The organism is Pseudomonas parakoreensis, from assembly GCF_021602155.1.
Classification (GTDB): domain Bacteria; phylum Pseudomonadota; class Gammaproteobacteria; order Pseudomonadales; family Pseudomonadaceae; genus Aquipseudomonas; species Aquipseudomonas parakoreensis.
In genome coordinates, this window is record NZ_BQHY01000005.1 from 288,358 (window position 1) to 343,330 (window position 54,973).

Genomic DNA, 54,973 nt, shown 5'->3' on the forward strand with positions numbered 1-54,973 from the left:
GCTGACCTGCCGCGCTACAAGGACGTGTTCCGCGACCCGGAAGACCCGCGCCGTGGACGCTTTCTCAACAGCCCGACCGGCTGGACCTCGGAGATCGTCAACAGCCAGAAGCTCAAGGCCTATGCGCTGACCGACAGCTACGTCAACTTCCGCACCGGCTCCGGCGCGGCGCTGGATGCCGAGGTGGCGTCATCGATCAAACGCGGCAAACCGGTGCTGTTCTACTACTGGTCGCCGACGCCGCTGCTCGGTCGCTTCAAACTGGTAAAACTCGAAGAACCGCCGTTCGATGCCGAGGCCTGGAAAACCCTGGCCGATGCCAACAACCCGAATCCCAAGGGCACCCGCTCGATGCCGGCCAGCCTGGCGATTGGCGTGTCGGCGCCGTTCAAGGCGCAATACCCGGAACTGGTGGCGTTCTTCGAGAAAGTCGATTTGCCAATTGATCTGCTGAACCAGACGCTGGCCGGAATGAGCGAAAAGCGCCAGCCACCGCGGCAGGTCGCCGAAGCGTTTCTGCGTGATCAGCCGCAGGTGTGGCAGGCGTGGGTGCCGGGGGAGGTGGCGAGCAAGGTGACGGCGGGACTTTGAGTTTCAACTGTTTGATCGGTGGCGTTTGAGCTACCGCCTTCGCGAGCAAGCTCGCTCCCACACTGGGTCCATGGCTTGTCCGAATCCAGTGTGGGAGCGAGCTTGCTCGCGAATGATCTGCAGACTTACACCGCTTCCGCCGCCAACGCCGCCATCACGGTCGGCCGCTGTTCAATCCGCGCCTGAAACCGCGCCAGCGCCGGCCACTGCGCCAGGTCAATGTCAAACAACCCGGCCCAACGCAGCACCACAAACAACAATGCATCCGCCACGCTGAAGCCGCTCGGCAGCAGATACTCCTGCTGCTCCAGCACCGTGACCAACACGGCAAAACGCTTGAACAACTTCTCCTTGATCACCTCGGCCGGCAGCCGCCCATCAAACAGCGCGCCGAGGCCGCCGTGGATCTCGCTCGAAACGAAATTCAGCCACTCTTGCAAACGCAGCCGTTCGAAACTGCCGGGCGCCGGCGACAGCCCTGACTGGGGTTGCAGATCCGCCAGATATTGCAGGATCACCGGGCCTTCGGTCAGCACCGCGCCGTTGTCCAGTTGCAGGGCGGCGACATAGCCTTTGGGATTGATCGCCATGAAGTCTTCGCCGCTGGCGGTGCGCTTGCTGCGGTTGTCGACGCGGATCAGTACGAAGGGCAGCTTCAGTTCGCGCAACACAATGTGCGGCGCCAGCGAACAGGCTTGCGGGGCGTAATACAGCTTCATCGGCAGCTCTCTGGTGAGGATTTGGCGCCAGTGTCATAGTGCGCCGCACCCTCGGTAAAATTAATCTTTCAGAAAGCAGCCATAAGGACAGCTACTGCCATGATGAACCTGATGCATTGGCGGCTGGTGGTCGCTGTGGCCGATCACGGCAACATCACCCGCGCGGCCGAACGGGTCGGCATGACGCAGTCTGGCGCGAGCCAGGCCCTGGCGCTGATGGAACAAACCCTCGGTGTGCAACTGTTCAGTCGCGAAAGCCGGCAAACCTTGCCCACCGCCATTGGGCTGCCGGTGATTGAGCAGGCGCGCGTAATGCTCGGCGCGTTGCAAACCATTCGCCAGACCGTCGACAGCGTGCGCCCGATGCTGCGCGGGACGATTCGCCTGGCAAGTTTTCCCATGGTCCTGGCGAGTTTTCTGCCGCCGCTGCTGCGCCAGTTCAATCGCCTGTACCCCGGGATCGAAGTGGTGGCGCTGGAGGTCAGCGATGACGAAGTGGAAACCTTGCTTGCGGCCGGTCTGGTGGATGTCGGTGTGGTGCTCAACCCGGCCCCCGAGCGCAATGCCGGGCCATTGGGCCGTGATGAATGGGTGGCGGTCGTGCCGACGGGCCATCCGCTGGCGCTGCGAGGAACCGAGCAAGGCGTCACCCTGCAAGAACTGACCGCGCTGCCCTTTGTGCTGGCCACCGGCGGTTGCTCGACCAACGCCCGCAGCCTTGCCGCCGAAGCCTGTTTGCAGTTGCAGGATGTGCGGGTCGAGGTACGCGAGTGGAGCAGCGCCTTTACGCTGGTGCGGGAAAACCTCGGCGTGACGCTGGTGCCGGAAATGACCTTGCCGGTCGACCGTCAGGGTTTGCGCGTGATTGCTCTGCAACCACCTGTCGAGCGGGTGTTTTCGCTGGTGTTGCCTGCGGGGCAGACGGCGTCGGCAGCGGTGCAGGCGCTGCTGGATTTGCTGGCGGAGACTTCGCTTGCCTCCGTTCGCTGAACCGTTTCTTGTGCAAAAAGTGCCAGATACTGGCCGACTAGTGGCCTTGCGCGTGGCAGGGCGCTGGCTATGCTAGCTGTAACTAACTATGTCGACCGTCATCGGTTAGCCGTGATTTCAACGCTGCCAGAGTGCGCAATCAAAGGCACCGGACACTGAACCAACAAGGAGCCAGTTGTACATGGAAGTTCTTCTGCACGTTAGGGCTGGCCCGCTCGCGGGCTATCAAGAGAAGGATGTCTTGATGAGAGCGTCGCGGCATGCACGCTCGGATTAAACATCATTTATCACCTGACAACTTCCTCCTGTGGAGGAATGCGTGTGCCTGTTCTGTGGAACGTAGTGGTGGATTCTGAAAGACCTGAACTTTCATCAAATCAAAAGACCGCGCGGAAGGTGATACAACCATGTTCAACCTACATCACAAGGCTGACCTGCAGGAAATCGAGCGTTTCAGCTGCGCCTTGACCGAAGCCAATGCCAAGCTCGAAGCGATCAGCCGCTCGATGGCGATGATCGAATTTACCCCCGAAGGCATTGTTCTGGATGCCAACGAAAACTTCTGCAAGACCATGGGTTACAGCGCCGAGGAAGTGCGTGGCAAACATCACCGGGTGTTTTGCGAAGAAGCGTTTTACCGCAGCGAGGAATACGCCAGATTGTGGCGCGACCTGGCCCGGGGCGAGCCGATCAGCGGCACGTTTCTGCGCTTGAACAAGTCCGGCAGGGAGATCTGGCTTGAAGCCAGTTACATGCCGGTGTATGGCCCGGACAAACAGGTCAAAAGCGTCATAAAAGTTGCCGCCGACATCACCGCCCGGGTCAACAAAGAGCACGAAGAAGAAAGCATGCTGGCGGCAATCAGCCGTTCGATGGCAGTGATCGAGTTCACCCCGGAAGGCAATGTGATTACCGCCAACGACAACTTTCTGCGCACCATGCAATACACGCTGCCGGAAATCGTCGGCCATCACCACAGCCTGTTCTGTCACCGTTCCGAATCCGAATCGGCGCAGTACAAAGCGTTCTGGGCGTCGCTCAATCGCGGCGAATATCACTCGCACCGTTTCGAGCGCAAGAACAAGTCCGGACAGATGGTTTATCTCGAAGCCTCGTACAACCCATTGTTCGACACCAAGGGCCGCTTGTACAAGGTGGTGAAGTTTGCCAGTGACATCACCCAGCAGATGACCACGCTGCAAAACGCCGCAGAATCGGCCCACAGCACTTCGGTACAGAACGATGCCTGCGCACAAAAAGGCTCACAGGTCGTGCAGCAGACGGTGCAGATCATCCAGGACATTTCCCGCGACCTCAACGAAGCGGCGCGGAGCATCGATGCGGTGAACAAGCAGTCGGACATCATCGGCACCATCGTCCAGACCATTCGCGGGATCGCCGACCAGACCAACCTGCTGGCGCTCAACGCCGCCATCGAAGCGGCCCGGGCCGGTGAGCACGGGCGCGGGTTTGCCGTGGTCGCGGATGAGGTGCGCAGTCTCGCGGCGCGCACCAGTCAGGCGACGCTGGAGATTGTCGAAGTGGTGCGCAAAAACCATGACCTGTCGCTGAGCGCGGTGTCGAGCATGCAGTCGAGCCTGAGTCGCACCGGGCTGGGTGTGGAACTGGCGAACGAGGCGGGGGAGGTGATCCTGGAGATTCAGCAGGGGTCACGGCATGTAGTGGATGCGATCGGGCAGTTCAATGCGACGTTGCAGTTGAACTGATGCTCTGAAATAGCGATGGACATTGTCCTGGCATCCAAGGGCAGTAGCGACTGCCCTTGTTTTATTATTGGCTCCTGTTATTTCAATTCGTACTTGGCAGTGAATTCGCCCTTGAACGCGATCAACCGCCCTATATCATCAAAGTAATTAGCGTCAATCGTTCCGACTTGGGTATCCAGATTCGGCCCGATGGTGACTTTCCCGGTTCCAGTGAGTGTGAGCAGTTTTTTTCCATTGTGATATTGCAGCTGAGGAACTCCCTCTGAGACGAAAACCAGATCGTGGGTACCGGGATCAAGCTCTGCGGGGTAGATGATCTGAACAAATTGAGCGCCCATGTCCGCTTTGAAAAGTCTGCGATCAAAAACAACCTTCTCTGTACTAAAGTTCTCTCCAACCGGATTTCCGTTATAGGTGGAATTGCACTCGCAAGTGCCGGTGAATGCGTTGGCTTCCATGATGATCTCCTGATCCAGGTACGTGAGCACGAATGTGATCACCGTTCCATTTAACAAGCGCGGGTCGAAAGAGCACCACTGTCAGTTCTTACAGGTCTCAGGCTTTTCTGATGAGTGGTAGCAATAAGGGGGGAGCGTACGAGAGAACAGGGTCGCAATGGACCCCGTTCCGTTTTGCATGAAACTAAAGCGCTGCGAGAAACTTGTCCGCCAGTTTGTCGCTGTCCTTGACGTCATTGGCGTTGTCTTTTTCCGCTTGTGCCAGCTTCATCTTGTCCTGCAGACGCTCGGCGATCTCTTTGCCGATGGCCAGTTGTTTCTCCGGCGGCATGGCTTTGATGTCGTCTTCGGTGATGCCCATGCTCTGAAGGATACTGTCGCGCAGACGCTGTTGCGGCGACTTGCTCATGTAGTCCTTGAACGCGTCGGTGGCCGAGGTGCCGGTGGTGCTGCCGGCAGTCGTGGCGTCGGTGGTTTGCAGGCCGACACGGGTCTTGGCGAAGGCTTCGTCGACGTTATCGCTGATGCGCGTGGCGGCAGCCACTTGCTGGGTGGCGATCTGCGTGGCCGAATCCTGGACCCTGGAGGTCGCATCGGTGGCTTGCGACTGAGTCTGGTTCTGCAGCGATTGCAACATGGCGCCGTGCAGGCCGCTTTGCAGACCGGCAGCGGCGGTCGTGGTCGCGTCATCCGCCAACCGCTTGGGCAGGTGGATGAGCTGCTGCTGTTTGGCACTGACCAACATCATGATGGAGACCTTTGGATAATTGCTGACGGGCATAGCCGAGCAATTAGCGTGCCTTTGCAGAACATCCTGCTATTTCAAGACTTTACTGTTGGTGCGTGCGCAACCAGGCGGTCATCCCTTGCCGCCGGGCGGCAGAGGATGACCGTGTGGCCGTCAGCGATGGGCAATGTTTTCCAGTGCCAGATTGCGCGTGCGCGGGCCGAACCTGCCGATGGTCAGCATCACGATCAGCATGCTGCTGACGATGAACGCCAGTACGCCGGGCGTGCCGAAGTGGTCGAGGAATAACCCGATCAACAGGCTGCTGAACACTGTCGACAAGCGACTGAACGAATAACAGAAACCCACCGCCCGGGCGCGGATGTTGGTGGGGAACAGTTCGCTCTGGTACGAGTGATAACTGAAACTCAGCCAGGCGTTGCAGAAGGTGATCATCACCCCGCAGAAGATCAGGCCGAAGGCGCTGGTCTGTAACGCGAACAGGGTGCCGAAGGTCATGGCGCCGAGGGCTGAGCCGACGATCTGCCATTTGTTCTCGAAACGGTTGGCGAACTTCACGAACAGCAATGGCCCGAGCGGGTAGGCCAGGGTGATGATGAAGGCGTACATCAGGCTGTGGGTGACGCTGACGCCCTGGCCGGACAGCAGCGCCGGCAGCCAGTTACCAAAACCGAAGAAACCGATCGCCTGGAACACGTGAAACACGATCAACATCAGCGCCCGACGCCGATACGGTGGTTGCCAGATATCGGCGAAACGGCCCTTGCCCTCGACATCCACCGGAACGGCTTCAGGCGCATCCAGCGGTTGGCGATGATCCTTCTCGCAGCGGGCTTCGATGGCGTCGAGAATCCGATTGGCTTCATCGAATCGTCCATGCTGCGCCAGCCACCGCGGCGACTCCGGCAGACGCTTGCGCAGCCACCAGATGAACAGCGCAAACACCGCGCTCGCCAGCACCACCCAACGCCAGCCCGACACACCGAACGGCGCCTGCGGCACCAGCCACCACGACATCAACGCCACCGCCGGCACCGAGAGAAACTGCACGAAAAAGGCGAAGGCAAACGCCGAACTGCGCATGCGCTTGGGCACCAGTTCCGAGAGGTAGGCGTCGATGGTCACCAGCTCGATACCGAGGCCAATCCCCACCAGAAAACGCATGCAGATGATGCCCAGCGCCGAGCTTTGAATGCCCATCAGCACCGTGGCCACGGTGTACCAGACCAGCGCAAAGGTGAAGATCGCGCGGCGGCCGAAACGATCGGCCAACGGACTGAGCAGGCTGGCGCCGAGAAACAGACCCAGGAAGGTTGCCGACGCGAACGCCGCCTGATCGGAGAAACCGAAAACGCCCTGATTGCCGGTAGCGAAGATCCCGTCACGGATCAGCCCGGGGCTGATGTAGGCCGTCTGGAACAAATCGTAGAGTTCGAAGAAACCGCCAATCGACAACAGCGCCACCAGCCGCCAGATGGTGGCGACGGCGGGCAGGCGGTCGATGCGGGCAGAAATCTCGGCGGCGCGTATCGGGTCGATGCCGTCGCTTTGCGCGGCGGCGGGGGCGTGAGCAGTCATCGGCGGATCCATTTTTTATTGATGGAAAAGCTTAGCCTGCTATCGGAGTTCACGGATTGTGAATTTCACCGGTCAGCCCCGGAGAACCGCCGATTTCTTGCAATAACTGCTTACCAATTAACGATTTATGCCGCAGCAGTCGAATCGGGCAGCGCCGAGGCCGGCAAGCCGAAGACGCGATCGAACAGCCAGTTGAAGGCAAACGTGTAGCACGGGATGAAGATGATCAGCGCCAGATCCAGCAGGAACGCCTGCACCAGACTGATGTTCATCCACCAGGCGATCAGCGGAATAAGGAACACGATCAGCGTCAGTTGAAAACCCACTGCATGAGCGATGCGCCGTTTGACCGTGCGGGTGCGTGACTGCTGGCGGCTTTCCCAGTGCTCGAACAGCGAGGTGTAGATGAAATTCCAGGTCACGGCGATGGTGGTGATGATCACCGCCAGCGGGCCGGTGCTGCCCGGCGAGGTGCCGGACAACAGCGCCAGGCCGAGGGCGGAGAAGGTCATGCCGATCACTTCGTAGAGCGACACGTAAACCAGTTTGCGTTTGACGCCTTGCATGGGGATTTGCCTCTTTCTTGCAACATGTGGCCAGCGGGACTGGCGAAGGCGGCGAAAGATAGCTTCAATAGGCGTGACAGAAAAAGTCAGTAGCTTTCAGTTTTGGTGATAGGTAGATGAAGTGAATTTCAACAGCGACAGCATCGAACTGTTCCTCGCAGTGATCGAGCGTGGCTCGTTTTCCGCTGCTGCCCGCGCTTTGGGGCGGGTGCCGTCGGCGGTGAGCATGGCTATCGGCAATCTGGAGGCGGAGCTTGGCTACGCCTTGTTCGACCGCAGCCATCGCGAGCCGCAGCCGACAGCGATGGCACTGTCACTGGTGCCCCACGCGCGGCTGATTGCCGAGCAGCTCAAGCAACTGCAAGTGCATGCGGTGGAGTTGTCGCTGGGGTTGGAGAGCAAGCTGTCGATTGGCGTGGTCGCGGACATTGACCGGCGCCGCTTGCTCGCTGCGATCAAGGTGATTGCCGAGCGTCATCCGCTGCTCGATATCGAAGTGTTGACCGCGCCGCAGGACGATGTGCTGGCGATGCTGCACAGTGGCCGTGTCAGCGTGTGTCTGGCGTTTGCCGGGTTGAGCATGAACGTGCATGAGCGCTTTCAGTTCGTCGGCAGCGAACGGATGATCGCCACGCTCGCGGCGGACAGTCCGTTGTTGCAGGGGCAGGATCTGTTTCTCGAAGACCTCGTACATGTGCGGCAGATCGTCGTCGCCAGTCGCGACTTGCCGATCAGCGAAACCCGGCCGCTGGTGGCCGAATCGCATTGGCGCACCGACACCCTGGAGACTGCGCTGGAGATGGTCGAGGCGGGGCTGGGCTGGGGCAATTTCCCGTTGTCGGTGGTGCAGCCGTGGCTGGACAGCGGGCGCTTGAAGCGACTGAATTTTCGCAACATCGAAAACGGCCTGGTACTGCCGGTCCACGCGGTGTGGCTCAAGAGCCAGCCGCTGCAAAAGGGCGCATCGGCCCTCGTCGAACTGCTCAGCCACTGATACATGCGCAGGGTGGGTGTACCCAAAAACTGTGGGAGCTGGCTTGCCAGCGATTGCGGTGTATCAGTCAACACTGTATCGACTGGCCTGACGCCATCGCTGGCAAGCCAGCTCCCACAGGGATTGCTTCCGACAGGATTTCAGAGGTCAGGTACTCTCGCGAATCTTCAATTCAAAACCCATATCCTCAACGGGCCGCGCCACACTATTCCCCGCCATCAACGTCAACATCTGCTCCGCCGCGCGCCGGCCGATCGCTTCGCGTGGGGTGTTGATGCTGCTCAGGCGCGGCACCATGTGCTCGGACATCGGCAAGTCGTTGAAGCCGAGGATCGCCACTTGCTCGGGGATCTTGATCCCGTTGCGCAGCGCTTCGAGCAGGGCGCCCTGCGCCAGGTCGTCGTTACCAAAGAAGATCGCATCGACGTCCGGATGCGCCGCCAGCAGTTGCAGGAACAGCTCACCGCCTAATCCCACCGACGAGGAACGCGGGGTCAGCACTTCCAGGTCCGGGTCATAGCGCCCGGCCTTCTGCAGGGCTTTGCGAAAACCCTCGCCGCGCAACAAGGTGCGTTGATCGAGCTGTGCGCCGATATAGGCCAGACGCTTGCGACCGCGCGAGAGCAAATGCTCGGCCGCGGTTTCGCCGGCGCTGAGCTGCGAGAAACCCACGCAATTTACGCCGGCCGCGCTGTCCAGTTCCATCATGTACACGCAGGGAATGTTGCTGGCTTCGATCATCCGCCGCGAACTTTCTGTGCGATCAAATCCGGTCAACAGCAAACCACGCGGCTGATAAGCCATGTAGTTGCGCAGCAGGTTTTCTTCTTCATCGCGCGAATAGTGGAAGTTGCCGATCAGCACTTCGAAGCCCTTGGGCGTCAACACCCGATGAATGGCTTCCAGCGTGTCGATGAACAGCAGGTTGGACAGCGACGGCACCAGCACCACCACCGAATGGCTCTGCGCCGAGGCCAGGGCGCGGGCGGCAGGGTTGACCACGTAGTTGAGTTCGAGCGCGGCTTTCTGCACTTTTTCCACCAGTTCGGTGGCCACGGTGCTGACCCCGCGCAAGGCGCGGGACGCGGTAATCGGGCTCACGCCGGCAAGGCGGGCAACTTCATTAAGGGTGGGACGGCCGGTGGTGCGAGTGTTTTTATCGTTTTTAGGGGTGGTCATCGGGCGGCTTGCCAAACAAAAATCAAGGCACTAAGGTAGCGCTGTCCTGATGCAGCTGCAAATGCGTAAGCGAGGTCCTGCCTGATCCTCGCTTTTTGGCGTCGGGCGACAACCTGCTGCAACCCAAAAAAACGACAAGAAGGCGTCGGCAACTTCTGCCTGTGCACTAGAGTCATAGCTAGCAAAGGTAGCGCTGTCTGCGCGCTGAGGTGTTATATGAGTCATCCCATCACCGCCCTGGTCATCATGGGCGTTGCCGGTTGCGGCAAGACGTGCGTCAGCCAGGCCCTGTGCCAATTGAGCGGCGCCACTGCCATTGAAGGCGATACTTTTCATCCGGCCGCCAACATCGAAAAGATGAGCGCGGGGATCCCCTTGAACGACGACGACCGTGCCGGCTGGCTCGACAGCCTGTGCGCTGAGTTGCGTCGTGTCGATGCACTCGGCGAGCGTCCGGTGCTGACCTGCTCGGCGCTTAAACACAGTTATCGCGAAGTGCTGCGCAGTGCCTTGCCGGGCCTGGGCTTCGTGTTCCTTGAGCTGACCCCAGAAGTGGCTGCCGACCGCGTGTCCCATCGCCCGGGCCATTTCATGCCGGCAACGTTGATCGAAAGCCAGTTTGCCACCCTCGAATCGCCGGTCGGCGAGCCGTTGACCCTGGCGCTGAATGCTTCGATCCACAGCGTTGAAGAGCTGGCGGCCCAGGCGCACGTCTGGTGGCAGGCTCATGGTCTGAAACAGGCGGTATGAGTGTGTTGAAAGAGTTAGCGCTGTCCTCACGAATTCTGTTTAACCCGCTTTAATAACAACAACAAGCCAGGAGACACCCCCAATGTTTGGCATGTCCCACGACGCCTACCTGCTGCTCGATGCAGTGGTCACGGTAATCGGTCTGATTATCCTGATCACCAAATTCAAGATTCACCCCTTCATCGCCCTGACCATCGCGGCCGCGTTCCTCGGCCTGACGTCCGGCATGCCGATCGGCACCATCATCAAGGCGTTCCAGGACGGCTTCGGTGGCGTACTCGGTTTCGTCGGCATCATCCTTGCGCTGGGCACCATGCTCGGCAAAATGATGGCCGAATCCGGTGGCGCCGATCAGATCGCGCAGACCCTGATCCGCGCGTTCGGCAAGGCCAAAGTGCAGTGGGCAATGATGTTCGCCGCGTTCCTGGTCGGTATTCCGCTGTTCTTCGAAATCGGCTTCGTGCTGCTGATTCCGCTGGTGTTCATCGTTGCCCGGCGTACCGGTGTGTCGATCATCAAGATCGGTATCCCGCTGCTCGCCGGTCTGTCTGCGGTACACGGTCTGGTGCCGCCGCACCCGGGCCCGCTGCTGGCAATCGGCGTGTTTGGTGCCGACATCGGCAAGACCATTCTTTACGGACTGATCGTGGCGCTGCCGACCGCCATCATCGCCGGCCCGATCTTCGGTACGTTCATCGCCAAGCACATTCCCGGCACGCCGAATCAGGAACTGGTCGATCAACTGGCCCGCGAAACCGATTCGCAGAACCTGCCGAGCTTCAGCATCACCCTGGTGACTGTGCTGCTGCCGGTGTTCCTGATGCTGCTGAAAACCTTCGCTGACGTCGCGCTGCCGGACGGTCATTTCTTCCGCACCTGGATGGACATGATCGGCCACCCGATCTCGGCACTGTTGCTGGCCTTGCTGCTGTCGCTGTATACCTTCGGTCACAAGCAGGGCATCGGTTCGCAGCAGATGCTCAAGTGGCTGGACGCAAGCCTAGCGCCGACCGCCGCGATCATTCTGATCATCGGTGCCGGTGGTGGCTTCAAGCAGATGCTGGTGACCAGCGGCGTGGGCGACGTGATCGGCCACATGGCGGTCAGCGCGCAGATCTCGCCGATCCTGCTGGCATGGCTGGTAGCGGCGGTGATTCGTATCGCCACCGGTTCGGCCACCGTGGCGACCATCACGGGCGCGGGCATCGTGGTGCCGGTGGTGGGGATGATTCCGGGCGTCAACCGTGAACTGCTGGTGCTGGCCACCGGTGCCGGTTCGTTGATCCTGTCCCATGTGAACGACGCCGGTTTCTGGCTGGTGAAGCAGTACTTCAACATGACCGTGGCCGAGACGTTCAAGACCTGGACAGCGATGGAAACCATCCTGTCGGTGGTGGGCCTGGGCTTCATTCTGTTGCTGTCGCTGTTCGTTTAACCTCGAACGCAAGACACAAAAAAACCGCAGCGATGCGGTTTTTTTGTGGGCGACGGTATCAGGCTCAATACATTACCTCTGTGGGAGCGGGCTTGCCCGCGAAGGCGTCGTGTCAGTCGACATCAATGTTGTCTGAACCGCCGCATTCGCGGGCAAGCCCGCTCCCACAGTGTGACGTGTCGTCAGACGGCTTTCGGTGCTAACCCATCCGCCCGGAACATCCCGCGAATCCCGCGCACGGCCTGCCGAATCCGGTCCTGGTTTTCGATCAGCGCGAAGCGCACATGATCATCGCCATACTCACCAAAACCCACCCCCGGCGAGACACAGACCTTGGCCTCGGCCAGCAGCTTCTTGGCAAACTCCAGCGAGCCCAGATGCGCATAAGCCTCGGGAATCTTCGCCCAGACATACATCGATGCCTTCGGATTCTCGACCATCCAGCCCAGCTCGTGCAGGCCTTTGACCAGTACGTTACGGCGCTGGCGATACTGTTCGGCGATGTCACGCACACATTGCTGATCGCCTTCCAGCGCAGCAATCGCCGCCACTTGCAGCGGAGTGAAAGTGCCGTAGTCGTGGTAGCTCTTGATCCGCGCCAGGGCGTTGACCAGTTCCGGGTTGCCGACCATGAAACCGATACGCCAGCCGGCCATGTTGTAGCTTTTGGACAGGGTGAAAAACTCCACCGCGATGTCCTTGGCGCCGGGCACCTGCATGATCGACGGGGCTTTCCAGCCGTCATAGACGATGTCGGCGTAGGCCAGGTCGTGCACCACCAGTACGTCGTATTGTTTGGCGAGGGCGATTACCCGTTCGAAGAAATCCAGTTCCACGCACTGCGCGGTGGGGTTGGACGGGAAGCCGAGGATCATCATCTTCGGCTTCGGGATCGAACCGCGAATGGCCCGTTCCAGCTCGGCGAAGAAGTCCACGCCGGGCACCAGCGGCACCGAACGCACCTGAGCGCCGGCAATCACCGCGCCGTAGATGTGAATCGGGTAGCTCGGGTTCGGCACCAGTACCGTGTCGCCCTGATCCAGGGTCGCCAGCATCAAATGCGCCAGGCCTTCCTTGGAACCGATGGTGACGATGGCTTCGCTTTCCGGGTCGATATCGACCGCGTAGCGTTCCTTGTACCAGTTGGAGATCGCCCGGCGCAGACGTGGAATGCCCTTGGACGTGGAGTAACCGTGGGTGTCTTCACGTTGGGCAACCTGCACCAGTTTTTCGACGATGTGCGGCGGCGTGGCGCCGTCGGGGTTGCCCATGCTCAAGTCGATGATGTCTTCACCACGGCGCCGCGCGGCCATCTTCAGCTCGGCGGTGATGTTGAAAACGTAAGGGGGGAGTCGATCTATGCGCGCAAAGCGGCGCGGCGAACCTTGTTCAGCCATTGTTGCCTCGGATAACGTAAGCGCCCGGAACCGTCCGAGCGACGCTGGTCACTGCGGTGACCTGTGGCGGAAGATAAGGGCTGTGATGGCAGACTGTCCAGCCTGCATGTAAACAAATTTTTCCCAAGGAAATCGGTAGATGGAATTCACCAGCGGCTTCTTGCTGAGCCTTTCGCTGTGCCTGGACATCGGCGTAGCCAACATCGCAATGATCACCCTGGCGATGCAGCGCGGTTACTTTCAGGGCTTCGCGCTGGGCCTCGGCACCTGCGTCGGCGACCTGATCTACGCGGTGCTGGCGCTGGCCGGGATGACCGTGTTGCTGCAGTACGAAAGCGTGCGATGGGTGTTGTGGATCGGCGGGTCGGCGCTGCTGGTCTACTTTGCGGCGAAGATGATCTATTCGGCGATTCATCACGAAGCGCAGCTAGCGGCGACGGCGGAGGTGGGGCAGAACTCGCATCGCAAGGAGTTCTTTCGCGGGATTTTCCTCGCCATGTCTTCACCGAGCGCGATTCTCTGGTTCGCCGCGGTGGGCGGCACCCTGATCGCCCGTTCCGGTGGCGGTGGCCCTGTAAGTTCGGTGCTGTTCCTCGGCGGCTTCCTGTGCGCCGGGCTGCTGTGGTCGGCCGGGCTGTGCTTCGCCGCGAGCCACGGCGGCAAGTTGCTCGGCGACAAGCTGTTGCGCTACTCCTACATGGCATCGGCAGCGATCTTCTGCTATTTCGCGGTGTACGTGATCGTATCCGGTTATAACGAGTTCGTTGGCTCAGGGGCTGCCGACCAGTTGCACGCCTTGTGACATTGCGAATCGGGTTTGGCTTCTATACTCAGCAGCCGAACCCCTCTTTTGTTCCAGGAGTCGAGTCATGGATGAGCAAAAACGCGTCGAAGTGGCTGAACCTCGCTTCGAACATGGACACTTCCTGCTGATCGCAGGATTTCGTGGGCGATTTACCCAAGACACCGCCAAGCACATCCCCACGCTGTGGGAAAAGTTCTTGCCGCACCTGGGAAAGATACAGGGACAAAAAAACGAAGTGACCTACGGCGTCTGCAGCAATTTCGACGACCAGGGTGGCTTCGATTACATCGCCGGGGTGGAAATCAGCAAGCTCGACGACCTCGACCAGAAGGTCTATCAGTGGGTCGAAGTGCTGCCTCGTCAGTACGCCGTGTTCGAGCACAAGGGACCGCTCGATGAGTTACCGCAAACCCTGCAATACATCTACAAGACCTGGCTGCCGACCTCCCACTATGTGGAGCTCAACGCCCCGGAGCTGGAACGCTACAGCGCCGATTTCAATCCACGGCTGCACACCGGCAAACTGGAAATCTGCGTGCCGGTCGACACCAAAGCCTGAACCATGACGATGAGGCGGATCACTGATCCGCCTCATGTTGTTCAACCGCGCTTGCCCTTGCCCAGCCGTCGCGCCCGCAACAGGTCGATGCCCAAGGTGATAAAGCCGAACGTACTGATGCCCAACACCATCAACAGGCCGATTTCAACGCTGCTCATAAGCGGTTACCCCCAAGGATGATCAGAGACACTGCGCAGGAATAGCCTGTCACCGGCGCGAAGAAAAGCGCTTATACGCAGGCTTTACGCCCCCCGCGCGGATCGATATGCACACCTTATTCCTTTATGCTTTGCGCACTTTTCTCCGCTGATTTTCGAGCTGCCATGAACACCGTCATCCGCAACGTCACCGCCGCCGACCTGGACCGCTGCTACGCCATCGAAACCGTTGCCTACGAAGGCGATGAAGCCGCCACGCGCGAAAAGATCGCCACGCGCATCGCCACCTGGCCGGAGGGTTTTATCGTCGCCGAAGTGGAGGGCGTGGTCGCCGGGTTTATCAACTCGGGCGCGGCGTTTGACGTGCAGATGTCCGACGAGGCGTTCAAGGAACTGATCGGCCATGACCCGAAAGGGCCGAACGTGGTGATCATGTCGGTGGTGGTACACCCGGACTATCAAGGGCAGGGCCTGGCCAAGCGATTGATGGCCGAATTCATCGAGCGCATGCGCGGGATGGACAAGGCGACGATTCATCTGATGTGCAAGGAGAAGCATATTGCGCTGTACGCCGGGTTCGGCTTTGCCTACATCAAACCGTCGGAGTCAGACCATGGCGGGATGGCGTGGCACGAGATGATCCTCACTTTGTAAGGCATCGCACATAACCTGTGGGAGCTGGCTTGCCAGCGAAAGCGGTGGGTCAGTCGACATCAATGTTTGATGCGCCGACGCCATCGCTGGCAAGCCAGCTCCCACAGGTTCTAGCGGTGTTTGCAATTCCCCGTTTAGTAAAGGGTGTCGATTACCCGCTTCGGTGCTTCGCGATCGTAGGTCTCGGCATCGAATTGCCCGTCGTTCAGACGCTTGTGAAACGCGCCGGCAGAGGGCAGGGCCGAGCGCGGCAGGTGGGTTTCCGGGTTCCAGGCGTCAGAGCGCACAAAGGCTTTCGAACAGTGGAAAAACGCCGCCTCTACCGTCACCAGCAACACCGTTTTCGCCGGTTTGCCGTTCACCGCAAAGCTTTCCAGCAGCTCAGGATCGGCGCTGATGGTTGCGGTGCCGTTGACCCGCAAGGTCTCGCCGATCCCCGGAATGATGAACAGCAGCGACACCCGTGGATCCTGCAGCACATTGCGCAAGGTATCGATGCGGTTGTTGCCCGGGCGATCCGGCAGCGCCAGGGTGTTCTGGTCGATGATCCGGACAAATCCCGGCGCATCGCCGCGTGGCGAATTGTCCAGGCCGTCGGCGCCCACCGAGCTGACGATCACCAGCGGCGAGACCCGCACCATCGCCTGATAATCCTCGTTGAGAAAACCGATCTGCTTGCGCACCGCGCGCTCGTGGGGCAGGCCGTAAATAGCTTCCAGTGCTTCGATTGAATCGATCATCGTGCATCCCTCGATGATTCAGAAAAACAGCCCCATGCGCCGCTCGTAACCGATCCGGCCCTTGTACGCTTCGCCGCTGTCGACGAAACCGTGTTTGGCGTACAGCGCGATCGCCGCGTCGTTATCGGCATCCACCGACAGTTCCAGCCCTTTGATCTCCGGCCATGCTTCACGTGCGACGTCGGGCAACGCTTGCAGGCAGGCCTTGCCATACCCCTTGCCTTGCGCGCGGTGATCGACCTGCAAGGCGTGCAGGGTGGCGCTGTGTTCATCGGCCCAGGCCGGCAACACCGGCGGGCGCTTGAGCAGCAGGAACGCCACCGGCACCTGATCGGCCAGCAGGGCAAAGCCTTTCACGCCGGGACCAGGTTTGGACAGCAGCGTGTGCAACGCACCGTGAATGTCGCCGGAAAACTTGATCTGTTCGGGATGGATTTCAATCGCCTCGACCTGCTGACGCTGCAAGGCGTTCAGGCTGTCGTACGGCACGAGTTGGGCTGGCACGGGAATTTCCTTTTTCCTACAAAGGTGAGCCTTGGATTCTAGCGATTTTGTCTTCGGCGGAATTTTTTTGTTTCGTCTGTCGATCTGCCCGATGGCCGAACGACTAAGGGTGTCTTCACTACAAAAACCACGGAGAACACCATGAGCGCACACACTGAAATCCAGGCCCTGATCAACACTTATCGCGAAGCGGTGATGACCAAGAACGTCGACAAAGTCATTGCGTTGTACGCTGACGACATCGTCTCGTTCGATGCGATCAAGGCCCTGCAATTCAAGGGCAAGGCGGCTTATCGCGCGCACTGGGAAGCCTGCATGGAAATGTGCCCCGGCCCGCACGTTTTCGAGTTCCACGAGATCGCCATCGAGGCCGCCGACAACCTCGCTTTCGCCCATTGGGTCACGCATTGCGGGGGGACCAACGACAAGGGCGAAACCCAGAGCTGCTGGATGCGCGCTACCGCGTGTTATCGACCAGTGAACGGGACGTGGAAGATTGTCCACGAGCACTGGTCGGCGCCGTTCGATCCGATGAGCGGCAGCACGCTGTTCGATGTGCAACCCTGATCTTCAGCCATAGTTGATCCGTTCGATTCAGGAGAACGCCATGAAGTATCTATGCCTGGTCTACAGCGATGAGCGCCTGCTGCACACCTCGCCCGACAGCCCGGAAGACGCCGAGTGCTGGGCCTATGCCGAGTCGATTCAGGGCAGCGGGCGGATGGTTGCCGCCGAAGCGCTGGAGTCGGTGCAGACTGCGACCACGGTGCGCATGCGCAACGGCAAGCTGTCGATTACCGATGGCCCGTTCGCTGAAACCAAGGAGCAACTGGCTGGGTTTTATCTGATCGATGCCAAGGATCTGAACGAAGCGATTCAGGTCGCCGGCCACATTCCGGCGGCCCGGGTCGGCAGCGTCGAAGTGCGTCCGGTGCGGCAGTTGAATGTCTGAAGTCCGGGCGCGGGTCGAGCAGGTCTATCGCGAAGACTCGCGGCGGATTCTGGCAACCCTGATTCGCCTGCTCGGCGATTTCGATCTCGCCGAAGAAGCCTTGCACGAGGCGTTCTTCGTCGCGGTCGAGCGCTGGCAGCGCGACGGTGTGCCCGACAATCCGCGCACCTGGCTGGTGTCCACCGGGCGTTTCAAGGCCATCGATGTGTTGCGCCGCCGCGCCCGCTTCAAGGCCTCGCAGCCGCTGTTGCTCGCGCAGCTCGAAGCACTGGAACAGGCCGACTGGAGTGGCGAAGACGTGGAAGACGACCGCTTGCGGCTGATCTTCACCTGCTGTCACCCGGCACTGGCGGCGGATGCGCAGGTGCCGCTGACCCTGCGTGAAGTCTGCGACCTGACCACCGAGGAAATCGCCCGCGCGTTTCTTTCGGCTCCGGCGGCGATTGCTCAGCGCATCGTGCGCGCGAAGGCGAAGATTCGCGACGCCAGAATCCCTTATCAAGTGCCGAGCCTGAGCGAGTTGCCCGAGCGCCTCGACAGTGTGTTGCGGGTGATTTATCTGGTGTTCAACGAAGGCTATTCGGCGTCGATGGGCGCTGAATTGACCCGCGAGGATCTGACCCGCGAGGCGATCCGGCTCGGGCGGTTGCTGATGGAATTGCTGCCGGAGCCGGAGGTCATGGGGTTGTTGGCATTGATGCTGCTGCACGAGTCGCGACGCTCGGCGCGGACTTCCGTGGAGGGGGAGTTGATTCTGCTGGACGACCAGGACCGCTCGCGCTGGGATGCCGGGCTGATTGCCGAAGGTTGCAGGCTGATCGAACGCGCGCTGAGTACGCGACGATTCGGTCCGTATTGCCTGCAAGCGGCGATTGCTGCGGTGCATGCCGAAGCGCCGTCAGCGGCGCAAACGGATTGGCAGCAGATCGTTGGCCTCTACGACGTGCTGTTGCGCGCAATGCCGTCGCCGGTGATCGAATTGAACCGCGCCGTGGCGGTGGCCAAGCGTGATGGGGCGGTGGCCGGGCTGACGCTGATCGAAGGGATTCTGGATCGCGGCGAATTGCAGGATTACCACCTCGCGCATTCGGCGCGGGCGGAATTTTGTCGGCAGTTGGGTCGGGTAGAGCAGGCGCGGGCGGCGTACCGGCGAGCACTGGAACTGACCCGGCAGGAGCCGGAGCGGCGGTTTATCGAGGGGCGGCTGAGCGAACTGGATTGATCCGGGGAATTCATTGGCAGTGCCGGCCTCATCGCTGGCAAGCCAGCTCCCACAGTGTCTGCGCCGTACACAAAGTTAATGAACACCTCGGTACTTGTGGGAGCTGGCTTGCCAGCGATTGGCGGCGCCGCTATTCCAGCATCTTGCTCAGCAACCAGCTCCCCGCCGGCCCCGGCGGATAGACCCGCGACCACAACGCATCGACATACACCGGCCGTGGCCAGCCACGCACCGTCAGCTCCACCAGCGAGCCATTGCCGAAACGCGCCACCAGCCAGCGTGGCAACGCCGCCCAGCCGAAGCCCATTTCCGCCATCTCCATCAGCATCAGGTAACTCGGCGCCGACCACACCCGGCCTTTGGCGCGGCTGTCGTAGGGATTGACGATGGTTGCCAGACGCAACTCGCGATGCTGCTCCAGCACCTGCTGATCGACACCTTGGATGCCGGTCAGCACATGATCACGTTTGACGAACAGCGCGATGTCGGTGTGCTCGGCCACGGTCGAGGTCACCAGGTCCGGCGGGTAGCTGTCGCGCATTTCGGCAAATGCCAGGTGCGCGCGGCCACGCTGGACCAGTTCGATCAGGTCGTCGCACTCGGCGATCAGGCATTCCAGTTCCAGGTCCGGATAACGCTGCTCGAAGTCGACCAGCGCCGCTTCGAAGCGCGCCGATTGATAGGTGTCGGAAATCGCCACGGTCAGCTTCGGCTCGACACCTTGGGCCAGTTGCCGGGCGCTCATTGCCATACGATGGTTGGCCGCCAGAATCGCCTCGGCCCGTTGCAGCATCACATGGCCGGCCGGGGTCAGGGTCGGTTTGCGGCTGCTGCGGTCGAACAGCATCAGATCCAGATCGATTTCCAGGCTGGCCACAGCGGTGCTTATGGTCGACTGACTGCGCCCCAGTTTGCGCGCCGCCGCCGAGAACGAACCCTGAGTGGCCGCTTGCACAAACGCCAATAGCACTTCCTGCGAAGCCATGAACTATCGCCTTGGTCGATGGTTATTGGTTATGAAGTATCGGTATGAGGGCGGATCATGGCAACCCTCTTCACTCAAGGAGTCAGGCCATGACTGCCAACAAATCCATCACTGAACGTATCTTCCAGGCCATCGGTTTCGAGTGTCTGGCGATCCTGATCTGCACACCGTTGCTGGCGTGGATCATGCAAAAACCGTTGCTCGACATGGGCGCGGTGACCGTGCTGATCGCCGTGCTGGCGCTGGCGTGGAACGTGCTGTTCAACGGACTCTTCGACCGGGCGCTCAAGCGCCTGAACCTGGGGCACAACGCCTGGACGCGGGTGATCCATGCGCTGCTGTTTGAGGGCGGGTTGATCGTGATGGGCGTGCCGCTGATTGCCTGGTGGCTGTCGGTCAGCCTGTGGCAGGCGTTCTTGCTGGACATCGGCGTGCTGCTGTTTTTCCTTCCGTACACCTATATGTATCACTGGGGGTATGACGTGGTGCGCGAGCGGTTTGTGCAGCGCAGCGTCTGTCAGAGCTAATCCGAACCCTGTAGGAGCTGCCGCAGGCTGCGATCTTTTGACTTTGATTTTTTAAAAACAAGATCAAAAGATCGCAGCCTGCGGCAGCTCCTACAGGGGCGTGTCGGGTTTAGAGAAACATCCCGCCCGACGCCTCAACCCGCTGCCCGTTGATCCACTGCGCACCCGGCGCCAGCAGCATCGACAGCGCGCCACCGATGTCATCCGGTTGCCCGGCGCGTCCCAGTGCGGTGTTGCTCGCAACCATCGCGTTCAACGCGGCGTTGTCGCGCACCGCGCCGCCGCCAAAGTCCGTCTCGATGGCGCCCGGCGCCAGAATGTTCACGCCGATCTGCCGCGCCCCCAGCTCCTTGGCCTGATAGCGGGTCAACACTTCCATCGCACCTTTCATCGCTGCGTAGGCGGCGTAGCCCGGCAGGCTGAAGCGGGTCAGGCCGCTGGAGATGTTGATAATGCGTCCACCGTCATTGATCAGCGGCAGCAGCTGCTGAGTCAGGAAGAACGGCCCTTTGAGCTGGATGTTCATCAGCAGGTCGAACTGTTCAGGGGTGGTCTCGGCGAACAGTGCGTGCACGCCAATCCCGGCGTTGTTGATCAGGAAGTCGAAGCGCGGACGATCAAAGTGCTGCAACGCCTGCTCAACCCGCGAAGCGAAATCGGTAAAGCTGTCGCTGCGGCCCACATCCAGTTGCAGCATCACGGCTTTGGCGCCGCGTTGTTCCAGTTCAGCCACCAGCGCCTCGGCTTCATCGGCGCGGCTGTTGTAGGTGCCGATGATGTCCACGCCTTCGGCAGCGAGGTGCAGGGCGGCGTTCTTGCCCAGGCCACGGCTGGCGCCGGTGATCAATGCGATTTTGCGGCTCATGTGAAATCCTCGATTGCGGTGAGTGGTGATGAGCAAAGTTTATTTATCCGCCGTGGGGTGATAAACAGACTGAAACCGGAATCACTGATCGGATCAGCCGAACAATCAACGGGTGTCCTCATGAACAAACTGGAACTGCTGCGCACCTTCGTCCGGGTCAGCGAACTGTCGAGTTTCACCCTGGCCGGCGAGAGTCTCGGGCTGCCGCGCTCGACGGTGTCCGAGCATGTGCAGGCTCTGGAAAGCCTGCTTGGCACGCGCCTGTTGCAACGCACCACGCGCAAGGTGCAGGCGACGCAGGACGGTCTGGTGCTGTATGAACGCAGCAAGGATCTGCTGTCGCACATGGACGAGATCGAGGGTCTGTTTCGCCAGGATCCAGCGTCGCTGAGCGGGCGGATTCGTGTCGACATGCCGAACATCCTCGCGCGACGCCTGATCATGCCGCTGCTGCCGGAGTTCACGGCGCGCCATCCGAATCTGGAGCTGGAGATCAGCAGCACCGACCGCCGCGTCGATCTGCTCAGCGAGGGTTTCGATTGCGTGGTGCGCATCGGCGCGCAGCCGGATCAGTCGGTGGTGGCGCGGCACTTGGGCGACTTCCCGATGATCAACTGCGCCAGCCCTGCGTACCTTGAACGCTACGGCGTGCCGCAGACGCTGGAGGATCTGGCGCAGCATCGACTGGTGCATTACGTCGGCGTGCTCGGTTCGCGCTCGGAAGGGTTTGTGTATGAACAGGACGGTCAGGTGCGGCGCCTGCCGATGGCTGGCAGTGTCACGGTCAACAGCACTGATGCCTATGAGTCGGCGTGCCTGGGCGGCTTTGGTCTGATCCAGGTGCCGCGCACCGGCATGCAGCCGCACCTCGAAACTGGCGAACTGGTGACTGTGCTGCCGCAGTTCACCGCACCGGCGATGGGCATTTCAATCCTGTATGCGCGGCAACGGCACTTGCCGCTGCGGGTGCGAGTGTTCATGGAGTGGTTGGGGGAGGTGATTCGTTCGACGCTCTGACCGACTTCACCTGTAGGCGCTGCGGCACGCTGCGATCTTTTGATTTTGCTTGTAAAAAACAAGATCAAAAGATCGCAGCGTGCCGCAGCTCCTACAGAGGATTTGTGGTGATCAGAAGATTTGGGTGAACAGCCAGTACAGGCTGCCCGACAGCAGAATCGCCGCCGGCAAGGTCAGCACCCACGCCATCAGCAGATTGCGGATGGTCTTCATCTGCAAGCCACCGCCATTGGCGACCATGGTCCCGGCCACGCCCGATGACAGCACATGGGTGGTCGAGACCGGCAAACCGAACATGTCCGCCGCGCCAATGGTCAGCATCGCCACGGTTTCCGCCGAGGCGCCCTGGGCGTAGGTCAGGTGGGTCTTGCCGATTTTTTCGCCGACCGTCACCACAATCCGTTTCCAGCCGACCATGGTTCCCAGCCCCAAGGCGATGGCCACGGCGATCTTCACCCACAGCGGAATGAAGCGTGTGGCGTTGTCGATCTGCTGCTTGAACAGTTGCAGTTTGTCCGTGGTGTCGGCGTCGAAGTTGCCGACCTTGTTCTTCTCCATCAGGCGAATGCTTTCGCTGGCCAGGTACATGTCGTTACGTACGTTGCCCATGGCTTCGGCCGGGACTTTCGACAGCGAACCATAGCCTTTGACCTCTTCGCCAATGTGCCCGGTCAGGGCGGCGAGGGCGGGGATCAGTTGCGGCGTGGCTTGCTTGCTGCGCACGTAATCCGACAGCACCGGACGCGGATCGACCGGCGCTGGCAACGGGGTGTTTTTCACCAGCGCTTGCTGAGTGACTTCGGCGACGGCAGCAAACTGCAGCGCCTGATCGGCGGGCATGGTGCGGTTCAAGGCGTAAGCCATGGGCAGGGTGCCGACCAGAATCAACATGATCAGGCCCATGCCTTTTTGCCCGTCGTTGGAGCCGTGGGCGAAAGACACACCGGTGCAGGTGGCGATCAACAAACCGCGAATCCACCACGGTGGCGGGTTGTTGCCTTGCGGCGCCTTGTACAGCGCGCGATTCTTGATGAAGGCGCGCATGGCCAGCAGCAACAGCGCCGCGCAGCCGAAGCCCACCAGTGGCGACAGCAACAGCGCGTAACCGATCTTGGTGGCCTGCGCCCAGTCCACGCCACTGGTGCCGTCGCGCCCGTGCATCAGGGCATTGGCCACGCCGACGCCGATGATCGAGCCGATCAGCGTGTGGGAAGAGGAGGCCGGCAGGCCCAGCCACCAGGTGCCGAGGTTCCACAGAATTGCCGCGATCAGCAGGGCAAAGATCATCGCGAAACCAGCGGACGAACCGACCTGCAGAATCAGCTCCACCGGCAGCAGGGCGATGATGCCGAACGCCACCGCGCCGCTGGACAGCAGCACCCCGAGGAAATTGAAGAAGCCCGACCAGACCACCGCCACGTTCGGCGGCAGCGAGTGGGTGTAGATCACCGTCGCGACCGCGTTGGCGGTGTCGTGGAAGCCGTTGACGAACTCGAAGCCCAGCGCAATCAGCAACGCCACGCCGAGCAACAGGAACGGGGTCCAGGTGGTGACGGTGGTGCCCAGTTCATGCATGTCGTGCATCAGGCTGTAAGCGGTGAACAACATGCCCATGGCCAGAACCGCGAAGAACACCACGTAAGTGAACGGACCGGGTTTCTTATCAAGTGCCGGCCGGCCGCCGTGGGCGGACGTGGGGCGGGCGGCGGTCAGGGAGGGAGTAGCCATGAGCGGACAATCCTGAGCGAGGGAAGGTTTGTTCGTCATGATCGTTGCTAAATATTACAGAGAGACTGCGATAGATCAGTGTTTGGGTTTTTAGCTCCACCACTGATCTGAAGGCTGAAGCAGATCCCTGTGGGAGCGAGCTTGCTCGCGAAAGCGGTGTGTCATTCAACAATGATGGTGCCTGATATTCCGTCTTCGCGAGCAAGCTCGCTCCCACAGGGGAACTGTGCTGGACATCAGGTTCGGTGGTCAGTAATCCCCGCGCTTGCGAAACGCCCAGCGCCCGGCAATCACGGTAAACGTCGCCACCAGCGCCACCAGAATCCAGAACCCTTCCGGATCTGTCGCCAGCGGCACGCCGCCGACGTTCATGCCGAAGAAGCCGGCGATGATGTTGATCGGCAGCGCCAGCACCGTGACCACGGTCAGGGTGAACAGCGTGCGGTTGCTCTGTTCGTTGAGGTTGGCAGCGATTTCTTCCTGCAGCAGTTTGATCCGCTCGCCGAGGGCGGTGAGGTCGTTGATGATCAGCGCGAATTCCTCGGTGGACTTGCGCAGCTCCTTGACGTCCTCTTTCTGCAGCCAGGCCGGTGGACGATTGAGCAGGCGCAGCAAGGAGCCCGGCTCCAGCGCCAACAGGCGTTGCAGGCGCACCAGCACCCGACGGTTGGCACCGAGTTCGGCGCGGTTGGTCGACAGGCGCGAGGAGAGTAATTCGTCTTCGACCTGATCGACGCTCATGCTGGTTTTGCGCACGATCTGCGTCAGCACTTCGCCCTGATCGCGCAGCAGGTGCACCAGCAGTTCCGACGGTGAGCGAAAGCATTCGCCGGCCTTCACCGACGAACGCAATTTGTCCACCGAGTGCAGCGGTTGCAGGCGTGCGCTGACGATCAGCTTGCTGCGCACACAGACCCACAGCGTCGACACGTCCGAGGACACCATGCTGCTGAGGTTGAACACCACGTCGTTGACCACTGCCAGCAACGCCGAGTCCACGTGTTCGATGCGCGTCGAGCGCGAACCTTCGTGCAGCGCCTCGAAAAACTCTTCGGGCAATTGCAGATGGCTTTTCATCCAGCGCTCACACGCGGCGTGCGCCAGGTTCAGGTGCAGCCAGAGGAATTCATCACGGTCGCTGTCGTCTTGCAGACAACGCAGGGCGGTCGCCGAATCGACTTCGCGGCCACGCTCACCAGGACGAAAACGGAAGCCGTAAAGCAGACCGAACAAATCAGGATCGCGATGACTGAGGTCGAGGCTGTGGTTCATGGAGGCTCGCTGCGAGGAGGGCGTCTGGCGTGGAGTTTTCAGATTCACCTGAGCCGCATCATCGCAACCGGATATGACACTTGTGTGACGATAAAGTGACGCCAGATCAATGCCTTACCGGCGGTCGGATTTCCTTCAAGAAGCGCTCTGGTGCGCCGATCACGCTTGGGTTACGTTGCGCGCGCTTGGCCATGAGCCAAGGCTCGCCGACACGGATGTCCGGCAAAATTCCACGCCTTATCGGGCGTGCCTCATCCCTGTCCTGAGTATCTCGCGATGCTGCAAAAATCCCTGAGAGCACAAATTCTCGCCCTGCTGAGCGGCAGCCTGCTGGCGATGCTGTTGATCGCACTGGCCTGCTTTCATTTCCTGTCCAATGGCGTGCAGAACTACAGCCAGTTGATCGCCGGCCCCTTGCACACCTCACAATTGATCGACGAGGCCAACCTGCAATTCAAGGTGCAGGTGCAGGAGTGGAAAAACGTCTTGCTGCGCGGCAAGCAACCGGCGGACCTGGCCAAATACTGGAGCCAGTTCGAAGATCGTCAGCGCGATGTGCAGAGCATTCTCGGTGAACTGGCCGGCCAGAAAGGCCTGGAGCCGGCGCTGAAGTCCCGCATCGAACGCCTGCGTGAAGAGCACCGCCAACTCGGCAGCGCCTACCAGAAGGGTCGCGATGCCTACGTCGCGGCCGGTGCCGATCCAGCGGCTGGCGACAGTGCGGTCAAAGGCGTGGACCGCGCCACCAGCGATCAGATGAGCGAACTGGTCGCCGAGCTGCGCAAGCAGGGCACCGAACAGTCGGCGCAGATCAGTGCCAATGCCGACAGCACCGTGCTGCTGGGGATTGTGGTGATGCTCGGTTCCGGTCTGTTGATCGGTTTGCTCAGCCTGTGGCTGGTCAACCGCAACCTGATCGAACCGATCCGCAAACTGATCGATTACGTCACCCAGTTGAGCCGTGGGCGCCTTGCCGAACGCGTCGCCAACGCCCGCCAGGACGAGTTGGGCAACCTTGCGGCTGCCGCCAATACCCTGCGCGATTTCCTCGCTGAAACCTTCACTCACCTGCAACGCAGTGCCAGTGATCTGGACAGCGCCAGCGGCGAACTGAATGCGATCGCCACGACCATGGCCGGCGGCACCAACGAGCAGTTCAACCGCACCGATCAGGTGGCCACGGCAATGAACGAAATGTCCGCCACCGCCCAGGAAGTCGCCCGGCATGCGGCGGATGCGGCGCGGGCTGCCGACGATGCCGACCAGTCCGCCCAGCAGGGTGAAAAGGTCATGCAGGGCACCATCCACAGCATCACCCGGATGCGTGGCGAAATCGCCAACACCGCTGAAGTGATTCGTCGCCTGGAAAGCGACAGCGGGCGCATCGGCAAGGTGCTGGAAGTGATTCGCGGCATCGCCGAACAGACCAACCTGCTGGCGCTCAACGCAGCGATTGAAGCGGCGCGGGCCGGTGAGGCCGGACGCGGTTTCGCGGTGGTCGCCGATGAGGTGCGCAACCTTGCGCAGCGTACGGCCGAGTCGATCATCGAGATCAACCAGATCATTCAGAACGTGCAGACCGGTGCCGTGGACGCTGCGCAAGCGATCGAAAGCGGTCAGGCGCGCAGCGACGAAAGCGTCGAGCAAGTGACCCAGGCCGGTGCGATGCTGGAGCGCATCACCCATGCGGTGGAAGCGATCCGCGACATGAACCGCCAGATCGCCACCGCCGCCGAAGAGCAGACCTCGGTGGCCGAAGACATCTCGCGCAACCTGACCGAGATCACCTCGATTGCCAGCACTAACCTCAACAGCGTGCAGCGCACCGAAAGTGCCAGCCAGAATCTGCATGGCCTGTCCGGGCAACTCAACGAAGTCACCGCGCGCCTGAGCGCCTGACGTCCGCCGACGTGTACCGATTCGGTTACCGAGTCGGTACACAGTCGATCTCAAATCCGTACGACTGCCGCCGATGGCCGGTTATCTAAAACCGGCATTGGAGCCATCCCATGGTCAGCATCACCTCCGTTTCGATCAATCAGACCGTCAGCACCGCCACCAGCAAAACCAAAATCAGCGACGCCAGTGACGACACCTCGGCCACTGCAACCAGCAGCGCAGGCGTCAGCGCCGATACCAGCAAAGTCGCGGCCGGCGGGGGCGCGGCTCCGGCAGGCGACAGCAGTTCCGACAGCAGCGGTGAATCGGATTCGGTGAAAGCACTGCGCAAGCAGATCGCCGAGCTGCAAAAGCAATTGCAGGAGCAACAGCAAGCGCTGCAAGCGGCTCAGGCCAAGCAGGAAGACGCTGATGCCAAAGCGGCTGACGTAGCCTCCGCCGAGTCGCAGATCTCCAGCACCTCGGCTTCGTTGCAGACCGCGACGGCGGCTTTGTTGCAGGCGTTGCAGGATTCCGGGTCGAGCAGCTCGGGGTCGTTGGTCAGCACGTCGGCCTGATTTCTCAAAAGCACTGAAGGTCCAATGTGGGAGCGAGCCTGCTCGCGAAGGCGCAGTGCCAGTCGCCTCAGATGTGGCAGACAGACCGCTTTCGCGAGCAGGCTCGCTCCCACAGGGATCTGTGGTGGATTTGAGTTTGCGGTGTTTCAGGCAGTGGGCAGGCTGAAGGTGAACAGCGTGCCGCTCTGCGCGGTGGACGCCACATGCAAATGCCCGCCATGGGACTGGGCGATCTGACTGGCGATATACAGCCCCAGACCGAGCCCGGCCTGTGGCGTGCTGGCGCTTGGGCGCGAGTAAGGCTGGAACAGATGCGGCAAAACCGCCTCGGGAATATGCCCCTGATTCTTCACCGCCAGCATCAACACGTCGTGCTCGACTTGCGCAATGACCTCAATGTCACCCGCCGGGTCGCCATGGGCCACCGCATTGGCCAGCAGGTTCGACAGCAATTGAGCGATCCGCGCGCGGTCACAGGGCAAGCCCTGCAAGTCGCCGATGGACGCGTGAATGGTGCGCTGCGGATGCACGTTACGAATTTCCGTCACCACTTGCTGCACGGCTTCGGTCAAATCGGCGCAGGGCTGGATATTCACCGGAATGCCCTTGCCCAAGCGTCCGCGAGCAAAGTCGAGTACGTCATCCACCAGCCGGGTTGCCCGTTGCGCACTGCCGAGGATATTGCGTACCCGCACTTCGATGGCCAGATCCGGATGCTTGCGCAGGAGCATTTCGGCGCCGGCGCTGATCGCGAACAACGGGTTACGCAAGTCGTGGCCGAGCACGGCAATGAACTGTTCGCGCAACTCGGCGGTTTCGCGCTCCTGCAACAACGCGGTTTCGGTGAGCTGCGCGTTTTCCTCGGCTTCGATCTGCAACGCAAGCATCCGCGCGAACGACTCCATGGTGCTCTGGATGCTGCTGGACTTGAGCTGTGCCGGGTTCGGATCGAGTGCGCAGATCGTGCCGAAAAAGCGTCCGTCGGTGCGGAACACCGGCACCGAGATATAACTCTCGAATTTGTACAGACGCGGGGTGTGATGATCGCGGTAGAGCGGGTCTTCGCTGGCCTTGTCGATCACTACCGAAGTGTGGGCAGCGCGGATTTCGTGGCACAGCGTGGTGACCACATCCAGTTCGCCACCGACCTGCAGGCCGAAATCCAGCTGGTCGAGGACGGCGCAGGCTGTCCACGACTCCTCGGTAACCCGCGCCACAGCGGCAAAGCGCAGGCCGGTCAGTTCGCGAATCACCTGAAGAATCGCCGGAACCGCGCTGATCCGTCCGATCGTTGCGATGTCTGTTGCCGCTGTCTGCCCCATGCCCATCGCTCTCGGCTGCAATTGTTTATCTGATGGTCGCCATACTAGCCGTCTGATGGCGATTTTGGCATCCCTTCAGGCGGCATCCGCGTGATTCGCCGGGCAACGGACGCAAAAAAGCCGCAGGATCCGGGATCGTGCGGCTTTGCGTTGGCGGTGTATCAGGTGTCTTGCTTGTTGCTTAGCACCTTGCCGGTAGTGGCATCGAAATCGACGTCATACTCTTTGCCATCGGCGGTTTTCAGCTCGACTTCGTACTCGTAACCGTTGAAGTGGTTATCCAGATCGGTGTCGGTGATGGTCGCACCCGGATGCAGTTTCAGCGCTTCGGCATTCATCGATTCCAGCGACTTGATCTTGCCGGATTTGACCAGCTCAGGGATCTGGTCGACGCGCACATCGGCCTGGGCCAGGCCAGCAGTCAGGGTCAGGGCAGCGGCGGTAAACAGGGCAGTCAAAGTTTTCATCGGCTCATTCCTTGGGTTGTTCGTTGAAGTGGGCTCAGGTTAACCACCGCAACTTAATTCACCCTTAAAACCCCCGAATACAAAACGGGCAAGCCAGGCCCGACACAAAACCTGTGGGAGCGTGGCTTGCCCGCGATGAAGGCGCCTCGGTTTTGCAGATCAGAACCCGTTGTTCTTCAACACCTGATCCACACTGGCTGGCGCCGGACGCTTGTAGAACTTCAACAGTTCGCTGGCGCGGTTGGTGAAGATGCCATCAACCCCGGCCGCCATGACTTTCTCGAAGTCCACCGGCTCATCGACGGTGTATACGTGCACCAGCATGCCCTGATCGTGGGTGTATTGATTCATCCACGGTTGCACCAGATCCGAGTAGCTCTGATCGCCGCCCTTGGTCAACTTGGCAGAAGGACCGGTGCCGATGGCGCCGTGAGCCTTGGCGAAATCCACCCATTGCTTGAATTCGGCTTCGGACTTCGGCTCCTGCTTGCCGTAGAACACGTTCTTGTCCTTCTCGCCGGATTCGGCAAAGCTCACCTTGGATTTTGGCTCGATGCTGCCTTCGCCGACCCACAGCAGCAGGATCTTCGGCACTTGCGGCATTTCCTTTTGCAACAGTTCGAGGCTGTTCTTCTCGAAAGTCTGCAGGATCACTTTGCCTTTGCCCTGGCCGACGCCCAGTTCGCTTTTCGCCAGCTTCGAACCGGCCGGGCTCAGCCAGCCGCGATCCTGCAGCTTCTCTTTGAGGTCATGCTCGATCCCCGGAAACAGTTGCGGTTCCTTGGTTTCGATGTACAGGCCCGGCTTGTGTTTCGGGTTGGCCTGGGCGATGTCGATGATTTCATCGAGGGTGAGGATTTTCAGTCCGGCGTAGGTCGGACGCGCGCGATCCGGGTAAGCCTTGTTGTACCAGCTGCCGGCGTCGAGGGTTTTCAGTTCGGCCATGGTGAAGGCGGTGGCCGGGCTGTCCTTGCGCTCGGGGAACTTGGTGGCGACGTCGGTGGTGCGTTGCAGGTTGTTGTCGTGCAGGGCGAACAACACGCCGTCCTTGCTGCGCTGCAAGTCCATTTCCAGGTAGTCGGCGCCAAGGTCGCGGGCCAGTTTGTAGGAGGCGGCGGTGGATTCCGGTGCGTCGAAGGACGCGCCACGGTGCGCGATCACGGCTGGATGCGGGATGCCATGGGCGGCGGCAAGCGCGTTGACGTCAGTCGCGGCGGCGTGGGCCTGGCCGAGACCGAGCATCAGGCTCAGCATGAGGGCGCTTTTGGTGAAAGTGGCGGGCATGTTCGAGTTCCTTTCGCAGGGCATTTTCAAAGACGTACCTTTTAACAACTGAAGCGATTGCGTGCTATCGCCAGACCGACATAAACGTATTAAAAGCGATTTTTCCTGCACTTTTGTGGCGCGGTTTGCAGTACGCTTGCCCTCGGCAGACGCTCCGGCAGAGGGCGCGCCGAGTCTGTTGCCCTGCGTGTAAACCATCGATGATTTTTCGTGAGGTTTACCATGCGCATCACTTCCCAACTCATCTGTCAGGCCGCCGATGACCTCAAGGGTTTTGTCGGCCTCAACCGCAAGACCGGTCAGTACATCGTGCGATTCAGCGAAGATTCGTTCGGCATGGACGTGGCCGATGACGGCATTATTCCTGTGAATGAATTTGTCTGGGCGCCAGTGACGCCGCAGACCATGACGCTTAAACGCGAGCTGATTCAGTTGCTGCTGGACCAGAACATCGACGAGCGGATCAACATCACCGAGCCGTTGCGGGTGTACATGAGCAAGGTTGAGGTGCCGGAGATTGTGGCGGTGCGCAGTCTGGTGCAGGGCTGAGGTTTTTGTATTGACGCTACTGGCCGCATCGCGGGCAAGCCACGCTCCCACAGGTTATTCGTTGTTCTGAAGATCACGCAGTACCTGTGGGAGATGGCTTGCCAGCGATGAGGCCAGAGAGAACCCCACCCAACTCCCTACCCAAATCGATACTCCCGCTCCACCCGACACACCCGCGTCTGAAACGTCGAATACCACTGCGCCCGCCCGCGCGCCTGAATCACCCGGTGCTCGGGATGCTCGCGCCAGGCCAGAATCGCCGCTTCGCTCTCCCAGTAGGAAATGGTGATACCGACGCCATCTTCCCCGCGAATCGAATCAATCCCGAGAAACCCCGGTTGCTGGCTGACCAGCTCCATCATGCGCTCGGAGGCCGCCGCGTAACCGTTGTCACCCTCGGTACGGGTCGAGGTGAAAATCACCGCGAAGCAGGTTGGGGCCGGTTTCATTGCCGTTGCTCCACGCACGCTTCGACGAACGCCCGCACCAACGGTGGGATCTGGCCGTTGAGCACCGCACGTTCCGGTTGAAACAGCGTGGCGACAAAAAACACATGGTCAGTCAATTCGATCGCGCGCAAGTCGCCCGCCGAATCGTGCCCCACGGCGCGTAGCGGAGGGGTCAGCAATTCTTGTTCGAACTGCGGATTCACACCGAATCGGCAGCGATAACCTTCATGAATTTCAGACGTTTCGTACGCCTTGGCGATCAACGAACCGGCGACCAGATGAATGCTGTCTACCGCCTCCACCAACGAACAGGTCAGCGGTGTCAGTACCGCTCGCGGCGAATCCGGTGACGTTTCGCCATGCTCGGCATCGGTCCAGCCCAGCACGTTGCGGGAGAATTCCAGCAGCGCATGCTGAAAACCGCCGCAGGTACCAAGGAACGGGCGCTGTTGTTCGCGGGCAAAACGAATCGCCCTGAGTGCACCGGCCTCACTGTTGTAGGGGCTGGCCGGGACGCACCAGAAGCCGTCGTAGTGTGCCAATGGTGTATCGACGTGGATTTGCTCCGTGGCCAGCCAGTCGAATTGCACATTGTGGCCGGACTGCTCGGCGATCATGCCGAGGGCAACGGGGATCGCCTGGTGGGCGGTGACTTGCGGGTCGTAATCGCCGATCAGGGCGATGGAAATGGCGTCCATGGAATTTCCTGGATTTGAGTGAGTAAACCTCTGTGGTGAGGGGATTTATCCCCGACGGGGCGCGAAGCGGCCCTCAAACAAGGCCTGCTGCGCAGTCCATCGGGGGATGAATCCCCTCACCACGGTGAATGTGTGCAGTTGTCGATCACCGGGGCTCACTATAGATTGGCGTTCACGCACTCAATATTGGCGTTTTCCCAAGTGATCAATGCAGCGACGCACTATCGACTCGACTACCCGGATCTGGCGCTGATCCTTGCGTTGGTGCGCGGCGGCTCTCTGGCCCGGGCGTCGCAGTTGCTCAGGGTCGACGTGTCGACGGTGTTTCGCGCAGTGCGTCGTCTGGAGTCGGCGCTGGGCCAGCAGTTGTTCGAAAAGAGCCGCGCCGGTTATTTGCCTACCACCCTCGCGCAGACGCTGGCCGAGCAGGCCGAGCGCGCCGAGCAGGCGCTGGAAGCGGCGCGAATCGGTGTCGAGCAGGGCGGGGAAGTGGTCAGCGGTACGGTGCGCCTAACCTGTACCGATTCGGTGCTGCAAGGCCTGCTGTTGCCGGCGCTGGCGCAGTTCATGCCGAACTACCCGGCGCTGACTCTCGAGCTGAGCACCTCCAACGATTTCGCCAACCTCAGCCGGCGTGATGCCGACATCGCCCTGCGCCTGACGCGTACACCGCCGGAGCATCTGGTCGGACGGCAACTGGCGAAGGTCTCCTACCGGGTCTGCGCCAGTGCGCGTTATCTGCAGAATGTGGATGCGACGGATCTGGCAGCGCTGACCTGGATCGCCCCGGACGAGTTTCTGCCGGATCACCCGACCGTCGCCTGGCGCCGCCAACAGTTGCCCGGCGTGATCCCGAGTTATCGCTGCAACAGCATGCTCTCGGTGACGGAACTGGTGCGCGGCGGTCTCGGCGTGGCGGCGTTGCCGGACTTTCTGATCACGGAAGGCTTGCAGCCCCTCAGCGAACCGCTGCACGGCTATGACACCGCGCTGTGGCTGCTGACCCGCGCGGACTGCCGCGCGTTGCGCGCGGTGGTCACGCTGTTCGATGAATTGGGGCGGGCGCTGCGTTTGCCATGATCAGCGTTGCGGATCCTGGCAGATGTGCGCATGCAGTTCGCGGGTCAGGCCTTCGATGCGTTCAGTCAGGCTCTTGGTCATCTCGGTGAGTCGGGTGTTCTGTTCCAGCAATTCGAGCAGTTGCGCGGTGGTCTGTGCGGCCTGCGCCTGGCGCTCGCTGTTGGCCACCGCCAGCGCTTCACGGTGTTGCGCGTCGGCGTCCGACTGCGCCTTGTCCCGCGCGGCCTGTCGAGTCTGTGCCAGCAGAATCAACGGCGCGGCGTAGGCGGCTTGCAGGCTGAACGCGAGGTTGAGCAGGATGAACGGGTAGACGTCGAACTGCGTCACGCCCGAGACGTTTAGGCCGATCCACACTGCGACGATCAGCGTTTGCGCGCCGAGAAACAGCGGCGTGCCGAAGAACCGCGCGAAGGCCTCGGCACGCAGGGCGAACGCGTCGTTGCCGAAGGTGGTGTTGAGGTGAGCGTGGGGGCGGTGGAAGCGCAGGTGATCGACCGGGGCGGGCGCGGGGACATCGGGTTTTTCTGTGGTCATGGTGGGCTCGGCAGGACTTGGGACTGGAGGTCACTATAGCCCTGCATCGAGGCTGATGGCCCGTTCGCGAGCAGGCTCGCTCCTACAGGGATTGATGAGTCGATCACTTAACTTGTGATCAACCCGGAACCTGTGGGAGCGAGCCTGCTCGCGAAAGCCGCGACGCGGTCTCTCAGCCCGGCGCCCGCTCATTGGCAAACATGCTCACCGCCTGCACCGCTTCACTGGCGCCATCGCGGATCTGCAGAATCACGCTGCCGGCCTGATCCGCCAGTTCAACGCCTTGCGCCGCCCGCCCGCGGGTGCCTTCCATGCTCTTGATCGCCTGCCGTGTCTCGCTCTGGATCAGGCCGATCATGTTGGAAATCTCCGCCGTCGAGCCGCTGGTGCGCGCCGCCAGTTGCCGCACTTCGTCCGCCACCACGGCAAAACCGCGGCCCTGATCCCCGGCGCGAGCCGCTTCAATTGCCGCGTTGAGCGCCAGCAGATTGGTCTGGTCGGCAATCGCGCGGATCGTATTGACGATCGCGGTGATCTGCTCCGAGCGTTCGCCAAGTTGCGCAATCAGCGTTGATGACTGCGCGATGTCGTCAGCAATCTCGCGCATTTCGCTGGCCGCCTGCTGGATCACCTGAGTGCCTTGCTCGGCGACTTTCCGGGTTTCCACGGAGATGTGATAAGCGGCGCTGGCGCTACGGGCATCGTGCTCGTGCTGCTCGACGCGGGCGGTGACGTCCGTGGCGAATTTCACCACTTTGCACAAACGCCCCGCGGCGTCGTACACCGGGTTGTAGTTGGCCTCCAGCCAAATACTCTGGCCGCGCTTGTCGACGCGCTCGAACTGGCCCTGGAACAGTTCACCCTGATTCAAGCGTCGCCAGAAGTCCTCGTAGGCACTGCTGTTGACCAGCTCAGCGCGGCAGAACAAACGGTGATGTTTACCCTTGAGTTCAGCGAGGGTGTAACCCATGCGTGTCAGAAAATTCTGATTGGCCGTGAGAATGCCGCCGTCGAGGTCGAATTCGATCACCGCCATCGCCCGGTCGATTGCCTGCAGTTTGGCGTTGGCCTCGCTTTCCTGCTGCACCTTGGTCGTCACGTTCATGGCGAACTTGACCACTTTGACCACACGTCCCGAGGCATCCTTGATCGGGTTGTAATTGGCTTCCAGCCAGATCGGCTGGCCCTGGCTGTTGATCCGTTCGAAGGTGCCGGACTGGAACTGACCGTTTTTCAGGCGCGACCACAGTTCGGTGTATTGCGCGCTGCGGCCAAACTCCGGAGTGCAGAACAAGCGATGCGGCTGGCCTATCACCTGTTCGGCGCGGTAACCCATGGTTTTGAGGAAGTTGTCATTGGCCTTTAACACCACACCGTCAAGGTCGAACTCGATCACCGCCATGGAGCGATTGATCGCTTCAAGCAGGCCGTTTTGTTCGGTGATGGTGTGTTGAAGATCGTTGAGTTCGGCCTGGTGGCGTTTGAAAAACATAGAGGCAGTACCTGGAAGTAGGGAAAGACGAGGTTTGTGTCCCTGTTTCCGCGCTGGCAGAACAAATGCCGGGTCGGCATTTGTCATTGACTGCAAAGTGCCAGCATCCAGGCTGACGGCTCGATTTTATACAAACCAAGTTAAGTTGTACAAGAAATTGCGCATCGGTACGTTTCCGGCTTTTTCAAAGTTCGAGTCGGTGACACCGGGCGGGTGCCGAAGAGGCCGGTTCAGAGCTGATAACGTGCCAGAAACATCTCCAATGCCGACTCGGCCACGGCTTTTTGCGTGTCTGCATCCAGCGGCGGCAAACCCATGGAAATCTGCGGCCAGAAACCGAATGACTTCAACAGCCCCTGCACCTGTTGCGCGGCGAAATCGGCATCCACGGACTTCAACCGACCATCGGCCAATGCGGCGCGAATCCACACTGTCAGGCCTTCTTCCCGCTCACCCATGCGCGCCACCATGTCTTGCGCGCGCTCCGGTGAATGAATGGTGGCAGCAATTGCCACCCGCGCCAGTCCGAGAAAATTGTCATCGGCCATCATCTGCAGTTTGGCCAGCAACATGGGCAGCAGTTGCTCGCGCAGCGGCTGATCGGCGCGGTAGCTCACCGTCTGCTCTTCGGTAATTCGTGCCCAGAGTTGGTTGAGAATTTCGGCGAACAGCTCTTCCTTGCTGGGGAAATGGTTGTACACCGTGCGCTTCGACACCCCGGCGGTGGCCGCGATCTTGTCCATGCTGGTGATCTCGAACCCGTTGGCCCGGAATTCGGCAATCGCCGCCTGAATGATGGCTTCGCGTTTGCGGTCGGTAAGGCGCTGTGCAGCTGTCATAAGTAAGCTTCGGCAGAGAAAGTGGGAAATTACACTTGGCAGTTTACTTGTCATCCGGTTTGATGCAACCTAGAAACTACACCGCCCAGTGTAATGTTGCGTTAATCCGCGCAACCTAAAAACCAGACAGTTCGGCTGATGCGTGCGTGCCTTGGCCATTTATCGTCCCACCGTGAAAAACCGTGAATTGCGCGGTTTTTCTGGAGTCTCTCAGTCATGGCCAATTCAGATATTTCTGCGGATCAAATTTCCACGCCTGAAGCCTCTCGCCAGGATCAAGGGCTATTCCGTAACCATGCGCCGGTGCAACGCGAAGGTGGGCGCAAGATGCTGCGGATCATGTGGAACATGATTTTCAACAAGCCGCGCAATACTCGTCCCGCCGCTGCGATCCCGGTGCAGTCGCTGACAACTGAAGACCTGCTGGCCGCGCCTGACCACAGCGTCTATCGCCTCGGCCACTCGACCCTGCTGCTGAAAATGCGCGGCAAATTCTGGATCACCGACCCGGTCTTCGCCGAGCGCGCTTCGCCCGTGCAGTGGGCCGGCCCGAAACGCTTTCACCAGCCGCCGATCAGTATCGACCAATTGCCGCCGATCGAAGCGGTGATCCTCTCGCACAACCACTACGACCACCTCGATTACCAGGCAGTGCTGAAACTGGCGGCCAAGACCAACTACTTCCTGACCCCGCTGGGCGTCGGCGATACCTTGGTCAAATGGGGCATTGAGGCCAGCAAAGTCCGCCAGTACGACTGGTGGCAGGGCACCGAAATCGCCGGCATCCGCTTCGTCGCCACGCCGTCGCAGCACTTCTCCGGCCGTGGCCTGTTCGACAGTAACAGCACGCTGTGGGCCTCGTGGGTGATGATCAATGGCGACACCCGCATCTTCTTCAGCGGAGACAGCGGCTACTTCGACGGCTTCAAACGCATCGGTGAACAATACGGCCCGTTCGACCTGACCCTGATGGAAACCGGCGCCTACAACGTCGAATGGCCGCACGTGCACATGCAACCCGAAGAAACCCTGCAAGCGCACATCGACCTCAAGGGCCGCTGGCTGTTTCCGATCCACAACGGCACCTTCGACCTGGCCATGCACGCCTGGCACGAACCCTTTGATCGCATCCTGTCACTGGCCTGGGAGCGCAGTGTGGCGATCACCACGCCGCAAATGGGCGAGGCGTTCAACCTGATGCAGCCGCAGCGCGGGAGTGCGTGGTGGTTGGCGGTTGAAGGGGAGGGTGAAGGGGTGGTGCAGAACGCCTGATGAGTTTCAGGTTAAGCAAATACCACTTCAATTCGGCCCTCTTTCCGTGACCGGGGGGCCGATTTCACTACGATCTGAACGTCTCGCCCAAGATGCGAGAGGCACTCCATCATCTTGGCTTCACTGATGCCGCGAAATTTCCCCCGCAGCATTTCGGATAGCTTGGGCTGAGATAATCCAAGAATTTCAGATGCCTGAATTTGAGTGAGATGGCGTGCCTTGATGATCTCGCCGATCTTCGCCGCGAGCTGCGACTTAACCTGCATTTCACTGGCATTGGGTAATTCGAGGTCTTGGTAGACGTTCCCGCTACCTTCTTCAATTTCTATCATTTCCTGATCCTTTCGCGTGATCCTGAGCGGCTCGAAGTCGGTTTCGGATCAGATCAATGTCGGACTGAGCGGTTTTGATTCCGGTCTTCGACTTCTTCTGAAAGCAGTGCAATACATAAATGGCACTGCCGAAACGAACCGTATAAATGGCCCGGTAGGTGTTGGTGTCGAAGTCTTCGATCAACTCCAACACACCCGCGCCTCCGAACCCTTTCAGGGGTTTTGCATCCGGATGCTTCAAGCCACTCTGGGCCAAATCCAATGCGTAACCAAAAACATCCTGTACGTCTGTGGGCATCTGCTTGAGATCTTTCTTACTACTGCAGACCCACAAGAGCGGCTTCCTTGCACTCATGCGAAAATATACCTATTTAGGGATAAATATCAACTTGCCTTTTCATTCAGCCATCGCATAATCCCCACGCCCCACTGCATCCGATGGCGCACCCATACTCGCACTGCGACCCGGCGCAAACCCCGGAAAGAACACCAACCCCTGCGCCTCAAATCGATAAGCCAACGCCAGCCGCGCCGCATCCGGCACGTCCTGCTGCGCTTCAAACCGCTGAATGTCGTCCACCGCAACCTCCGCCTCACGCGACAGTTGTTCCACGCTCCAGCCCAGCATCGCTCGGGCCTGGACGCAGTGCGTCGGGGTGAACTGGAAAAGGGCAATGCGTTCGAGGATGTGGTTCATCGCAAGAGAGGCCATGGTGTGCTCCGGGCTCAAGAGTGCTGATTGAAAATGTACTGGGTTTTTGTACAGTTGTTTTCGGCCAGGATCAAACGCATTTTTTGATTTACCCTAGTTCGCCGCCTCCAACCAGACGGACGGTGCCTGGCCGAGGACGCGCCGGAACATCGTCGAGAACGCCGCCGGGCTTTCATAACCGAAGTCCAGAGCGATCCGCGTCACCGCATCACCGGCCGCCAGCCGCGCCAGTGCCAGCACCACGCAGGCCTGTTGCCGCCATTGACTGAAGCTCAACCCGGTCTGCTGCCGAAACAGTCTGTTGAAGGTGCGCAAGCTTATGTGCAACTGCTCGGCCCAGTGTTGCGGTGACTGATGGGCGTTCGGCTGATGCAGAAAGTTCTGACACAAAGCCAGGAGCTTTCCGTCAGTCGGCAGCGGAATGTGCAAGGGCAGGGGCGCACTGCGCGCCAGCTCATGCAGCAGCAAGTCGATCAGTACGCCATCGCGTCCTTCGAGGTCATAGGCCAGCGGCACTTCCACCGCCTCCATCAACAAGTGCCGCATCAACGGCGAAACGCTGATCACCTGGCAGCGCTGCCCCAAATCCACCGACCCCGGCTCGATGTACAGGCTGCGCGTGCTCACGCCCAGCATCAGCACCTCATGTGCCACTCCCGGCGGAATCCACACTGCCCGTTGCGGCGGCACCACCCAGTTGCCGTCATGGGTACGAACCTGCATTACCCCGGTCGCGCCGTACAACAACTGCGCCCGCCGATGCGTATGAAATGGCAACAGATGGCCGTGGGAATAATCCGTACCGACCGCCACCACCGGGCGCGGCGTGTCATCCAGCAGATTGATCGAAACATTGCGCATCGAGCGTTTCCCAGCAGTTGGCGTAAACGCAAACATTATTGGCTGAGTTGCTGAAGCAGGCCAAGCCGCGTCGCTCTATCGTCGGCCGCTTCCCATCACCGGAAGACGCGCCATGTTCTACCTCCTGCTAACCCTGTTCGGCTGTATGACCGGCATAACCGCCGTCTTGTTCGGCTTCGGCGGCGGCTTCGTCGTCGTGCCGCTGCTCTATCGCATGCTCAACGCCAGTCACGACGCCGACGACGCCATCGGCCAATCGGCCATGCACATCGCCGTCGCCACCTCGACCTGCGTGATGATCGTCAACGCCCTGATCGCCACCGACAAACACCGCCGCGCCGGCAACCTGATCCGCCATTACCTGTGGCCCCTCGGCGGCTTCATCGCCCAGGGCGCGATCATCGGCGCGATCGCCGCGGTGTGGGTCAGCGGCGAGGTCATCCGCTACGCGTTCATCGCCTACCTCGGCGTGACCATCATCGACTGCCTGCTCAGACGCGGCTTCCTCATCCGTGACGAAAGCGTCATCCCACGCCGATTAGATCGCAAGGAAATATCCGCCGGCGGTGTAGGCATCGGCGCCATCGCCACCTTCCTCGGCGTAGGAGGAAGCGTCATGACCGTGCCGCTGTTGCGTCGCTGTGGGTTGAGCATGTCCCAGGCCACGTCCATGGCCAATCCACTGAGCGTGCCGGTGGCACTGACCGGGACGCTGACGTACATGGCGCTGGCCGGTTTCAGCGAGACGGATCTGGGCGCGTGGTTTATCGGGTACGTGGATTTGCTGGCGTTTACGGTGCTGACACTGGGGTCGTTGGTCGGGATTCGGTTGGCTACGCCGTGGATCGGGCGGATACCGGATCGGGTGCATGCGTGGGTGTACATCGGTTTGCTCATGATGGTGATGATCAGCATGTGTGTGAGTTGATCCATCACACCAACCCCGGCGCCTCCCGCACAATAAAGTGATCCAGGTTCTCGATATTGGCACTGAACACCCCGAACGTCTGTTCGGGGTTCTTCTTGCTCGGCACCTGCTTCAACTCCGGCGTCACCCCATAGAAGAAACAGAACAACTCCTGGTCGCTGTCGATCGCGTGCTTGATCTCTTCCAGAAACGCCTTGCGCTTGCGATAGTTGTCGATCAACTTCTTGCTCAAGTACACGTTCACCGAATACGGCTTCTTCTTCGCCTCACCCGCCTGCTTGAACCAGACCTTCTGCTCGAAATCGATGCGAAAACTCTGGGTGTAATCCTTGATCTCCTTGATCTTGCCCCAGTAAATCAGCCCCTTGTTGTCCGTCAGATACTCGATCTTCTTGAAGAACGAGCCATAAGGCGCCGTGTGCTCGCCGATCTTCAACGGCATGCGCTTGAGCAATTCCTTGTCGGCGAAGTTCGTCACAAAACACTCCACCGGATGCGCAAACACACTGGTCTTGTCCGGCGCCGTCTCACGCCCCGGCGACTCCCTGGAACTCACCTGCGCCACCCGCACCGGATCATCCCGCAACACATCCGCCGCCCCCGCAGGCGCAGCCGGCTTGCGCACATACTCACGCCGCGTCAGCAACAACTCCGATGGGAAGTGTTCCTCGCGAGCGTCATCCGTTTCGCCATCCGCCGTCTCAACGCCAGATGCCGACGCTTTCAAACTCACATACGGACAACCCGCTACATGCTGCGTCGTGGGTAGATTCTTGAAGTGCGGCGTGCGCACGTAATTCACATTTTTCGCGTTGAACGTGCCCAACTCGTTGGAGGCATCAAACGCCAAACGACAGGCATCGTTGGGGCACTGGAAGTGCTCCTTGGCAGAATCGAACGCCACCGTCTCATCGAAATTCAGGTCGCGAACGTCATAGATCGACAACTTGTCGTCGAGGCTGAGGCAGTAGGCGAAATCGAATTTCATGGCGGGGCTCGGATCCTTGAGTGGGGGGAGGGGTATTAATAGCGGGAGGCGCGGCGGGTTGCACTGATTGTTTTCAGGATGATGCGGAATCTGTGGGGGCAGCCTGCTGGCGATTCCAGGCATCAACCAGATTTCAATCCTCACCCCGCCACTGCAGGCAGCACATCACCCCTGTGGCGAGGGAGCTTGCTCCCGCTGGGCTGCGAAGCAGCCCCAAGCATTTTGAGGCACAAAAAATCCGCTGCTTGAACCTCAAACAGCGGATCTTCAAGCCATCAGCAACCACGCAATAATCGCGAGGCCTTACGCCACCAGGATTCTTGTCGATTGAACGGATCCTCCGCCAGCAAACAAGGCATATCCCGCAACCGAATCCACGGCTCGTCCTGCCAGTGCAACGTACTCAGCGACATCTGCGGCCAACTCAAGACACTCAACGTCGGACGCTCAACCGAACGCGCCGGACGTGCATCACGCAGAGCAGGCACAACCTGATGCGTCAGCCACTCACGAAGCTGCCGATACTCAGGGCAGTAGTGATAGATCAGCAGTGCATACACACCGGACTCACTCACCATCATGTGGTCTTCAGCTACGCCATAGATTTCCACGCACATCATCTGTCGCTGATCAGCGTCGAGTTTGCGCAACTGGCGCTCATCAAGATGTTTACCCATTAACCGGCCCAACTCATTGACGCAGAACCACGCTTGGTTCTCGACCAGAAGGGCGTGCAGGTGGGTTTTGTTGCGGGTGAAACGAGTCGGGAGAAGTGGTTCAGACATGGCACGCCTCCTGACCTGGAAGCACGGGATTTGAACGGTGGGTACAGCGAATCACCTTCATCATGAAGGTTGGATAGTCAGGCATTTCCATTTACCTCTGGCTGCTTTCTTAGGGCATTCGTTAGGGTGTCGGGAGCTAAGAAACCCACCAGAGACGGGCCGGACATATTCCCCTTTCGGGTCTTGTATTCGCCCACTCCCGACCTAACGGGATTTTTCGCAGGCGTAGAGAAACCGCAGACGAAAAAAAGCCGCATGACTGTCGGGTGCGGAGGACCGCTCTGGTTTGTAGAGTTTCTTAGGCTCGGATCTGAGGGTAGGGGGAACAGGGATGGTCGTCAACCAGCGACTTTTCCTACTTATCGTGAGGTAAAACGAAATCTGGACAATGGCCCAGAGTAAATTATGCTGTGTTTATATCCAGTATTTGGTCGCCGCTGTTCTTCCAATTCACCCAACCCGTGTCGCCATGACTGATCTCACGGATTATGGGAAATTTCATTTACTTTGGAGTTTCTAGGGCTAGAATGGTGACCATTCGTCACAGCTTTGACCCAGAGGAAATTCCGGCTCATGAATCTTTTTGAAACAGCATCTTTTGAATCCTTGGGCGAAAAGACCTCGGATTCTTATGAGCCTGATACCCATCCTGTTACCGACCTTGCGTTACTGCACAAGCTGCTGGAGATCTACGACCAAGGGCAGTTGGCCGAAATTCTCAATGATGTGAGCCCGAGTCACTGGTGCCGTGAAACCATCAATCGATGGATCAAGGGCAAGGCTTCGCCGAAGCTTTCCCACATTGAGTTCACTCGCCTCAAGGATCTGCTGCCCAAGCGTTTGAACCACAAACCTTCATTCACCTTTATCGATCTCTTTGCCGGTATCGGCGGTATCAGAAAAGGGTTTGAAGCCATCGGTGGCGAGTGCTTGTTCACATCCGAATGGAACAAGTACGCCGTTAAAACGTACAAGGCGAACCACTACTGCGATCCTGCTCGTCACCGCTTCAATCTCGACATCCGCTCGGTCACGCTTTCGGACAAGCCCGAAGTCAGCGACGAAGAAGCGTACAAGAATATTGATCGCGAAATTCCTGATCACGACGTCCTGTTGGCGGGTTTTCCATGCCAGCCGTTCTCGCTTGCGGGTGTTTCCAAGAAGAACTCTCTGGGACGCAAACACGGTTTCGAGTGTGAGACACAGGGCACTCTGTTCTTCGACGTGGCACGTATTATTGCCGCGAAACGCCCGGCCGCATTCTTGCTCGAAAACGTGAAAAACCTGAAAAGCCATGACAAGGGCAATACGTTTCGCATCATCTGCGAAGCGCTGGATGAACTGGGCTATGAGGTTGCAGACGTCAATGCACCGAAAGGCTCAGACCCGAAGGTCATTGATGCCAAGCATTTTGTCCCTCAGCATCGTGAGCGAATTGTGCTGGTCGGTTTCCGTCGTGACTTGAATGTTCACCAAGGGTTCACCCTGCGTGACATCAGCAAGCACATACCAAAGCAACGACCTAGCTTTGGTGATCTGCTCGATAAGGATGTGGACGAAAAATACATTCTTACTCCGAAGCTCTGGGATTACCTTTACAGATATGCCGAGAAACATCGCGAAAAGGGTAATGGTTTTGGCTTTGGTCTTACCCGTCCAAACGATGTTGCTCGTACGCTTTCGGCGAGATATCACAAGGATGGTTCGGAAATCCTGGTTGACCGTGGTTTTGTGGACACCTTGGACTTCAACAGTGAATTGAATCAGCTCAATCGTCCGCGCCGACTGACTCCGCATGAGTGCTCGCGCCTGATGGGTTTTGACAAGCCGGGGGAAAGCAAATTTGTGATTCCTGTGTCCGATACTCAAGCGTATCGTCAGTTTGGGAACTCAGTTGCGGTACCCGTGTTTGAGGCTGTTGCGACGCTGATGAAGGGCCGAATTCTTGCAGCAAAAGCCAAAATTTCTGATGCGGAACAACCACAATTAGAAATTGCTCTTGCCAATTAACACTACCCTGGTGTTATTTAGCTACTACTAGAGAACGGAGCGGCCACGCCGCTTCGATGTAGGCTAAGTCCAGGAGCTGTCGTGTCAGGAGCTAATGAGTCACCTTTGGAATATGTGTCAAGGGTGATGCGTCGCCTCGGAGCAAGGCGCGTTGTCTTTAAGTTGTTGGCAAACAACGACAATTCGAAGCAGCAAATTTACTTTGGAAGTGATTTTGATGTTTTGCGATTGATACCCCATGGAGACCTTGTGGGGGAAACCACTAAGGATAAGGGGGTGATGTATAAAGCCTCCTTGAAGCTTAGCTGGATTGATATCGAGTCTGACTCACCTCCTTCACCCGCTCCCGGCGCACAATTAATTTTCTATCCTCGCTACCCAGAGGTCAGACTGTCTGGGTTTCTTCGCGGTTCTGCTCTCGCACCTTCCAAGCTTATGCAACCACCAACGCCCGAACAAAGGGCTTTGCGCGGACAATCACAACGGTGCCTTGTCCTCGGCATATGCGCAGATAACACCATCCTCGCCTATTCCGGAGTTTGGGACGGCAAACTTGCCCGTGATGCTAATGTGAGGATTGAAAGCGGGAAAATATCAAGGGTTGCTTCAGTTTTTTATGAGCTGGAACAGCCTATACAGGAAGGGCGCATACTTCTTTTAGAAAAATTATCGGAAATCTATCGAGGTGGATTTGTCCGGTCTGGGCGTCTGAGTTCAGCGGGAGATGTTATTGAATATCACGCAAAAAATGGAGCTGGTTACACTCTCGAAAGAATGTTTGGAATAGTCCCCAATGGAAGATCAGAACCTGACTTTCACGATTGGGAGCTTAAATCACACCGCTCCGGTGCAGTTACCTTAATGACCCCAGAGCCTGACTCGGGAACCTATAAAACGGACTTAGGGAAGTTTCTAACAACCTACGGGACTTGTACCGAGTCACGACGTGACTTTACTGGAAGGCATCTCATAGGCGTCCAAAATGAGCGTAGTGGTTTAACATTTCGGATGGAGGGATATGATCCGGAAAAAAATGAAGTAGTTGACCCTGATGGAGGATTAATTATGCGAAACCTGCAAGGAGAAGTCGCCTTAGGTTGGACCTTTAACAAAATCCTCACGCACTGGTCTAGGAAGCATGCGCAGACCGCATATGTTTCGTATAAGGTGATTGCAAAAGATGTTAACTATTATAGGTTTGGCCCAGAAATTCTATTATGCAGTGGTGCTGATTTGAAACTATTTCTCCATGCGATGTATGGAAATAAGGTTTATCACGATCCTGGTATAAATATGAAGCTTGTCGATGGTGAATGGAAACCAAAGAAGCGAAACCAATTTAGAGTTGGATGGAAAGGCATTGACAGTCTCTATGAAGTAAGTGAAAGGGTATTGCTTACAGACCTGTAGTGAGGTGAGAAGACTTGAATGATTTGGTCAGTGTTGCTACTCGCTCTCGAATGATGTCGAGTATAAAAGGTAAGCATACTAAACCAGAGTTAGTCGTTAGACGTTTTCTTCATGAATCTGGTTTCCGTTTTAGGTTGCATCGCAAAGACTTGCCAGGAAAGCCAGATATTGTTCTCCCGAAGTACCGATTGGCCATATTTGTGCATGGGTGTTTTTGGCATCTCCATGCCGGATGCTTTTACTCCACTATCCCCGCCTCACGAGAAGAGTTCTGGCGAGCTAAATTGGAGGGGAATGCATTACGAGATGTATCGCATGTTTCTGAATTGTTAGGAAGCGGGTGGAGGGTGTTAGTTATCTGGGAGTGTGGGCTTAAGCATTTAGTTTCCAAGTTTGGCGAGCTGTTAGAGTTTATAAGGGCAGAAGATAGGTTTTTTGAATGGCCAGTTTTACCGCCGCGCTCAAAACCGGATTAGAGATGTTTTGGTGTTTAAGCGTTTTCTATGAAGATTCTTGTTCATTTTGAGTTTGATTTTTTCAGGAGGAAGAAATATGACAAAGCCGGCTTTTGAATTTTTACCAAATGCGGGTGATGAACAGGAGGGGCTTGGTGATGCCGGAATAGAAACCTTTCGCGACGCACCATATGGTAGCTGCGCTCGTGAGGCAGGTCAAAACTCGAGAGATGCTAACCTTAATAACGATAAGCCCGTTAAAATAACTTTCGACGTTCTTAGCATTCCAGCGAAAGAAATCCCGTCCATTGATTATCTATCGAATGTCATTGATAGCTGTTTTGAACAAGCATCCAGTGAGAAGGAAAGAGATTTTTTTGATAATGCAAAGCTGACGATTAAAAAACCAAATTTGTCTATTTTGAGGATAGCAGACTTCAATACTAAGGGGTTGTTGGGCCCTCCAAGTACCCGGCATTCCCCATTTAATGCTTTGCTGAAGGGGTCTGGCGTTAGCATAAAGGACAGCGAAACCTCGGGAGGCTCTTTCGGAATCGGAAAGAATGCCTCCTTTGCCGTATCAGATTTACAAGCAGTGTTTTATTCGACTATTTATCAGTGTGAGCAAGATGAAAGTCTAAAGTTTGCCGCTCAAGGTAAGGTCAAGCTTATCTCTCACGGTGATTTTAATGGTAATCAATATAAGGCAACAGGGTACTGGGGGTGGAAGTCATTTCAGGCTGTAACAGAAAAAGATGCTGTGCCAGAGTGGATGCAGAGAGATAGTCGTGGGACATCAATATTTAGCTTGGGGTTTCGATATGCTGATGATTGGGCTGAAAGGATGGCCTCTTCGCTTCTAACTAATTTTTTCGCAGCCGTTCATGATAGGACGATGGTGTTCGAAGTTGATTCTGGAAGAATGAATATTAACTCCAATACTATTGAAAGTATGCTCTCAGATGAAAGAATACTTAAGGCTGCTGAGGAGTCAGGTGCTCGATCTGGATTGGAGTTTGCGCGGGAACTATATAGATGCATGGTTTCGGCGCATGCTTCGGTTACCATTCTTGAAGTTCCAGACTTAGGGAAAATGCGCGTCAGAATTCTAGTCGATAAGGGACTTCCGAGACGCATTGGCTTTATCCGTAACGGCATGTTGATAACAGATAATTTACGTTACTTTGATCGGCCTCTAGCCAGGTTTCAGAATTCTAGGGACTTTGTAGCAGTAGTTGAACCAATAGATGATGCGGCCAGCAAGCTTTTGAAAAGTCTTGAGAATCCTGCCCATGATGCATTTTCAGCTGAGCGAATTAATGATGGTGCTAAGCGTGTCGTCGCAGTTAAAGCATTGCGGAAGCTAGGTGACGTGCTACGCCAAACTATAAAGGACGCCACAGGAATTCAGTCTCAATCTTCGGTAATTCTTGATGAGCTGGGAGAGTATTTTACTGGCGAAAGTCGAAGCGGCGAATCATCAAGCTCTAGCGGGGAAAACGATCCGGAAAATTATAGATACTCAGCTAAGCGTAAAGATAATAAAGAAAAGGTAGGTGGTCACGGTGATACGGGAAGTTGGCACCAGGGAGAGGGCGGAGGTGCTGGTAGAAGTAGAACTCAAGAGAGGGGGGAGGGAAAGGAACGAGGTGAGGGCGAAAAAGGAGGTTTTGGACGTGACGTTTTTATCGACTTAAGGGATATTAGAAATCGGATAGAAGATTCTAAGCGGAAAGGGATTTTACGTAGGGTTTTTTTTAATGCAGATGTGAGTGGAAATATTAAGTTAGATATAAATGCTGTTGGTTTAAACTCGCCAGTGAATCTTGTTGTGAATTCTGTGGATGTCGGTGTTGTTAGTGGGGGGGGAGTGATAGTAGATGTTTCTAATGGTGAGCGCTATTCTATCTTGGTTTCGTTCGATGAGCCTTATGAGGGACCAATAGAAGTGCTGGCATCGTATGCTGAACGCAGGGAGGTTCCTGAATGAGACTGTCAGACGTTACTAAATTCCCTCATCCTGTTTTAAGCCCATTTACGGGTGATTTCCTAAATGGAGAATTTTCTGTTGATTTTGATGTTTCTGAAAATTTGAAGACTGGTGCTCTTTTTCTTCGCCATAATATTTTGTTGACTCATCCTGATGTAGCGCATCTGGTGGTGAGCGGTCAGGCAGTAGTAGGCTGTCTTGTAAAGTGCAGTGATACTTTTTATAACGAACTGCGACAGCTTTCTTATCCTGACGGTAATATTGATTTTGTACCGGGGAGTTTGCTTAACAAGGTTTCTTTGCGTCCAATTGTCTGGTTATCATCTGAGCTGAAGGGGTGGAATCCGGAAGCACTTCATTCGGAGTTTTCAGCTCCGCTTTTTATGGGGGTGGGGGATGTTATAGCAATTGGAGCGGAGTCAGAAATCAGTGTTGGTCAGGCGAAGCTCGCCTCTATCGAAAGTATCTTCGAATTAAATAACTCTTCTGAAGTTGAAGAGGGTGAGGTTCGTGTGGATCTAGAGGGGGACAGAATTTCTATACTAGTATCTCCAAGTGTTTTTTCTGTTATTGAGCTCCTGCGTCAGCGAGAAATGGCTGTTGTTTTAAATTCTATTTATTTACCTGCGGTTATGGAAGTCCTTGATCGGCTGCAGGGAGATCACTCATATGATACGTGGCGATGGTTTGTCCCATTTATGGAAAAGTGCAGAGCTAAGGGTATTGCTCATGAGTTGGGCTCTTCAATACTGGAAGGCGCTCAAAAGCTTCTTGAGCTTCCAGCACTGAAGTTGGATGAAGTAATAAAGGAGTAATGACATGGCCTCAGAAAAACTTAAGTACTTATCTGAGTCGAGTTTGTATGAGCTCAGGTCCGCTGTTGTGAACAATTTAGAACTATATCGATCAGAAGATTTTTTTGATGTTTCCTCTAGTAATGGTTGGTCCATTAATAGTGATTCGGTGTTTGTCGACTCTGACAGGCTTTCAAGTTTGAACGGTGATCGCGGAGCTTCGTCTGATTTTGAAAGCTCTATCACTGTATACAAATCCCTCCAAGGAATGACGCCGGCTTTAGCAATGGAGGAGAGAGTTTGGGTGCGTTTTACGCATCTTGAATGTCTAAAGTACGCTCGCGTGCGATGGCCTCTAAAGGGAAGTGATGAAGACCAAGTAGATCATATTCTCAAACATTTCTTTGCTAAAGGACGCACTGGTGTCCGTGATGATAATGCGATTTCTAGGTTATGGTGGAATATGCATATTGCAAATATCGCCGATCCCGAAGATCCAGAAAGTGCCCTCAAACTTATCCTTAAGGTCGCAGATGTTCGAATGGCTCTTGTGGAACGGCCGAATACTGCTGCCAGAGTGCCGATTATTAGAGCTTTGATGCGAGTAATACGCAGTAATCAGTGGATTACATCCACTGGGCGTGCTTTTCAGAAATTTATGGTTGAAGTGAATCGTGATGCAGGAGGAGTGCTTTTTGAGGTGCTCCCGGACACTGTAATTGATAGTGTAATGTTGCGATGTGCTGAAAGAGCTCAGCGAAATTTAGAATCCAATTAATCGCTGAAATAAAAGGGCTGCCTACTGGCAGCCCTTTATTAGAGTTTCGCTATCGGATAAAGATATCAATCAATCCCAGCTCAACGCACCACCAGTCTGATACTCAATAACCCGTGTCTCAAAGAAATTCTTCTCTTTCTTCAAGTCCATAATCTCACTCATCCAAGGGAACGGGTTAGTGGTCCCTGGATATTCCTCTTTCAAACCAATCTGCGACAAACGACGGTTAGCGATGAACTTGAGGTAGTCCTCCATCATCGCCGCGTTCATGCCCAGTACGCCGCGAGGCATGGTGTCGCGGGCGTATTCGATTTCCAGTTGCGTACCCTGCAGGATCATCTGGGTCGCTTCTTCTTTCATTTCGGCATCCCACAGGTGTGGGTTTTCGATTTTGATCTGGTTGATCACGTCGATGCCGAAGTTCAGGTGCATGGATTCGTCGCGCAGGATGTACTGGAACTGCTCGGCGACGCCGGTCATTTTGTTGCGGCGGCCCATGGAGAGGATCTGGGTGAAGCCGCAGTAGAAGAAGATGCCTTCCAGCACGCAGTAGTAGGCGATCAGGTTGCGCAGCAGTTCTTTGTCGGTGTCCGGGGTGCCGGTTTCGAACTTCGGATCGGAGATCGAACGGGTGTACTTCAGGCCCCAGGCTGCCTTTTTCGCGACCGATGGAATCTCGTGGTACATGTTGAAGATCTCGCCTTCATCCATGGCCAGCGATTCGATGCAGTACTGGTAGGCGTGGGTGTGGATCGCCTCTTCGAACGCCTGGCGCAGGATGTACTGGCGGCATTCCGGGTTGGTGATCAGGCGGTACACGGCCAGCACCAGGTTGTTGGCAACCAGGGAGTCGGCGGTGGAGAAGAAGCCGAGGTTGCGCATCACGATGCGGCGCTCGTCGTCGGTCAGGCCTTCCGGGTTTTTCCAGAGGGCGATGTCGGCGGTCATGTTGACTTCTTGCGGCATCCAGTGGTTTGCGCAGCCGTCCAGGTACTTCTGCCAGGCCCAGTCGTACTTGAATGGTACGAGTTGGTTGAGGTCGGCGCGGCAGTTGATCATGCGCTTTTCGTCAACGGCGACACGGGCGGAGGCGCCTTCGAGTTCGGCGAGGCCTTCGGCGACGTCGAGGGAATCCAGTGCGGCCTTGGCGCGGGCCACGGCGGCCGAGTCGTCGGCGGTCACGGCGCGGGCTTCCAGCGCTGCGGCACCGCCGGCGCTGTCGAGGCGGTCCATGTTGGCTTCAGTAGCGTGGCCGGCGTTGGCGCCTTTCACGGTTGCTACTTCACTGTCTTCTTTGTCGAATTCGTCCCAGCTCAGCATGACGTGTCGTCTCCTGCGTGAGGGCCTGTCGCCCCGTGTGAAACCTGATTGGTGGGTTTTTCACACGGTCGTACAGACCGCGTTGGATCTTAAGGAATCGTTTTTTGCGGCAGCCAAGGCAGGCAATAAAACAGAATTTTGTACGGGTTTCCGAGAGCCTCTGACGGGCGCAGATCAGCGTTGACGCTGCTGCGGGGCTTCAGAATGGCTTTTGCTCCCTGTAAGGGAATATTGCTGACCCGATTAGGGCGGCATTATAGGGAAAAAAACACGGCTGTGCTGAGGCGAATCCGCGCATGGCGCGGTCGAGGAGGCTGGTTTTTCGATGAGAGTGCGGGTTTACAGGGCTTTGCCGGGGATAGATTTTTTTTCGTAAAAATCTCGCGATTGTGGATTTGCTCAAAAAACGAACAAAAAAACCGTGTTTTCACTACATCTAGTGTTTTGCAAGCATTTTTGACGACTCCAGACACAACTGAGCCCGACCGAAGCCGGGCTGGAATCGACCCTCAAATGAGGCGCTGAGCGGTCCGATTCGGTGCAGTCTCGATCATCAATTGGTGCAGCCGTTACCCATGACGCTGTAATGCAGGATGTGGCGCTGACCCTTGGAGTCGTCGTACTCCATTTTGGCCGGTACCACTTCGCAGACATTCGGCACTTCGCTCATCGATACAACTTTGGCGATATCCAGGTGAGTGGAGTAAGTGTATTCCTCGATCGCCGGTTGTTGCTGTGCGACATCAGTCGGGACCTCGTCTGCCATGGCGGTTGCGCACAGACTGCTGAGGGCCAGAACCAATAAAGCTTTCATTTCAGATTTACCTTTTTGAGGTCGAGTGGGGTCACGCAACCTTTTTAGGGTTGCGTGTGGAACTTCATCATTTGCAGTTATTACTAGAGAGCTGGATTAACGGCCTTCGTGGGGGCTGTAACGTTGTTAATCGCGTTTGCCTTGTCGGCGAGGTGGATTTTAGGCAGGTGGCGTGGGGGTAAACAGGTGGGGTTTTGATAAACACTTTTGGTGGTTTTGGTAACAATCCCCACAAAACACCGCCCAACCCTTGTAGGCGCTGTCGAAGGCTGCGATCTTTCGCCTTTGATTTTTGCAAAGCAAGATCAAAAGATCGCAGCCTGCGGCAGCTCCTACAACCATCGTCGAATGGTTCTATGGGGCCGGCCCGGCTACAACGGGGTCATACAAAAACAACTATTCCACCGAGGTAAGAAAGATGAGTGCGGCTTCTCTGTATCCCGTTCGTCCCGAGGTTCTGGCCAATACGCTGACTGACGAGGCGACCTACAAAGCCATGTACCAGCAGTCGGTCGTCAACCCTGACGGTTTCTGGCGCGAGCAAGCCAAGCGCCTCGACTGGATCAAGCCTTTCACCACGGTGAAGCAGACTTCCTTCGACGATCACCATGTCGACATCAAATGGTTCGCCGACGGCACCCTGAACGTTTCCTACAACTGCCTCGACCGTCATCTGGCCGAGCGCGGCGATCAAGTTGCAATCATCTGGGAAGGCGACGATCCTTCCGAAAGCCGCAACATCACCTACCGCGAACTGCACGAGCAAGTCTGCAAACTGGCCAACGCCCTGCGTGGTCAGGACGTACACCGCGGCGACGTGGTGACTATCTATATGCCAATGATCCCCGAAGCCGTGGTCGCCATGCTGGCTTGCACCCGGATCGGCGCGATTCACTCGGTGGTGTTCGGTGGCTTCTCGCCGGAAGCGCTGGCGGGGCGGATCATCGACTGCAAATCGAAAGTGGTGATCACCGCTGACGAAGGCATTCGTGCCGGCAAGAAGATCTCGCTGAAGGCCAACGTCGACGACGCGCTGACCAACCCGGAAACCAGCAGCATCCAGAAAGTCATCGTGTGCAAGCGCACCGGTGGCGACATCAAATGGAACCAGCATCGCGACATCTGGTACGAAGACCTGATGAAAGTGGCGGGCACCGTCTGCGCGCCGAAAGAGATGGGCGCTGAAGAAGCGCTGTTCATCCTTTACACCTCGGGTTCGACCGGCAAGCCGAAGGGCGTGCAGCACACCACCGGCGGTTATCTGTTGTACGCGGCAATGACCCACGAGCGCGTGTTCGACTATCGTCCGGGCGAAATCTACTGGTGCACCGCCGACGTCGGCTGGGTCACCGGTCACAGTTACATCGTCTACGGCCCGCTGGCCAATGGCGCGACCACCGTGCTCTTCGAAGGCGTGCCGAACTACCCGGACATCACCCGGGTGGCGAAGATCGTCGACAAGCACAAGGTCAACATCCTTTACACCGCACCGACCGCGATCCGCGCAATGATGGCTTCGGGTACCGCTGCTGTTGAGGGCGCGGATGGCAGCAGCCTGCGTCTGCTCGGTTCGGTGGGCGAGCCGATCAACCCGGAAGCCTGGGACTGGTACTACAAGAATGTCGGCAAGTCGCGCTGCCCGATCGTCGATACCTGGTGGCAGACCGAAACCGGCGGCAACATGATGAGCCCGCTGCCCGGTGCGCATGCTCTGAAGCCGGGTTCGGCGGCACGTCCGTTCTTCGGCGTGGTGCCGGCGCTGGTCGACAACCTCGGCAACATCATCGAGGGCGAGGCTGAAGGCAATCTGGTGATTCTCGATTCGTGGCCGGGTCAGGCGCGCACCTTGTATGGCGACCATGACCGCTTCGTCGACACCTATTTCAAGACCTTCCGCGGCATGTACTTTACCGGTGACGGTGCGCGGCGTGACGCCGATGGTTACTACTGGATCACCGGGCGTGTCGACGACGTGCTCAACGTCTCCGGCCACCGCATGGGTACCGCCGAGATCGAAAGTGCGATGGTCGCCCACCCGAAAGTCGCCGAAGCGGCGGTGGTCGGTGTGCCGCACGACATCAAGGGGCAGGGCATTTATGTCTACGTCACCCTGAAAAATGGCGAAGAGCCGAGCGAGCAACTGCGCCTGGAGCTGAAGAACTGGGTGCGCAAAGAGATCGGCCCGATTGCTTCGCCGGATGTGATCCAGTGGGCGCCGGGGCTGCCGAAGACCCGTTCGGGCAAGATCATGCGGCGGATTCTGCGCAAGATCGCCACGGCGGAGTACGAAGGGCTGGGCGATATCTCGACCCTGGCGGATCCGAGTGTGGTGCAGCATTTGATTGATACGCACAAGACGATGAATGTGGCTTAAGCCTGTCTGATGCATTGAAGAGCCCTGTCCGGTGATGCCGGGCGGGGCTTTTTTGTGTCAGATGGTTTTGTGGTGGCTGTGCCGGCCTCATCGCTGGCAAGCCAGCTCCCACAGGTTTCCGAGGTGTGAACGGGATTTCAATCTCAATCGAAATCCCTGTGGGAGCTGGCTTGCCAGCGATAGCCATCTGTCAGACGCCGCAGTATTCCCCTGTCAGAAACCCAAACCACCCAACCAATAATTATCGATCTCCCGCGCAAGCCATTTCCCGCTGTTACCGCCTGCCTTCCACGTAACCGAATGTGTAACCGCCCGCGTCAAACCGGGGCGAAGGGAAACGCATCGCCCCGTTTTAGAGCCTCAAAATCCCCGCTGAAAAATAAGACCCAACGCTGCGCTTGCCGGATTAGAAGGGTTTGCGAATAATAGGCCCGCAATTTGCAGCATAGATCGGTTCACTGTCTTTCGCTCTTGCATGAATTTGCAAGGCTGTCAATGCGCTCAAGCGGGTTTCTCTGTGCATCTGTAATTAGTTGTCGCATTGAAGAAATATCGGCTTCGGGCCTGTCGTTAGAATGCCGATCACTCGCTCATCGTGGCTGACGTTGAAACCCCTGAAGGTTTCAATGGGAAATTTCCCACCGATGCTGCGCCGCTTTCCCGATTCACCCATTCGCATATTGGGCTGTCGCTCACTCTGCCGTTTTTGCCCTTTACCGATGGAGTCCCAAGATGAAGAAACTTGTGCTGCTTGGCGCCCTGGCACTGTCCGTGCTGTCGCTGAATTCCTTCGCTGATGAAAAACCTCTGAAGATCGGTATCGAAGCGGCTTACCCTCCGTTCGCTTCCAAAGCGCCGGA

General features: G+C 58.0%; 56 protein-coding genes and 3 pseudogenes (2 of these 59 running past the window's edge). 29 read left to right on the forward strand and 30 right to left on the reverse strand.

The annotated features are described in order from the left end of the window. Window positions 1–591, forward strand: the 3' portion of a protein-coding gene (locus L6D63_RS09875) for an ABC transporter substrate-binding protein (RefSeq protein WP_047295945.1). The gene continues 423 nt to the left of window position 1, outside the view; only the last 591 of its 1,014 coding nucleotides appear in the window; the start codon falls outside the window, past its left edge; the stop codon is at window positions 589–591. 125 nt (window positions 592–716) lie between these two features. On the opposite strand, the gene gstA is transcribed toward L6D63_RS09875, so the two are convergent. Next, entirely contained in the window at window positions 717–1,310 is a 594-nt protein-coding gene (gstA, locus tag L6D63_RS09880) for a glutathione transferase GstA (protein ID WP_131671177.1), read from the reverse strand. Window positions 1,311–1,409: 99 nt separating this feature from the next. Here gstA and L6D63_RS09885 point away from each other — a divergent pair, with 99 nt between their 5' ends. The 3 genes and pseudogenes from L6D63_RS09885 to L6D63_RS28795 form a co-directional block, all read left to right on the forward strand. Further along, a complete protein-coding gene (locus L6D63_RS09885; RefSeq protein ID WP_121186810.1) occupies window positions 1,410–2,300 on the forward strand; it encodes a LysR family transcriptional regulator in 891 nt (296 codons plus the stop codon). A gap of 407 nt (window positions 2,301–2,707) precedes the next feature. Further along, window positions 2,708–3,484: pseudogene (locus tag L6D63_RS28790) on the forward strand (PAS domain-containing protein); the annotation flags it as partial. Between the two features lie 120 nt (window positions 3,485–3,604). Further along, a pseudogene (locus L6D63_RS28795) lies at window positions 3,605–4,027 on the forward strand (methyl-accepting chemotaxis protein); the annotation flags it as partial. Window positions 4,028–4,104: 77 nt separating this feature from the next. On the opposite strand, the gene L6D63_RS09900 reads toward L6D63_RS28795, so the two are convergent. The 4 genes from L6D63_RS09900 to L6D63_RS09915 all read right to left on the reverse strand — a co-directional run bounded on the left by L6D63_RS09900 (window position 4,105) and on the right by L6D63_RS09915 (window position 7,377). Next, the gene (locus L6D63_RS09900; protein WP_131671178.1) at window positions 4,105–4,485 is read right to left on the reverse strand and encodes a hypothetical protein; all 381 of its coding nucleotides are present in this window, start codon (window positions 4,483–4,485) and stop codon (window positions 4,105–4,107) included. A gap of 184 nt (window positions 4,486–4,669) precedes the next feature. Beyond that, window positions 4,670–5,230: a hypothetical protein gene (locus L6D63_RS09905; RefSeq protein WP_131671220.1), complete on the reverse strand. Its 561-nt coding sequence runs from the start codon at window positions 5,228–5,230 to the stop codon at window positions 4,670–4,672. A 156-nt stretch (window positions 5,231–5,386) separates the two neighbouring features. Then, window positions 5,387–6,811 (reverse strand): MFS transporter, encoded by a 1,425-nt coding sequence (locus L6D63_RS09910; RefSeq protein WP_095668503.1) that lies wholly within the window; start codon window positions 6,809–6,811, stop codon window positions 5,387–5,389. 125 nt (window positions 6,812–6,936) lie between these two features. Further along, window positions 6,937–7,377, reverse strand: a complete 441-nt coding sequence (locus tag L6D63_RS09915) for a PACE efflux transporter (protein WP_096795052.1) — start codon at window positions 7,375–7,377, stop codon at window positions 6,937–6,939. A gap of 121 nt (window positions 7,378–7,498) precedes the next feature. Here L6D63_RS09915 and L6D63_RS09920 point away from each other — a divergent pair, with 121 nt between their 5' ends. Next, entirely contained in the window at window positions 7,499–8,371 is an 873-nt protein-coding gene (locus tag L6D63_RS09920; RefSeq protein ID WP_236170317.1) for a LysR family transcriptional regulator, read from the forward strand. A 147-nt stretch (window positions 8,372–8,518) separates the two neighbouring features. Here the strand turns inward: L6D63_RS09920 and gntR are convergent, their stop codons facing one another. Then, window positions 8,519–9,550 carry an HTH-type transcriptional regulator GntR gene (gntR, locus tag L6D63_RS09925; RefSeq protein WP_047295927.1) on the reverse strand — a complete coding sequence of 344 codons (1,032 nt, stop codon included), beginning with the start codon at window positions 9,548–9,550 and terminating at the stop codon, window positions 8,519–8,521. 216 nt (window positions 9,551–9,766) lie between these two features. Between gntR and L6D63_RS09930 the strand changes: the two genes are divergently transcribed. Together L6D63_RS09930 and L6D63_RS09935 are read left to right on the forward strand one after the other, a co-directional pair. Further along, window positions 9,767–10,300, forward strand: a complete 534-nt coding sequence (locus tag L6D63_RS09930; RefSeq protein ID WP_047295925.1) for a gluconokinase — start codon at window positions 9,767–9,769, stop codon at window positions 10,298–10,300. 82 nt (window positions 10,301–10,382) lie between these two features. Then, window positions 10,383–11,735, forward strand: coding sequence for a GntP family permease (locus L6D63_RS09935; protein ID WP_131671180.1), 1,353 nt, complete (start codon window positions 10,383–10,385; stop codon window positions 11,733–11,735). A gap of 182 nt (window positions 11,736–11,917) precedes the next feature. On the opposite strand, the gene alaC is transcribed toward L6D63_RS09935, so the two are convergent. Next, window positions 11,918–13,132 (reverse strand): alanine transaminase, encoded by a 1,215-nt coding sequence (gene alaC / locus L6D63_RS09940; RefSeq protein WP_003227374.1) that lies wholly within the window; start codon window positions 13,130–13,132, stop codon window positions 11,918–11,920. A 139-nt stretch (window positions 13,133–13,271) separates the two neighbouring features. Here alaC and L6D63_RS09945 point away from each other — a divergent pair, with 139 nt between their 5' ends. From L6D63_RS09945 to L6D63_RS09955, 3 genes are all read left to right on the forward strand, one after another. Continuing rightward, window positions 13,272–13,934 (forward strand): LysE family translocator, encoded by a 663-nt coding sequence (locus L6D63_RS09945; protein ID WP_047295921.1) that lies wholly within the window; start codon window positions 13,272–13,274, stop codon window positions 13,932–13,934. Window positions 13,935–14,001: 67 nt separating this feature from the next. Beyond that, a complete protein-coding gene (locus L6D63_RS09950; protein ID WP_121186804.1) occupies window positions 14,002–14,496 on the forward strand; it encodes a GyrI-like domain-containing protein in 495 nt (164 codons plus the stop codon). A 323-nt stretch (window positions 14,497–14,819) separates the two neighbouring features. Beyond that, complete coding sequence (locus tag L6D63_RS09955) at window positions 14,820–15,308, forward strand: GNAT family N-acetyltransferase (RefSeq protein ID WP_131671181.1); 489 nt, start codon at window positions 14,820–14,822, stop codon at window positions 15,306–15,308. A gap of 134 nt (window positions 15,309–15,442) precedes the next feature. On the opposite strand, the gene L6D63_RS09960 is transcribed toward L6D63_RS09955, so the two are convergent. Together L6D63_RS09960 and L6D63_RS09965 are read right to left on the reverse strand one after the other, a co-directional pair. Beyond that, entirely contained in the window at window positions 15,443–16,048 is a 606-nt protein-coding gene (locus tag L6D63_RS09960; protein WP_095668507.1) for a pyridoxamine 5'-phosphate oxidase family protein, read from the reverse strand. 18 nt (window positions 16,049–16,066) lie between these two features. Further along, window positions 16,067–16,552, reverse strand: a complete 486-nt coding sequence (locus L6D63_RS09965; protein WP_047295915.1) for a GNAT family N-acetyltransferase — start codon at window positions 16,550–16,552, stop codon at window positions 16,067–16,069. A 141-nt stretch (window positions 16,553–16,693) separates the two neighbouring features. On the opposite strand from L6D63_RS09965, the gene L6D63_RS09970 reads away from it, so the two are divergent. From L6D63_RS09970 to L6D63_RS09980, 3 genes are read left to right on the forward strand one after another with little or no spacing between them, the layout of a single operon-like run. Further along, window positions 16,694–17,119, forward strand: coding sequence for a YybH family protein (locus L6D63_RS09970; RefSeq protein WP_131671182.1), 426 nt, complete (start codon window positions 16,694–16,696; stop codon window positions 17,117–17,119). A gap of 40 nt (window positions 17,120–17,159) precedes the next feature. Then, a complete protein-coding gene (locus tag L6D63_RS09975; protein ID WP_003227360.1) occupies window positions 17,160–17,504 on the forward strand; it encodes a YciI family protein in 345 nt (114 codons plus the stop codon). After that, the gene (locus tag L6D63_RS09980) at window positions 17,497–18,726 is read left to right on the forward strand and encodes an RNA polymerase sigma factor (protein ID WP_095668509.1); all 1,230 of its coding nucleotides are present in this window, start codon (window positions 17,497–17,499) and stop codon (window positions 18,724–18,726) included. The genes L6D63_RS09975 and L6D63_RS09980 overlap by 8 nt, the downstream gene beginning before the upstream one ends. A gap of 130 nt (window positions 18,727–18,856) precedes the next feature. Here L6D63_RS09980 and L6D63_RS09985 read toward each other — a convergent pair whose 3' ends face one another. Continuing rightward, on the reverse strand, window positions 18,857–19,711 hold the full coding sequence (locus tag L6D63_RS09985; protein ID WP_131671183.1) for a LysR family transcriptional regulator: 855 nt from the start codon (window positions 19,709–19,711) through the stop codon (window positions 18,857–18,859). Window positions 19,712–19,800: 89 nt separating this feature from the next. Between L6D63_RS09985 and L6D63_RS09990 the strand changes: the two genes are divergently transcribed. Further along, window positions 19,801–20,238, forward strand: a complete 438-nt coding sequence (locus tag L6D63_RS09990; RefSeq protein WP_131671184.1) for a multidrug/biocide efflux PACE transporter — start codon at window positions 19,801–19,803, stop codon at window positions 20,236–20,238. A 109-nt stretch (window positions 20,239–20,347) separates the two neighbouring features. Here L6D63_RS09990 and L6D63_RS09995 read toward each other — a convergent pair whose 3' ends face one another. Beyond that, window positions 20,348–21,103, reverse strand: coding sequence for an SDR family NAD(P)-dependent oxidoreductase (locus L6D63_RS09995; protein WP_047295904.1), 756 nt, complete (start codon window positions 21,101–21,103; stop codon window positions 20,348–20,350). Between the two features lie 120 nt (window positions 21,104–21,223). Between L6D63_RS09995 and L6D63_RS10000 the strand changes: the two genes are divergently transcribed. Beyond that, on the forward strand, window positions 21,224–22,120 hold the full coding sequence (locus L6D63_RS10000; protein WP_131671185.1) for a LysR family transcriptional regulator: 897 nt from the start codon (window positions 21,224–21,226) through the stop codon (window positions 22,118–22,120). A gap of 111 nt (window positions 22,121–22,231) precedes the next feature. Here the strand turns inward: L6D63_RS10000 and L6D63_RS10005 are convergent, their stop codons facing one another. After that, complete coding sequence (locus L6D63_RS10005) at window positions 22,232–23,848, reverse strand: inorganic phosphate transporter (RefSeq protein ID WP_047295902.1); 1,617 nt, start codon at window positions 23,846–23,848, stop codon at window positions 22,232–22,234. Between the two features lie 249 nt (window positions 23,849–24,097). Then, complete coding sequence (locus tag L6D63_RS10010) at window positions 24,098–25,120, reverse strand: transporter (protein WP_041066447.1); 1,023 nt, start codon at window positions 25,118–25,120, stop codon at window positions 24,098–24,100. Between the two features lie 276 nt (window positions 25,121–25,396). On the opposite strand from L6D63_RS10010, the gene L6D63_RS10015 reads away from it, so the two are divergent. After that, window positions 25,397–27,019, forward strand: a complete 1,623-nt coding sequence (locus tag L6D63_RS10015; protein ID WP_047295900.1) for a methyl-accepting chemotaxis protein — start codon at window positions 25,397–25,399, stop codon at window positions 27,017–27,019. A 110-nt stretch (window positions 27,020–27,129) separates the two neighbouring features. Beyond that, a complete protein-coding gene (locus L6D63_RS10020) occupies window positions 27,130–27,576 on the forward strand; it encodes a hypothetical protein (protein WP_047295898.1) in 447 nt (148 codons plus the stop codon). A gap of 146 nt (window positions 27,577–27,722) precedes the next feature. Here L6D63_RS10020 and L6D63_RS10025 read toward each other — a convergent pair whose 3' ends face one another. From L6D63_RS10025 to L6D63_RS10035, 3 genes are all read right to left on the reverse strand, one after another. Further along, on the reverse strand, window positions 27,723–28,898 hold the full coding sequence (locus L6D63_RS10025) for a GAF domain-containing sensor histidine kinase (protein ID WP_131671186.1): 1,176 nt from the start codon (window positions 28,896–28,898) through the stop codon (window positions 27,723–27,725). A gap of 161 nt (window positions 28,899–29,059) precedes the next feature. Then, window positions 29,060–29,365 carry a PepSY domain-containing protein gene (locus L6D63_RS10030; protein ID WP_041066459.1) on the reverse strand — a complete coding sequence of 102 codons (306 nt, stop codon included), beginning with the start codon at window positions 29,363–29,365 and terminating at the stop codon, window positions 29,060–29,062. Window positions 29,366–29,524: 159 nt separating this feature from the next. After that, the gene (locus tag L6D63_RS10035; RefSeq protein WP_121186776.1) at window positions 29,525–30,649 is read right to left on the reverse strand and encodes a glycerophosphodiester phosphodiesterase; all 1,125 of its coding nucleotides are present in this window, start codon (window positions 30,647–30,649) and stop codon (window positions 29,525–29,527) included. A 222-nt stretch (window positions 30,650–30,871) separates the two neighbouring features. On the opposite strand from L6D63_RS10035, the gene L6D63_RS10040 reads away from it, so the two are divergent. Further along, window positions 30,872–31,198, forward strand: a complete 327-nt coding sequence (locus tag L6D63_RS10040) for a DUF2025 family protein (protein WP_047295892.1) — start codon at window positions 30,872–30,874, stop codon at window positions 31,196–31,198. Between the two features lie 137 nt (window positions 31,199–31,335). Here L6D63_RS10040 and L6D63_RS10045 read toward each other — a convergent pair whose 3' ends face one another. Continuing rightward, window positions 31,336–31,647: an antibiotic biosynthesis monooxygenase family protein gene (locus L6D63_RS10045; RefSeq protein WP_131671187.1), complete on the reverse strand. Its 312-nt coding sequence runs from the start codon at window positions 31,645–31,647 to the stop codon at window positions 31,336–31,338. Next, complete coding sequence (locus L6D63_RS10050) at window positions 31,644–32,345, reverse strand: CTP synthase C-terminal region-related (seleno)protein (protein ID WP_131671188.1); 702 nt, start codon at window positions 32,343–32,345, stop codon at window positions 31,644–31,646. Before L6D63_RS10050 ends, L6D63_RS10045 begins: the two co-directional genes overlap by 4 nt. A gap of 138 nt (window positions 32,346–32,483) precedes the next feature. Here L6D63_RS10050 and L6D63_RS10055 point away from each other — a divergent pair, with 138 nt between their 5' ends. Continuing rightward, window positions 32,484–33,425 carry a LysR family transcriptional regulator gene (locus L6D63_RS10055; protein WP_047296295.1) on the forward strand — a complete coding sequence of 314 codons (942 nt, stop codon included), beginning with the start codon at window positions 32,484–32,486 and terminating at the stop codon, window positions 33,423–33,425. Here L6D63_RS10055 and L6D63_RS10060 read toward each other — a convergent pair whose 3' ends face one another. The 4 genes and pseudogenes from L6D63_RS10060 to L6D63_RS10070 form a co-directional block, all read right to left on the reverse strand. Continuing rightward, window positions 33,426–33,959 carry a DUF1003 domain-containing protein gene (locus L6D63_RS10060; RefSeq protein WP_041066470.1) on the reverse strand — a complete coding sequence of 178 codons (534 nt, stop codon included), beginning with the start codon at window positions 33,957–33,959 and terminating at the stop codon, window positions 33,426–33,428. A 172-nt stretch (window positions 33,960–34,131) separates the two neighbouring features. Further along, window positions 34,132–34,626, reverse strand: a complete 495-nt coding sequence (locus L6D63_RS28800; RefSeq protein ID WP_371260358.1) for a methyl-accepting chemotaxis protein — start codon at window positions 34,624–34,626, stop codon at window positions 34,132–34,134. 51 nt (window positions 34,627–34,677) lie between these two features. Next, window positions 34,678–35,538, reverse strand: a pseudogene (locus tag L6D63_RS28805) (PAS domain-containing protein); the annotation flags it as partial. A gap of 143 nt (window positions 35,539–35,681) precedes the next feature. Next, window positions 35,682–36,290 (reverse strand): TetR/AcrR family transcriptional regulator, encoded by a 609-nt coding sequence (locus L6D63_RS10070; RefSeq protein WP_095668518.1) that lies wholly within the window; start codon window positions 36,288–36,290, stop codon window positions 35,682–35,684. 216 nt (window positions 36,291–36,506) lie between these two features. Between L6D63_RS10070 and L6D63_RS10075 the strand changes: the two genes are divergently transcribed. Next, entirely contained in the window at window positions 36,507–37,562 is a 1,056-nt protein-coding gene (locus L6D63_RS10075; protein WP_131671190.1) for an MBL fold metallo-hydrolase, read from the forward strand. A gap of 11 nt (window positions 37,563–37,573) precedes the next feature. On the opposite strand, the gene L6D63_RS10080 is transcribed toward L6D63_RS10075, so the two are convergent. From L6D63_RS10080 to L6D63_RS10095, 4 genes are all read right to left on the reverse strand, one after another. After that, window positions 37,574–37,894 (reverse strand): helix-turn-helix domain-containing protein, encoded by a 321-nt coding sequence (locus L6D63_RS10080; protein ID WP_047295878.1) that lies wholly within the window; start codon window positions 37,892–37,894, stop codon window positions 37,574–37,576. Continuing rightward, the gene (locus L6D63_RS10085) at window positions 37,881–38,249 is read right to left on the reverse strand and encodes a type II toxin-antitoxin system RelE/ParE family toxin (protein WP_131671191.1); all 369 of its coding nucleotides are present in this window, start codon (window positions 38,247–38,249) and stop codon (window positions 37,881–37,883) included. The genes L6D63_RS10080 and L6D63_RS10085 overlap by 14 nt, the downstream gene beginning before the upstream one ends. 42 nt (window positions 38,250–38,291) lie before the next feature. Next, entirely contained in the window at window positions 38,292–38,606 is a 315-nt protein-coding gene (locus tag L6D63_RS10090) for a helix-turn-helix domain-containing protein (protein WP_047295874.1), read from the reverse strand. Between the two features lie 93 nt (window positions 38,607–38,699). After that, entirely contained in the window at window positions 38,700–39,467 is a 768-nt protein-coding gene (locus tag L6D63_RS10095) for an AraC family transcriptional regulator (RefSeq protein ID WP_131671193.1), read from the reverse strand. Between the two features lie 112 nt (window positions 39,468–39,579). On the opposite strand from L6D63_RS10095, the gene L6D63_RS10100 reads away from it, so the two are divergent. After that, window positions 39,580–40,395 (forward strand): sulfite exporter TauE/SafE family protein, encoded by an 816-nt coding sequence (locus tag L6D63_RS10100; RefSeq protein WP_131671194.1) that lies wholly within the window; start codon window positions 39,580–39,582, stop codon window positions 40,393–40,395. Window positions 40,396–40,399: 4 nt separating this feature from the next. Here L6D63_RS10100 and L6D63_RS10105 read toward each other — a convergent pair whose 3' ends face one another. Further along, entirely contained in the window at window positions 40,400–41,383 is a 984-nt protein-coding gene (locus tag L6D63_RS10105) for a hypothetical protein (RefSeq protein WP_131671195.1), read from the reverse strand. Between the two features lie 275 nt (window positions 41,384–41,658). Continuing rightward, the gene (locus tag L6D63_RS10110) at window positions 41,659–42,168 is read right to left on the reverse strand and encodes a BRO-N domain-containing protein (protein WP_131671196.1); all 510 of its coding nucleotides are present in this window, start codon (window positions 42,166–42,168) and stop codon (window positions 41,659–41,661) included. 573 nt (window positions 42,169–42,741) lie between these two features. Here L6D63_RS10110 and dcm point away from each other — a divergent pair. From dcm to L6D63_RS10140, 6 genes are all read left to right on the forward strand, one after another. Next, window positions 42,742–44,178, forward strand: coding sequence for a DNA (cytosine-5-)-methyltransferase (gene dcm, locus L6D63_RS10115; protein WP_131671197.1), 1,437 nt, complete (start codon window positions 42,742–42,744; stop codon window positions 44,176–44,178). 81 nt (window positions 44,179–44,259) lie between these two features. Beyond that, on the forward strand, window positions 44,260–45,588 hold the full coding sequence (locus L6D63_RS10120; RefSeq protein ID WP_131671198.1) for an MvaI/BcnI family restriction endonuclease: 1,329 nt from the start codon (window positions 44,260–44,262) through the stop codon (window positions 45,586–45,588). 23 nt (window positions 45,589–45,611) lie between these two features. Further along, window positions 45,612–46,064: a very short patch repair endonuclease gene (locus tag L6D63_RS10125; protein WP_309295582.1), complete on the forward strand. Its 453-nt coding sequence runs from the start codon at window positions 45,612–45,614 to the stop codon at window positions 46,062–46,064. A gap of 76 nt (window positions 46,065–46,140) precedes the next feature. Further along, window positions 46,141–48,033, forward strand: coding sequence for a hypothetical protein (locus tag L6D63_RS10130; RefSeq protein ID WP_131671200.1), 1,893 nt, complete (start codon window positions 46,141–46,143; stop codon window positions 48,031–48,033). Continuing rightward, window positions 48,030–48,848, forward strand: a complete 819-nt coding sequence (locus L6D63_RS10135) for a hypothetical protein (protein ID WP_131671201.1) — start codon at window positions 48,030–48,032, stop codon at window positions 48,846–48,848. The genes L6D63_RS10130 and L6D63_RS10135 overlap by 4 nt, the downstream gene beginning before the upstream one ends. Window positions 48,849–48,852: 4 nt before the next feature. Beyond that, window positions 48,853–49,605, forward strand: coding sequence for a DUF6339 family protein (locus L6D63_RS10140; RefSeq protein ID WP_131671202.1), 753 nt, complete (start codon window positions 48,853–48,855; stop codon window positions 49,603–49,605). A 69-nt stretch (window positions 49,606–49,674) separates the two neighbouring features. Here the strand turns inward: L6D63_RS10140 and L6D63_RS10145 are convergent, their stop codons facing one another. After that, on the reverse strand, window positions 49,675–50,925 hold the full coding sequence (locus L6D63_RS10145) for a ribonucleotide-diphosphate reductase subunit beta (RefSeq protein WP_003227292.1): 1,251 nt from the start codon (window positions 50,923–50,925) through the stop codon (window positions 49,675–49,677). A gap of 553 nt (window positions 50,926–51,478) precedes the next feature. Further along, on the reverse strand, window positions 51,479–51,739 hold the full coding sequence (locus L6D63_RS10150; RefSeq protein ID WP_131671203.1) for a DUF2790 domain-containing protein: 261 nt from the start codon (window positions 51,737–51,739) through the stop codon (window positions 51,479–51,481). A 418-nt stretch (window positions 51,740–52,157) separates the two neighbouring features. Between L6D63_RS10150 and acs the strand changes: the two genes are divergently transcribed. Both acs and L6D63_RS10160 read left to right on the forward strand, forming a co-directional pair. Next, entirely contained in the window at window positions 52,158–54,113 is a 1,956-nt protein-coding gene (acs, locus tag L6D63_RS10155) for an acetate--CoA ligase (protein WP_047295856.1), read from the forward strand. A gap of 732 nt (window positions 54,114–54,845) precedes the next feature. Continuing rightward, a protein-coding gene (locus L6D63_RS10160) for an ABC transporter substrate-binding protein (RefSeq protein ID WP_027612633.1) crosses the window boundary here: on the forward strand, window positions 54,846–54,973 show its 5' portion. It continues 646 nt past the right edge of the window; 128 of the gene's 774 nt are visible here — the first part of the coding sequence; it begins with the start codon at window positions 54,846–54,848; its stop codon lies beyond the right edge, outside the window.

Excerpts from the sequence above, each read along its gene's own strand:
- gstA (WP_131671177.1), bottom strand. The coding sequence starts at position 1,310 with ATGAAGCTGTATTACGCCCCGCAAGCCTGTTCGCTGGCGCCGCACATT.
- L6D63_RS09885 (WP_121186810.1), top strand. The coding sequence starts at position 1,410 with ATGATGAACCTGATGCATTGGCGGCTGGTGGTCGCTGTGGCCGATCAC.
- L6D63_RS09900 (WP_131671178.1), bottom strand. The coding sequence starts at position 4,485 with ATGGAAGCCAACGCATTCACCGGCACTTGCGAGTGCAATTCCACCTAT.
- L6D63_RS09905 (WP_131671220.1), bottom strand. The coding sequence starts at position 5,230 with ATGTTGGTCAGTGCCAAACAGCAGCAGCTCATCCACCTGCCCAAGCGG.
- L6D63_RS09910 (WP_095668503.1), bottom strand. The coding sequence starts at position 6,811 with ATGACTGCTCACGCCCCCGCCGCCGCGCAAAGCGACGGCATCGACCCG.
- L6D63_RS09915 (WP_096795052.1), bottom strand. The coding sequence starts at position 7,377 with ATGCAAGGCGTCAAACGCAAACTGGTTTACGTGTCGCTCTACGAAGTG.
- gntR (WP_047295927.1), bottom strand. The coding sequence starts at position 9,550 with ATGACCACCCCTAAAAACGATAAAAACACTCGCACCACCGGCCGTCCC.
- L6D63_RS09930 (WP_047295925.1), top strand. The coding sequence starts at position 9,767 with ATGAGTCATCCCATCACCGCCCTGGTCATCATGGGCGTTGCCGGTTGC.
- L6D63_RS09935 (WP_131671180.1), top strand. The coding sequence starts at position 10,383 with ATGTTTGGCATGTCCCACGACGCCTACCTGCTGCTCGATGCAGTGGTC.
- alaC (WP_003227374.1), bottom strand. The coding sequence starts at position 13,132 with ATGGCTGAACAAGGTTCGCCGCGCCGCTTTGCGCGCATAGATCGACTC.
- L6D63_RS09945 (WP_047295921.1), top strand. The coding sequence starts at position 13,272 with ATGGAATTCACCAGCGGCTTCTTGCTGAGCCTTTCGCTGTGCCTGGAC.
- L6D63_RS09950 (WP_121186804.1), top strand. The coding sequence starts at position 14,002 with ATGGATGAGCAAAAACGCGTCGAAGTGGCTGAACCTCGCTTCGAACAT.
- L6D63_RS09955 (WP_131671181.1), top strand. The coding sequence starts at position 14,820 with ATGAACACCGTCATCCGCAACGTCACCGCCGCCGACCTGGACCGCTGC.
- L6D63_RS09960 (WP_095668507.1), bottom strand. The coding sequence starts at position 16,048 with ATGATCGATTCAATCGAAGCACTGGAAGCTATTTACGGCCTGCCCCAC.
- L6D63_RS09970 (WP_131671182.1), top strand. The coding sequence starts at position 16,694 with ATGAGCGCACACACTGAAATCCAGGCCCTGATCAACACTTATCGCGAA.
- L6D63_RS09975 (WP_003227360.1), top strand. The coding sequence starts at position 17,160 with ATGAAGTATCTATGCCTGGTCTACAGCGATGAGCGCCTGCTGCACACC.
- L6D63_RS09980 (WP_095668509.1), top strand. The coding sequence starts at position 17,497 with ATGTCTGAAGTCCGGGCGCGGGTCGAGCAGGTCTATCGCGAAGACTCG.
- L6D63_RS09985 (WP_131671183.1), bottom strand. The coding sequence starts at position 19,711 with ATGGCTTCGCAGGAAGTGCTATTGGCGTTTGTGCAAGCGGCCACTCAG.
- L6D63_RS09990 (WP_131671184.1), top strand. The coding sequence starts at position 19,801 with ATGACTGCCAACAAATCCATCACTGAACGTATCTTCCAGGCCATCGGT.
- L6D63_RS09995 (WP_047295904.1), bottom strand. The coding sequence starts at position 21,103 with ATGAGCCGCAAAATCGCATTGATCACCGGCGCCAGCCGTGGCCTGGGC.
- L6D63_RS10000 (WP_131671185.1), top strand. The coding sequence starts at position 21,224 with ATGAACAAACTGGAACTGCTGCGCACCTTCGTCCGGGTCAGCGAACTG.
- L6D63_RS10005 (WP_047295902.1), bottom strand. The coding sequence starts at position 23,848 with ATGGCTACTCCCTCCCTGACCGCCGCCCGCCCCACGTCCGCCCACGGC.
- L6D63_RS10010 (WP_041066447.1), bottom strand. The coding sequence starts at position 25,120 with ATGAACCACAGCCTCGACCTCAGTCATCGCGATCCTGATTTGTTCGGT.
- L6D63_RS10015 (WP_047295900.1), top strand. The coding sequence starts at position 25,397 with ATGCTGCAAAAATCCCTGAGAGCACAAATTCTCGCCCTGCTGAGCGGC.
- L6D63_RS10020 (WP_047295898.1), top strand. The coding sequence starts at position 27,130 with ATGGTCAGCATCACCTCCGTTTCGATCAATCAGACCGTCAGCACCGCC.
- L6D63_RS10025 (WP_131671186.1), bottom strand. The coding sequence starts at position 28,898 with ATGGGGCAGACAGCGGCAACAGACATCGCAACGATCGGACGGATCAGC.
- L6D63_RS10030 (WP_041066459.1), bottom strand. The coding sequence starts at position 29,365 with ATGAAAACTTTGACTGCCCTGTTTACCGCCGCTGCCCTGACCCTGACT.
- L6D63_RS10035 (WP_121186776.1), bottom strand. The coding sequence starts at position 30,649 with ATGCCCGCCACTTTCACCAAAAGCGCCCTCATGCTGAGCCTGATGCTC.
- L6D63_RS10040 (WP_047295892.1), top strand. The coding sequence starts at position 30,872 with ATGCGCATCACTTCCCAACTCATCTGTCAGGCCGCCGATGACCTCAAG.
- L6D63_RS10045 (WP_131671187.1), bottom strand. The coding sequence starts at position 31,647 with ATGAAACCGGCCCCAACCTGCTTCGCGGTGATTTTCACCTCGACCCGT.
- L6D63_RS10050 (WP_131671188.1), bottom strand. The coding sequence starts at position 32,345 with ATGGACGCCATTTCCATCGCCCTGATCGGCGATTACGACCCGCAAGTC.
- L6D63_RS10060 (WP_041066470.1), bottom strand. The coding sequence starts at position 33,959 with ATGACCACAGAAAAACCCGATGTCCCCGCGCCCGCCCCGGTCGATCAC.
- L6D63_RS10070 (WP_095668518.1), bottom strand. The coding sequence starts at position 36,290 with ATGACAGCTGCACAGCGCCTTACCGACCGCAAACGCGAAGCCATCATT.
- L6D63_RS10075 (WP_131671190.1), top strand. The coding sequence starts at position 36,507 with ATGGCCAATTCAGATATTTCTGCGGATCAAATTTCCACGCCTGAAGCC.
- L6D63_RS10080 (WP_047295878.1), bottom strand. The coding sequence starts at position 37,894 with ATGATAGAAATTGAAGAAGGTAGCGGGAACGTCTACCAAGACCTCGAA.
- L6D63_RS10085 (WP_131671191.1), bottom strand. The coding sequence starts at position 38,249 with ATGAGTGCAAGGAAGCCGCTCTTGTGGGTCTGCAGTAGTAAGAAAGAT.
- L6D63_RS10090 (WP_047295874.1), bottom strand. The coding sequence starts at position 38,606 with ATGGCCTCTCTTGCGATGAACCACATCCTCGAACGCATTGCCCTTTTC.
- L6D63_RS10095 (WP_131671193.1), bottom strand. The coding sequence starts at position 39,467 with ATGCGCAATGTTTCGATCAATCTGCTGGATGACACGCCGCGCCCGGTG.
- L6D63_RS10100 (WP_131671194.1), top strand. The coding sequence starts at position 39,580 with ATGTTCTACCTCCTGCTAACCCTGTTCGGCTGTATGACCGGCATAACC.
- L6D63_RS10105 (WP_131671195.1), bottom strand. The coding sequence starts at position 41,383 with ATGAAATTCGATTTCGCCTACTGCCTCAGCCTCGACGACAAGTTGTCG.
- L6D63_RS10110 (WP_131671196.1), bottom strand. The coding sequence starts at position 42,168 with ATGTCTGAACCACTTCTCCCGACTCGTTTCACCCGCAACAAAACCCAC.
- dcm (WP_131671197.1), top strand. The coding sequence starts at position 42,742 with ATGAATCTTTTTGAAACAGCATCTTTTGAATCCTTGGGCGAAAAGACC.
- L6D63_RS10130 (WP_131671200.1), top strand. The coding sequence starts at position 46,141 with ATGACAAAGCCGGCTTTTGAATTTTTACCAAATGCGGGTGATGAACAG.
- L6D63_RS10135 (WP_131671201.1), top strand. The coding sequence starts at position 48,030 with ATGAGACTGTCAGACGTTACTAAATTCCCTCATCCTGTTTTAAGCCCA.
- L6D63_RS10140 (WP_131671202.1), top strand. The coding sequence starts at position 48,853 with ATGGCCTCAGAAAAACTTAAGTACTTATCTGAGTCGAGTTTGTATGAG.
- L6D63_RS10145 (WP_003227292.1), bottom strand. The coding sequence starts at position 50,925 with ATGCTGAGCTGGGACGAATTCGACAAAGAAGACAGTGAAGTAGCAACC.
- L6D63_RS10150 (WP_131671203.1), bottom strand. The coding sequence starts at position 51,739 with ATGAAAGCTTTATTGGTTCTGGCCCTCAGCAGTCTGTGCGCAACCGCC.
- acs (WP_047295856.1), top strand. The coding sequence starts at position 52,158 with ATGAGTGCGGCTTCTCTGTATCCCGTTCGTCCCGAGGTTCTGGCCAAT.